Origin of the sequence: Chryseobacterium capnotolerans (assembly GCF_021278965.1) — a bacterium.
GTDB classification, from domain to species: domain Bacteria; phylum Bacteroidota; class Bacteroidia; order Flavobacteriales; family Weeksellaceae; genus Chryseobacterium; species Chryseobacterium capnotolerans.
This window is the reverse complement of the sequence record NZ_CP065589.1, coordinates 3,461,291-3,518,961: the sequence shown is the minus strand read 5'-3', so window position 1 is coordinate 3,518,961 and position 57,671 is coordinate 3,461,291. Positions and strand designations below refer to the sequence as shown.

At 34.0% G+C, this 57,671-nt stretch carries 55 protein-coding genes and 4 pseudogenes (1 of these 59 cut by a window edge); 54 read left to right on the top strand and 5 right to left on the bottom strand.

Annotated features, from left to right (window positions below):
- The first annotated feature begins 568 nt into the window (after positions 1 to 568).
- The 51 genes and pseudogenes from H5J24_RS16830 to H5J24_RS16580 all read left to right on the top strand — a co-directional run bounded on the left by H5J24_RS16830 (position 569) and on the right by H5J24_RS16580 (position 47,116).
- Positions 569 to 832, top strand: a complete 264-nt coding sequence (locus tag H5J24_RS16830; protein WP_034976006.1) for a helix-turn-helix domain-containing protein — start codon at positions 569 to 571, stop codon at positions 830 to 832.
- 16 nt (positions 833 to 848) lie between these two features.
- Positions 849 to 1,391, top strand: a complete 543-nt coding sequence (locus H5J24_RS16825) for a hypothetical protein (RefSeq protein ID WP_068941689.1) — start codon at positions 849 to 851, stop codon at positions 1,389 to 1,391.
- A 107-nt stretch (positions 1,392 to 1,498) separates the two neighbouring features.
- Positions 1,499 to 1,648 carry a DUF3853 family protein gene (locus H5J24_RS26230; RefSeq protein WP_429831629.1) on the top strand — a complete coding sequence of 50 codons (150 nt, stop codon included), beginning with the start codon at positions 1,499 to 1,501 and terminating at the stop codon, positions 1,646 to 1,648.
- A gap of 77 nt (positions 1,649 to 1,725) precedes the next feature.
- Positions 1,726 to 2,403 (top strand): hypothetical protein, encoded by a 678-nt coding sequence (locus H5J24_RS16815; RefSeq protein WP_141395635.1) that lies wholly within the window; start codon positions 1,726 to 1,728, stop codon positions 2,401 to 2,403.
- A 48-nt stretch (positions 2,404 to 2,451) separates the two neighbouring features.
- Positions 2,452 to 2,682, top strand: a complete 231-nt coding sequence (locus tag H5J24_RS16810) for a hypothetical protein (RefSeq protein ID WP_040995576.1) — start codon at positions 2,452 to 2,454, stop codon at positions 2,680 to 2,682.
- 48 nt (positions 2,683 to 2,730) lie between these two features.
- Entirely contained in the window at positions 2,731 to 3,861 is a 1,131-nt protein-coding gene (locus H5J24_RS16805; RefSeq protein WP_068941693.1) for a hypothetical protein, read from the top strand.
- A gap of 429 nt (positions 3,862 to 4,290) precedes the next feature.
- A complete protein-coding gene (locus tag H5J24_RS16800) occupies positions 4,291 to 4,821 on the top strand; it encodes a hypothetical protein (RefSeq protein WP_232815708.1) in 531 nt (176 codons plus the stop codon).
- The gene (locus H5J24_RS16795; protein ID WP_232815707.1) at positions 4,797 to 5,132 is read left to right on the top strand and encodes a toprim domain-containing protein; all 336 of its coding nucleotides are present in this window, start codon (positions 4,797 to 4,799) and stop codon (positions 5,130 to 5,132) included. Before H5J24_RS16800 ends, H5J24_RS16795 begins: the two co-directional genes overlap by 25 nt.
- A 573-nt stretch (positions 5,133 to 5,705) precedes the next feature.
- Complete coding sequence (locus tag H5J24_RS16790; RefSeq protein ID WP_068941695.1) at positions 5,706 to 6,101, top strand: single-stranded DNA-binding protein; 396 nt, start codon at positions 5,706 to 5,708, stop codon at positions 6,099 to 6,101.
- Positions 6,102 to 6,113: 12 nt separating this feature from the next.
- Positions 6,114 to 6,326, top strand: a complete 213-nt coding sequence (locus H5J24_RS16785) for a hypothetical protein (protein ID WP_068941697.1) — start codon at positions 6,114 to 6,116, stop codon at positions 6,324 to 6,326.
- 117 nt (positions 6,327 to 6,443) lie between these two features.
- Positions 6,444 to 6,851 carry a DUF1281 family ferredoxin-like fold protein gene (locus tag H5J24_RS16780; RefSeq protein WP_082811087.1) on the top strand — a complete coding sequence of 136 codons (408 nt, stop codon included), beginning with the start codon at positions 6,444 to 6,446 and terminating at the stop codon, positions 6,849 to 6,851.
- The gene (locus tag H5J24_RS16775; protein WP_167386973.1) at positions 6,852 to 6,989 is read left to right on the top strand and encodes a hypothetical protein; all 138 of its coding nucleotides are present in this window, start codon (positions 6,852 to 6,854) and stop codon (positions 6,987 to 6,989) included.
- A pseudogene (locus H5J24_RS16770) lies at positions 6,934 to 7,176 on the top strand (PRTRC system ThiF family protein); the annotation flags it as partial. The gene H5J24_RS16775 and the pseudogene H5J24_RS16770, both read left to right, overlap by 56 nt.
- A 957-nt stretch (positions 7,177 to 8,133) precedes the next feature.
- On the top strand, positions 8,134 to 8,376 hold the full coding sequence (locus H5J24_RS16765; protein WP_232815706.1) for a hypothetical protein: 243 nt from the start codon (positions 8,134 to 8,136) through the stop codon (positions 8,374 to 8,376).
- 196 nt (positions 8,377 to 8,572) lie between these two features.
- Positions 8,573 to 9,457, top strand: a complete 885-nt coding sequence (locus H5J24_RS16760) for a DUF3347 domain-containing protein (protein WP_068941707.1) — start codon at positions 8,573 to 8,575, stop codon at positions 9,455 to 9,457.
- Between the two features lie 12 nt (positions 9,458 to 9,469).
- The gene (locus H5J24_RS16755) at positions 9,470 to 9,994 is read left to right on the top strand and encodes a DUF305 domain-containing protein (RefSeq protein ID WP_068941710.1); all 525 of its coding nucleotides are present in this window, start codon (positions 9,470 to 9,472) and stop codon (positions 9,992 to 9,994) included.
- A 35-nt stretch (positions 9,995 to 10,029) separates the two neighbouring features.
- Positions 10,030 to 10,692 carry a DUF3347 domain-containing protein gene (locus H5J24_RS16750; RefSeq protein ID WP_068941712.1) on the top strand — a complete coding sequence of 221 codons (663 nt, stop codon included), beginning with the start codon at positions 10,030 to 10,032 and terminating at the stop codon, positions 10,690 to 10,692.
- Positions 10,693 to 10,740: 48 nt separating this feature from the next.
- Positions 10,741 to 11,163, top strand: a complete 423-nt coding sequence (locus H5J24_RS16745; RefSeq protein WP_346730004.1) for a heme-binding domain-containing protein — start codon at positions 10,741 to 10,743, stop codon at positions 11,161 to 11,163.
- Between the two features lie 85 nt (positions 11,164 to 11,248).
- Positions 11,249 to 11,407 carry a hypothetical protein gene (locus tag H5J24_RS16740; protein WP_232815705.1) on the top strand — a complete coding sequence of 53 codons (159 nt, stop codon included), beginning with the start codon at positions 11,249 to 11,251 and terminating at the stop codon, positions 11,405 to 11,407.
- Between the two features lie 41 nt (positions 11,408 to 11,448).
- Positions 11,449 to 13,287: a copper-translocating P-type ATPase gene (locus tag H5J24_RS16735; protein ID WP_232815704.1), complete on the top strand. Its 1,839-nt coding sequence runs from the start codon at positions 11,449 to 11,451 to the stop codon at positions 13,285 to 13,287.
- A 2-nt stretch (positions 13,288 to 13,289) separates the two neighbouring features.
- Positions 13,290 to 15,827 (top strand): multicopper oxidase domain-containing protein, encoded by a 2,538-nt coding sequence (locus tag H5J24_RS16730; protein WP_096788281.1) that lies wholly within the window; start codon positions 13,290 to 13,292, stop codon positions 15,825 to 15,827.
- A 106-nt stretch (positions 15,828 to 15,933) separates the two neighbouring features.
- On the top strand, positions 15,934 to 16,266 hold the full coding sequence (locus tag H5J24_RS16725; RefSeq protein WP_232815703.1) for a VOC family protein: 333 nt from the start codon (positions 15,934 to 15,936) through the stop codon (positions 16,264 to 16,266).
- A gap of 139 nt (positions 16,267 to 16,405) precedes the next feature.
- Positions 16,406 to 16,780 (top strand): ArsR/SmtB family transcription factor, encoded by a 375-nt coding sequence (locus H5J24_RS16720; RefSeq protein WP_027381139.1) that lies wholly within the window; start codon positions 16,406 to 16,408, stop codon positions 16,778 to 16,780.
- Positions 16,777 to 17,379, top strand: a complete 603-nt coding sequence (gene merTP / locus H5J24_RS16715; protein ID WP_027381138.1) for a mercuric transport protein MerTP — start codon at positions 16,777 to 16,779, stop codon at positions 17,377 to 17,379. Before H5J24_RS16720 ends, merTP begins: the two co-directional genes overlap by 4 nt.
- Complete coding sequence (locus H5J24_RS16710; RefSeq protein ID WP_082811089.1) at positions 17,379 to 17,588, top strand: GDCCVxC domain-containing (seleno)protein; 210 nt, start codon at positions 17,379 to 17,381, stop codon at positions 17,586 to 17,588. The genes merTP and H5J24_RS16710 overlap by 1 nt, the downstream gene beginning before the upstream one ends.
- Positions 17,589 to 19,173: 1,585 nt before the next feature.
- On the top strand, positions 19,174 to 19,965 hold the full coding sequence (locus H5J24_RS16705) for a hypothetical protein (protein ID WP_068941718.1): 792 nt from the start codon (positions 19,174 to 19,176) through the stop codon (positions 19,963 to 19,965).
- A gap of 108 nt (positions 19,966 to 20,073) precedes the next feature.
- Positions 20,074 to 21,141, top strand: a complete 1,068-nt coding sequence (locus H5J24_RS16700; RefSeq protein ID WP_228407591.1) for a hypothetical protein — start codon at positions 20,074 to 20,076, stop codon at positions 21,139 to 21,141.
- Positions 21,142 to 21,178: 37 nt separating this feature from the next.
- Entirely contained in the window at positions 21,179 to 21,502 is a 324-nt protein-coding gene (locus tag H5J24_RS16695; RefSeq protein ID WP_141395636.1) for a bacteriophage spanin2 family protein, read from the top strand.
- 32 nt (positions 21,503 to 21,534) lie between these two features.
- On the top strand, positions 21,535 to 23,355 hold the full coding sequence (locus H5J24_RS16690; RefSeq protein ID WP_346729917.1) for a relaxase/mobilization nuclease domain-containing protein: 1,821 nt from the start codon (positions 21,535 to 21,537) through the stop codon (positions 23,353 to 23,355).
- A gap of 41 nt (positions 23,356 to 23,396) precedes the next feature.
- Positions 23,397 to 24,047: a ParA family protein gene (locus H5J24_RS16685; protein ID WP_068941728.1), complete on the top strand. Its 651-nt coding sequence runs from the start codon at positions 23,397 to 23,399 to the stop codon at positions 24,045 to 24,047.
- 20 nt (positions 24,048 to 24,067) lie between these two features.
- Positions 24,068 to 24,610, top strand: coding sequence for a hypothetical protein (locus H5J24_RS16680; protein WP_068941730.1), 543 nt, complete (start codon positions 24,068 to 24,070; stop codon positions 24,608 to 24,610).
- A 119-nt stretch (positions 24,611 to 24,729) separates the two neighbouring features.
- The gene (locus H5J24_RS16675; RefSeq protein ID WP_082811093.1) at positions 24,730 to 25,050 is read left to right on the top strand and encodes a DUF4134 domain-containing protein; all 321 of its coding nucleotides are present in this window, start codon (positions 24,730 to 24,732) and stop codon (positions 25,048 to 25,050) included.
- Position 25,051: 1 nt separating this feature from the next.
- A complete protein-coding gene (locus H5J24_RS16670; protein ID WP_068941734.1) occupies positions 25,052 to 25,366 on the top strand; it encodes a DUF4133 domain-containing protein in 315 nt (104 codons plus the stop codon).
- Complete coding sequence (locus H5J24_RS16665) at positions 25,338 to 28,409, top strand: TraG family conjugative transposon ATPase (protein WP_185124654.1); 3,072 nt, start codon at positions 25,338 to 25,340, stop codon at positions 28,407 to 28,409. Before H5J24_RS16670 ends, H5J24_RS16665 begins: the two co-directional genes overlap by 29 nt.
- A complete protein-coding gene (locus H5J24_RS16660; protein ID WP_068941736.1) occupies positions 28,396 to 29,049 on the top strand; it encodes a hypothetical protein in 654 nt (217 codons plus the stop codon). The genes H5J24_RS16665 and H5J24_RS16660 overlap by 14 nt, the downstream gene beginning before the upstream one ends.
- A gap of 10 nt (positions 29,050 to 29,059) precedes the next feature.
- On the top strand, positions 29,060 to 29,740 hold the full coding sequence (locus H5J24_RS16655; protein ID WP_068941738.1) for a hypothetical protein: 681 nt from the start codon (positions 29,060 to 29,062) through the stop codon (positions 29,738 to 29,740).
- A gap of 1 nt (position 29,741) precedes the next feature.
- Entirely contained in the window at positions 29,742 to 30,407 is a 666-nt protein-coding gene (locus H5J24_RS16650) for a hypothetical protein (RefSeq protein ID WP_068941741.1), read from the top strand.
- A gap of 4 nt (positions 30,408 to 30,411) precedes the next feature.
- Positions 30,412 to 31,242, top strand: a complete 831-nt coding sequence (locus tag H5J24_RS16645; RefSeq protein ID WP_068941743.1) for a hypothetical protein — start codon at positions 30,412 to 30,414, stop codon at positions 31,240 to 31,242.
- Position 31,243: 1 nt separating this feature from the next.
- On the top strand, positions 31,244 to 32,491 hold the full coding sequence (locus H5J24_RS16640) for a TraJ family protein (RefSeq protein ID WP_068941745.1): 1,248 nt from the start codon (positions 31,244 to 31,246) through the stop codon (positions 32,489 to 32,491).
- A gap of 20 nt (positions 32,492 to 32,511) precedes the next feature.
- A complete protein-coding gene (gene traK, locus H5J24_RS16635; protein ID WP_034676585.1) occupies positions 32,512 to 33,126 on the top strand; it encodes a conjugative transposon protein TraK in 615 nt (204 codons plus the stop codon).
- A gap of 1 nt (position 33,127) precedes the next feature.
- Positions 33,128 to 33,481 (top strand): hypothetical protein, encoded by a 354-nt coding sequence (locus H5J24_RS16630; RefSeq protein ID WP_068941747.1) that lies wholly within the window; start codon positions 33,128 to 33,130, stop codon positions 33,479 to 33,481.
- Positions 33,471 to 34,682 (top strand): conjugative transposon protein TraM, encoded by a 1,212-nt coding sequence (gene traM / locus H5J24_RS16625; protein ID WP_185124655.1) that lies wholly within the window; start codon positions 33,471 to 33,473, stop codon positions 34,680 to 34,682. The genes H5J24_RS16630 and traM overlap by 11 nt, the downstream gene beginning before the upstream one ends.
- Positions 34,683 to 34,687: 5 nt before the next feature.
- Positions 34,688 to 35,551, top strand: a complete 864-nt coding sequence (gene traN, locus H5J24_RS16620; protein WP_034676581.1) for a conjugative transposon protein TraN — start codon at positions 34,688 to 34,690, stop codon at positions 35,549 to 35,551.
- Positions 35,552 to 35,591: 40 nt separating this feature from the next.
- A pseudogene (locus H5J24_RS16615) lies at positions 35,592 to 37,578 on the top strand (type IV secretion system DNA-binding domain-containing protein).
- A gap of 16 nt (positions 37,579 to 37,594) precedes the next feature.
- Positions 37,595 to 38,452, top strand: a complete 858-nt coding sequence (locus H5J24_RS16610; protein WP_228407593.1) for a M23 family metallopeptidase — start codon at positions 37,595 to 37,597, stop codon at positions 38,450 to 38,452.
- 13 nt (positions 38,453 to 38,465) lie between these two features.
- Positions 38,466 to 39,164, top strand: coding sequence for a hypothetical protein (locus tag H5J24_RS16605; protein ID WP_068941753.1), 699 nt, complete (start codon positions 38,466 to 38,468; stop codon positions 39,162 to 39,164).
- 57 nt (positions 39,165 to 39,221) lie between these two features.
- Positions 39,222 to 40,595 (top strand): hypothetical protein, encoded by a 1,374-nt coding sequence (locus H5J24_RS16600; RefSeq protein ID WP_232815702.1) that lies wholly within the window; start codon positions 39,222 to 39,224, stop codon positions 40,593 to 40,595.
- Between the two features lie 52 nt (positions 40,596 to 40,647).
- On the top strand, positions 40,648 to 41,217 hold the full coding sequence (locus H5J24_RS16595; protein ID WP_232815701.1) for a DUF6449 domain-containing protein: 570 nt from the start codon (positions 40,648 to 40,650) through the stop codon (positions 41,215 to 41,217).
- 75 nt (positions 41,218 to 41,292) lie between these two features.
- A complete protein-coding gene (locus H5J24_RS16590) occupies positions 41,293 to 41,973 on the top strand; it encodes a hypothetical protein (protein WP_068941758.1) in 681 nt (226 codons plus the stop codon).
- Between the two features lie 2 nt (positions 41,974 to 41,975).
- Complete coding sequence (locus tag H5J24_RS16585; protein ID WP_232815700.1) at positions 41,976 to 46,088, top strand: SNF2-related protein; 4,113 nt, start codon at positions 41,976 to 41,978, stop codon at positions 46,086 to 46,088.
- Entirely contained in the window at positions 46,085 to 47,116 is a 1,032-nt protein-coding gene (locus tag H5J24_RS16580; RefSeq protein WP_232815699.1) for a helicase-related protein, read from the top strand. The genes H5J24_RS16585 and H5J24_RS16580 overlap by 4 nt, the downstream gene beginning before the upstream one ends.
- Positions 47,117 to 47,336: 220 nt before the next feature.
- Here the strand turns inward: H5J24_RS16580 and H5J24_RS16575 are convergent, their stop codons facing one another.
- From H5J24_RS16575 to dinB, 5 genes and pseudogenes are all read right to left on the bottom strand, one after another.
- Positions 47,337 to 48,797 carry a hypothetical protein gene (locus tag H5J24_RS16575; RefSeq protein ID WP_232815698.1) on the bottom strand — a complete coding sequence of 487 codons (1,461 nt, stop codon included), beginning with the start codon at positions 48,795 to 48,797 and terminating at the stop codon, positions 47,337 to 47,339.
- A gap of 438 nt (positions 48,798 to 49,235) precedes the next feature.
- Positions 49,236 to 49,832: a hypothetical protein gene (locus H5J24_RS16570; protein ID WP_068941763.1), complete on the bottom strand. Its 597-nt coding sequence runs from the start codon at positions 49,830 to 49,832 to the stop codon at positions 49,236 to 49,238.
- 75 nt (positions 49,833 to 49,907) lie between these two features.
- Positions 49,908 to 50,501 (bottom strand): hypothetical protein, encoded by a 594-nt coding sequence (locus H5J24_RS16565; RefSeq protein ID WP_068941765.1) that lies wholly within the window; start codon positions 50,499 to 50,501, stop codon positions 49,908 to 49,910.
- 153 nt (positions 50,502 to 50,654) lie between these two features.
- A pseudogene (locus H5J24_RS16560) lies at positions 50,655 to 53,734 on the bottom strand (DNA polymerase III subunit alpha).
- 10 nt (positions 53,735 to 53,744) lie between these two features.
- The gene (dinB, locus tag H5J24_RS16555; RefSeq protein ID WP_068941769.1) at positions 53,745 to 54,887 is read right to left on the bottom strand and encodes a DNA polymerase IV; all 1,143 of its coding nucleotides are present in this window, start codon (positions 54,885 to 54,887) and stop codon (positions 53,745 to 53,747) included.
- 55 nt (positions 54,888 to 54,942) lie between these two features.
- Between dinB and H5J24_RS16550 the strand changes: the two genes are divergently transcribed.
- The 3 genes and pseudogenes from H5J24_RS16550 to H5J24_RS16540 all read left to right on the top strand — a co-directional run.
- Complete coding sequence (locus H5J24_RS16550; protein ID WP_068941771.1) at positions 54,943 to 55,728, top strand: XRE family transcriptional regulator; 786 nt, start codon at positions 54,943 to 54,945, stop codon at positions 55,726 to 55,728.
- A gap of 95 nt (positions 55,729 to 55,823) precedes the next feature.
- A pseudogene (locus H5J24_RS16545) lies at positions 55,824 to 56,425 on the top strand (alpha-ketoglutarate-dependent dioxygenase AlkB family protein).
- A 43-nt stretch (positions 56,426 to 56,468) separates the two neighbouring features.
- Positions 56,469 to 57,671, top strand: the start of a protein-coding gene (locus H5J24_RS16540) for an SMEK domain-containing protein (RefSeq protein ID WP_068941775.1). 2,067 nt of this gene lie beyond the right edge of the window; the window shows 1,203 of its 3,270 coding nt (coding positions 1-1,203); its start codon is at positions 56,469 to 56,471; its stop codon lies beyond the right edge, outside the window.

Sequence of the window (57,671 nt, the reverse complement as noted above, 5' to 3'; positions counted from 1 at the left end):
TTTTAAATAGGACCATATACTATTTTCACTAATTAAGACTGTATTGGTTTTTATGTGGCTAAACATTAATATGTATTAATGTAGAGTCTTTCATTATTCATAATTCAACTTAATTTATGAAAATAGAGTATTTCATAGGAATTGTAATTGTAAATCTTTCGGTAGTATCGATAAGCTACCGAAAGATCTTCTGTGTGATTTATCATAGAGCAGCTTGATATACATCAATATCAGCGAGATTTCTACTTAGATGATCGTTAAAAGTACTTCAAGCTAATTTGAATTCGATCAATATAACTCTTAGAAATATCGGCAAAACAATAGCCTTAATGGGACAAAATAAAAAATTTAGATAAATATTGAATTATAATCCAGTAAAAGTGTTGCTTATCGCAATGAATTGGTTGTTTTTTTCCAATTTCAAAAAAATTAAGTTGAATCATCAGTAACCATTGATCTAAAACTCTTTATCCAAAGGGTGTACAAGAGAATCTTTCGGTAGTACCGAGAAACTACCGAAAGATATTAAGCGTGATTTTGAAATTTTGTCGAACAAAATAATTGACAAATGGCAATATCTATTATCACCAAGGAAGACCTTCAGCAATTCAAAATTGAACTATTGGAAGGCATTGAAATATTACTCAAGGGTAAGACGACAGAGCAAAAATTATGGCTTCGGAGTTCTGAGGTCAAGAAGCTGCTTAACATATCTTCAGGAACCTTACAAAATCTGAGGATCAACGGAACATTATCGTACAGCAAGATAGGGGGCTCCTTGTATTACAATTATAAAGACATCCAAAAATTACTCGCGGATAAAAAACAATAATTTTTAATACGGAATTATGAAGAATAATAAAAATATCATCGGCTTTTTTGAGCGTGTCATTGAAGATGATCGATTGTATCCCTCTCACATCAGTATGTATGTTTCACTTTTCCAATTCTGGAGTTTGAACCGGTTTCAGAATCCTTTTCGGATTAGCCGGGAAGATGTGATGAAGTTAAGCAAGATCAGGTCAATCGCTACCTACCATAAATGCATCAGAGAACTTTATCGCGCAGGATTTATACGTTATTCACCAAGTTATAACTCATACAAAGGAAGCTTGATTGAGATCATTGATTTTGACAGTGAAAAAGTAGGTGAAAAAAAAATATCTCAAAATCAAAATTTCTTACTACAAGATGAGATTCGGTTTTTAGTTCCGATGTTCAATGAAGTTGAGTTATATTTTACTGAGCGGGATCTCCCATCTGCTGAAGCAGATTGCTTTTTCTCTTTTTATCGATCTAAAAACTGGAAATTGAGTAATGAGAAACCAATGAAATGCTGGCGGGCTGCTGCGAGGAATTGGATCTCTGAATTGAAAAAATCTATAAATTAAGAACAGATGAAGAATATCGATCCCAGAACTCCGATATGGCGACTAACTGTTGAAGAATTTTTGGAGGTTTCCAAAAAAATTAATTCGGAAAAAAATATGAATTTGGATTGAAAGGTCTGGCAAAAATGCTGGGATGTTCTATTTCGAAAGCCTCGGAAATAAAATCTTCAGGACTGTTGGATGATGCCATCATTCAAAACGGAAACATTATCATCATTGATAAGGAAAAGGCATTAGCGCTTTTTGCACAAAAATAAGGATGCATTACCTTGAATTAATGCGGCGGTTTTGGGATTTTAACCAAAAAACATCAATTGGAACAACGGGAATTTCAATGTACTTATACCTGCTGAAAATTGGTTCTGACAATGACTCTTGTGATTTTCAAATTTCTGATGTTGTCATAAGCATAGAATTAGGGGTGACTAGAAAAACGGTAAAATCCACTAAAGAAAAACTCCGAAATTTAGGATTAATTCAGTACGAAGCAAAAAGCGGACTTGCTTGTAAATACAGGTTAATAGGAGATTATCCTTCACAAATTTCTAGCCCTGAAATGATGAGTAAAGAAGAAATTGGAAAGGAGGAATCTATTCAAAAAACAGTAGAATCCGGAGTTTCATTACTTACAGATCGTCCCGTTCAAAATTTTTCTGAAAACACCAGTGATCAGGAAATTGAAAGCGATTTATCGCAAACAATACAATCCTCAAAACCACAACCAACCACTCAAAAAGGGAACGATGAAAATATTCCGTCTTTCGAAGAATTTATAACGTATGCGGAAACATTAAAAATTTACGTGCCTGAGTTAGATTCTGAAATACAATCGAAATATGAGAATTGGAAAAACAATGACTGGAAAAATAGTTCTGATAGACCTATTACCAATTGGAAATCTTCATTGAAAAGTACATTACCTTTTATGAAAGGTCAAATGGAAAGTCATCAACTTTCACTTCAATCCATTCCGGATATAAAACGTCCAAAATCCCAAAACGGCAACCTTTGAAAGGCCGACAAATGTCTACGATAAAAATCCATTAAAAAAAATTGAATTATGACACTATCAGATTTAAAACCCGGTCAAAAAGTAACCATCAACGGAATGCTTGCCGAGTACAAAGGAATTCAAAAAGTGAAGATCCCAAATTTCGGTAAAGTCGAGAAAAGGGTCTTTCAAGGCGAAGGCATCAACATCTACAAGTATTATAATCTCAATGACGGAGCTAAAACCCTCAAAAGCGAGAAAATCGAGTTGGTATATAATTGCAAATCGATTAATCATTGAAATTTATCAAGAAAAATAAAAATTTCAAACCCAATTTAAAGCAATGTTATGGCTGTCCCGGAAAAGGATTTACGGTTAATCCGCAAGGAATTTGAAAATAATGATGAAATAAATCCTGAGAGAATTCGCTTGGGAAACCGTTTCGTGGACGATTTCATTTTCGAAGGTCACGAGGCTGCGGATATTCCCATCAATGCGCTTCGGGTAATATTTAATATTGTTTCTATCATCAGCAATGAGCAATTTCGTCCGGAAGACCGACCTAAACAACTCTCCTTGTTTGATGAGGAGTTTGAAACCGAGAACAATATTTTCGCTTCCTTAAAAATCAGGAACAATAAAATTTCGCCAAGCGGATCTTCAAAGCAGGTGGTAGATGCTTATGAATTTCTTACAAAGTTCAAAATGAGCTGGTACAAATCTACTAATTCCAAAGGTAAGGAAATCAAAACTTTTGGTGGACTAATTTCTATACCTAGTTATGACCAGAGAGGTTACACCACGTTTCTAATCAGTAGTTATTGGCTTAAAAAACTAATGGTTATTCCGGAATACAATTACGTTTTGTACAATTTGGTGTACAATATCAGGAACAATAAGCATATTATTTTCGCTATCTGGCTTGCAAAACTGCCTGAAAACGGAGCCGTTTTAAAACTCTCCACACTGAACAAGAAATTTGGATTGAAGTATAAAACTTCCAAGGATTTTTGTTTCAAATTTTTAAAACCTGCAAGAATCAGTTTGAATACATTCAATACGCTTTCCTTCAATTACAAGTATAGAGGGGATTCAATTTTTATTATTCCTTATTTAACTAAAATCATTTTGAACAACAATTTATCCCAAAACACAAGAGAACAATTGGAATCAAGCGAAGTGTATCTTGAAAATAGGGAAAAAATTGCCCAAAGATTAAGTTACATCAGAAAAAGATATGGTCTGCACGAAAATGAAATGCTCCAGTTTTCCCATCAATACAGAAACGTTCCACAAACAAGAGTTTTGATAGAAAAGGCATTCCATGCATTTATCCGAACAGCTCGATTGAAAGAAATTAAATCTACGGAATTTCAAGGAAAATTATTTCTAAATGAAATTCAGGAACACATCATACAAATTTATCGGCGTACAAAAATGGGAGAATTATTACCAAATGGTTACCCGATAATTATTTGAATTCGGAATTGCGCTCACCTGGAATTCGGAATTGCGGTCACTGAAGTTAAAAAATTGTTAAAATTCCGAAACTTTTGATTGAAATTTCGGAATTGCGCTCACTCCGAAATTCAAAACCACTAAAAATATGGATAACCATAAAAAAATGTGGATAACTACGAGTATTGTATTAAAAATGAATGAAAATGGAAAGTTGAATTCGGAATTGCACTCACCCGAAAACTGTTGTTTTTTCGGAATTGCGGTCACTCAACTTTCGGAATTGCGCTCACTGGAATTCGGAATTGCGCTCACCCAAAAAGTGGCTCAAAACCTTTGCCATAAGAGGATACGACGCCTCATTAAAAGTATATTAAAAGTAATTAAAAAGTCTTTTTTTTTATTAAAAAGGAAAATGTGGATAAAAAAATTGCTTTAAAAAAGAAAAAAATGAATTGCGAAGAAGTAAAAGAAAAAGTGAATATAAGAACAGTTTTGGAATCGTTCAGCCTTTTTCCTGTTAAAGAGAATTGGAAAACTGCATTTTACTTTGCGCTCGACAGGGAAGAAAAAATCCCGAGTTTTTCGGTTGATTTTGTGAAAAATAAAGCATTTGATTTCGGAACCGGGAAAAGTTATGATGTGATTTCAATCGTTCAGCAAATGAATCGATGTTCAGTTTCTGATGCTTTGAAGTATCTTGAAAAATTTGATTTTTCGATTCAAGAAAATCTTGAGATTGAAGAAATCGACCAAAGCAAGAATTATCAGATTCTCAAGGTAAGCGAAATCAAACATCCGGCATTAATCCAATATTTAAAATTCAGAAAGGTTTTGGAACAAAGAAATTTGATTAAAGAGATTTACTACGAACTGAACGGAAAAAAATATTTCGGCATTGGATTTTTTAATAATTCGGAGGCGTCGAAATCCGAAGTAAATATTCAAAGATATGTTTGGGCAAAAAAGATGTCACTTTGATAAAAAATGATTTGAATACTTCCAATGAAATTGTAGTTTTTGAAGGTTTTTTTGATTATCTGACTTTTAAAAATTTGGAAAGTGCAGAAAGTTCAATTTCAGATTGTTTGATTCTCAATTCTACGGCAATGCTTTTCAAAGTCGATAAAGAACTTAGAGCATATTATAAAACCTCACTTTTCCTAGATAATGATGATAATGGAATTACAATCAAACAGGTTATCCGGAAAAACTATAAAAATGTTGAAGATTGTTCTTTGTTGTACAAAGATTTTAAGGATTTAAACGAGTGGTTTTGTGCAACAAAGTAAAATGTAAAAATTCTGAAAATGATTTTAAAGAGAAATTTAATTTTAAAAATCATAAACTGGTTAAACCTTAAAAAAAACAGATTACCTAATGTTTAATTTTACATTTTTCCTACTATCAAAACCCTCTATTTAATCACTTCTAACTGATTTTTGGCTTTTTACTATTGCAAATGTAGGACAGCATCATTCACCTAAAAAAATATTTTTGGGTTTCTATAAAAATTCTTTCCACGAGTTCCAATAATTTTTTCAGACACTCCTGAATCCTTCGGACAAAAATATTTCGAGCCACAATCCTCCAAAACTTTGGAGGATTGTGGTTTTATATGCCTGATACTTTCCTATGATCATCGGCAAAGAAAAAGACGGAACCTCAGTTATACGAATCAATTAAATCGCAGACAGTCTTTGACATCAACGGAAAAAACAACAAAATAAAACAACAAATAATTCTGCTTTTCCAATTGGATATAAGCAGAGAAAGAAAAAAACGAGTGTCCTCGAAACCAAATCAATCAAATCGAAAATTTCAACAAATGCGAAAATAATTATTAACATTTAAAACGAAATATTATGAACATCGTAGGCAGAATTACAAAAAATGCAGAAATCAACAATTTAAAAAACGACAAGCAGGTCGTTAATTTTTCAGTAGCAATCAATGACAGTTACAAGACCAAACAAGGCGAACGAAAAGAGCAGACCACCTATTACAACTGTTCTTATTGGCTAAGTCCAAATGTTGCTAAGATTTTAACCAAAGGAACTTTAGTTGAATTGACAGGTAGGGCGAGTTCGAGTGGGTGGATTACAAAAGATGGAGAAATAAAATCGGGACTGAATTTCCATACTTCAAACATCAAAGTACACGGAGGTGGAAAAAAGTCTGACACAGAAGAACAACCAGCTTCACAGCCACAGAAGTCCAATGCTTTTGCGGAAGATACGGACGATGATTTACCATTCTAAAAGCATTCAAATATGGAAGCACAATATAACTTTCAAATGAAAGCGAAAAGTGATAAGAATGATTGGGAAAAGGTGGAAATCTTTTCCCAATTCTATTGCGAGAGAACTACAGCAATATGGTATGCAAAAAGTCTTTCAAGAAAGTTTAAATCAGAAATCCGTCTTACAGAGGGAAAAGAACCTTTCAAAACAAGCGGAACATACATTTACGAAAACAACAATTAATACAACAATTAATACAACAATTAATACAACAAATATTATGGCAATTGGTGCAACAATAAAGTAACATTTACAGGAAATCAAGAGGTTTTGGACAAAGTCTCGAATGTATTTCAAGAAATGATAGAAAAGGAAACTAAGGGAAATATCGGGCAACTGCCCGATTTTGTAAAGAGCAAAAACGGTCACTTCTGTGAAATTTATCTAAGTGAAACAGATGAATGTTCTTTCCATTATGAGACAAGATGGAGTCCAAATATCGAAGTATTATGGATTGTTGCAAATCATTACGATGTCGGATTTGTATTGGATTACGAAGAATCTGGCTGTATGGTTTTTGGCAAGACCATATGCGAAAACCAAATCTTACAGGATTATTTTCTCAATCAATGTGACTTTCAAGACTTCATCTACAATGTAGATACAGATTGTTACGAATTTGAAGGTGAAAATTACGATTACAAAAAGGAGATTGTGAGAATCCTATTAGACAGGAAAATAAATAGTAACAAACAAAAAATTGCATAAATGAAAACATCACTTCAACAAACAGAATATTTACTGATAAAAACAATGACCAACAGTGAATGGGATAATGGCGATTTTGCCATTATCGCATCTTCCTTATGTGACGGAAGAATTTGGAGAACTGCTTTTACAGTCTGAAACCGAAGACGATACACCAAGTTGTAGTTTAGCGGAGGCATTTGAAAAACAGGATTTATATATCAATTCTGCATTGGCACAAATGGGATGTTCTCTTTTGTGGAACTTATTCCGAAATGGACTGACAGAAAACAGAGGTTTTTTCCTTAATCTAAAAAATTTCCATTCTCAACCGATAAAAATATAAAAAACCGCCTGACCAAAAGTTGGGCGGCAAAAATGCAATTCCTCCCTACGGTCGGAAACGCATTTTTGCGGAAAGCGGAACAACCCCATTTCTAAAACAATTCCGGACTTTGGCTTTGGTTTGTTTTTGAAAAAAGGTTGTAGGTTTTAGTTGAAGATGTATAAATATTTTTTTTCACCTCAATATTATCCTGATTCATCTAAATAAATATATTATGTGTAGTATTTTAAATATTAATTTATATTCGTAGCTAAACATTTGATCGATGCTAAAAATTATCAGCATAAATATGTAAGCATTCTGCATCGCCTATTAATTGTATAATCTGACAACCTTTTTTCTTTACACATATATTGAACGTAAGCAGTTAGTTTATTGTCAAAAGAGGGAACGGCTCGTATTGAATCGTCTATAAACATTCTATATAGTCCAACCATTGAACAGACAATCAATAAATCTATTTTTAGCCTCAATTGAAAAATCATTTTTAAAAATGATTTGCTTTTCGCGCTGCCCAATGATTTTGCAGCATATTCTATTTCTTCTGTCGTCACTAGTTGTAAGATGTAAAAATTCAGATAATCCATAATAACAGCTAAATACTCTGCAATTATCACATCTGCAATTAGGAAGTGCAATGAATAAAATATTGACGGTAAAATCAAAACGAATTATTAGGAGCACAAGTAATCGAAACGATCCAAAAAGCAGTTTTCAAATAGAGCCCTGGTCACAAATTAACTTTACTATTTAACACCTATTTAATTTTCAATATTTGAAGGGCGCTAGTTAATTGGGTCTCCCTTTTAGATGAACGAAATTTACTATAAACTTATAGAGTATCTTTTAGATTGAGATTTAAAAAGTGTAAAATATAGCAATTAAAAGAAATAATTTCATAATTTTGTTATGTTGAAAACTTTTAGTAAACATATCAGCTTTATTATCTTACTATGTTTGGGCTTTTTTCTAATTCCAAGCATAGGCTATGCTTGTGCAAAAAAACAGTCAATACAGAACGAAAAAGTTGTTCTAAAGACCAATCTGCAAAAGCAGAACACAAAAGCGGTTGTAAGGATAAGTCCTGTAAAAAATGCAACGATGGTCACGACTGCAACGGTAAGTGTAATCACAGTTGTTGTAGATGTATTACTACTTCACCAGCATTTAGCTCACCTACGCTTATCTATTTTAAACTAACAAACCTTTTTGCCGAAACTAAAAAGCAAAAATTCAATTTTAAACAAGCCTACTATTCTTCAGGCTACTCTTCCATTTGGCAACCGCCTAAAATAGGATAAAACTATGGCTTGCTATCCACAGTTACGTCTTGTCGAAAACTAAATCCGGTTTTCGCAACCCTTTTATATATCTTATTAATTTTAAAATTTTCAAAATGAAATCAATATCAAAAATATTGATGGTAATCACCGTATTACTATCAGCTGTAAACAGTTTTGCACAAATCAAAAATGCAAAAACAGAAACCGTAAAAATATATGGCAACTGCGAAATGTGCAAAACTACCATTGAAAAAGCAGGAAATGTAAAAAATGTAGTCACAGTAAATTGGAATAAAGATACCAAGATAGCTACGATTGACTACGATAGTAAAAAAACAAATCAGGATGAGACTCTAAAACGTATTGCTTTAGCGGGGTACGACAATGAAAAATTTTTAGCCCCAGATGATGTATATGCAAAATTATCCGACTGTTGCCATTATAACAGGGAACTAAAACCACTTGCAAAGACCAAAGATGCAGATATGGATATGAAAGCCGAACACGGCAGCCACAACCCTAAAGAAATGGCTACCACAAATACGACGACTACACAAAATGCACCACAACTGAAAACTGTTTTTGACAACTATTTTGCAGTAAAAGATGCTTTGGTAAAAACCGATGCAGGTGCTTCATCGGCAAAAGCCGCTGAATTGGTAAAGGCAATAAAAGCTGTAGAAATGACAAAGCTTTTAACAGAAGAACATACCGTTTGGATGAAAATAATGAAAGATTTAACAGCAAATGCAGAGAAAATTGCTATAGCCAAAGATGTTTCAAAACAAAGAGAAACTTTTGCCATGCTTTCTAAAAATATGTACGAATTAATCAAAGTATCAAAACAAGAAACACCTGTTTATTATCAGCACTGCCCAATGTACAACAATGGTAAAGGTGCAAATTGGTTAAGCAAAGAAGAAGTGGTTAAAAATCCTTATTACGGTTCTAAAATGCTTACCTGTGGCAGCGTACAGGAAATTATTAATAACAAATAAAAAACAATTGTTATGGAAAGTATGAAAAACCAACACGGAATGCAACATACTCAAAAGAGTGAAGAAAATAATCACAATCATTCTTTAGCAATGTACAAACGCTTTGCTGTAATGGCTGTTGCAATGTTCGCAGCTATGTACTTTATTATGTATGCTATGATTGACGGATTGAATAATCTTATCCCGAACATCAACAATTTATATATGACGTTGCTGATGGTTTCGGCAATGTTGATTATTGAATTATTGATAATGAAAGGAATGTATCAAAACAAAAAAATCAATTGGGCAGTCATTGCCGTTTCTCTTGTGATTGGTGTCTTTTCGTGGTTTGGCATTCGCGAGCAAATAAATGTGGGCGATAAGCAATTTGTAAAAGGAATGATACCGCACCACGCTGCAGCTGTATTAATGTCCGAAAAAGCTAAGCTTACTGACCCCGAATTAATTGAGCTACAAAAAAACATACTCGAAACACAGGCAAAGGAAATCGAATTTATGAAGCGAAAGCTGAAAGAATTTGAAACAGATAAGTAAAAAATCATTCTTTAATAACTTTAAATAACATTACAATGAAAAACATATTTTTCTCCATCATAACATTGGCAACCATAGCAGTAGTAACAGTTTCATGCAATCAGTCTTCCAATAAAAACAACAATCAGCAAGCTAATGATAGCACTGCGATAGCAGAAACTCAAGATTTGTCATCAGCAACACAAGATAATACAGTAAGTAAATCTGCAACAATGGATACCATGACTGAAAAAGTTGAAAAACAAGAAGTAAAAGACCAGGTTCAAAACTTCTCTATCGCACCCATTATAAAAGATTATTTGGCGTTAAAAAATGCACTTGTAGCAGATAATGATAAAGCAGCAGCTAATGCAGGTAAGCAATTATTGGCAACATTTAAAAACGTAAATATGAAAGCCATCCCTGCTAACAAGCATAAAAAATATATGGATATAGCTGAAGATGCCAAGGAAAATGCAGAACATATTGGCGACAACGCAGGAAAGGTAGACCACCAAAGAGAACATTTCGCATCCTTGAGTAAAGATGTTTCCGACCTTATTACCTTGTTTGGAACTACACAAAAGCTGTATCAGGACTTCTGCCCAATGTACAATGACGGCAAAGGTGCTATTTGGATTAGCGAAGCTAAGGCAATTAAAAATCCTTATTACGGTAGCCAAATGCTTACCTGCGGTTCTGTGAAAAAGGAATTATAAAATGAAAAAAGTAATAAAGATAATTTTGGCAATAGTACTGTTTTTTTTATTGCTATACAATTATATCAGCCTGCCCTCAATGTAAATAAGGGGCAGGTTGACAAAACCGATTTTGCAAAAGTTTATACCGTTCCGGAAAATGTGCAAAACATTTTACAAAATGCCTGTTACGATTGTCATAGCAATAATACCAAAAATACGTGGTATTCCAACATACAGCCTATGGCGTGGATGATGAAAAGGCATATTGATAATGGCAAAGAAAAATTAAACTTTAGTGAGTTTGGCAGTATTAGTAGTCGAAGGCAAATAAGTAAATTGAAAGGAATAGCAAACCAAATTAAAGACGATGAAATGCCTTTAGCTTCATATAAAATAATGCACAGCTACGCAAAGCTCTCAAAAGAGCAAAAAAGTTTGATAATGGATTGGATGAACAAAAAAGCAGACAGCCTTTCAATAGAAAATTAAAAGCAGTACACAAAAAAAATATTAATCACCATTCTTAAAACAATCTATATTCGCAAAAAGGATTGTTGCAAATAAAATTATTTATATGGAACATCAACATACAGAAAATAAAGAAGCCCATACAGGGCATAACATGAGCAATATGCAGCCTGGAGCAAACCCATCAATGGGAATGGCAGGACATAACCACCATGCCATGATGATTGCCGATTTTAAAAAAGGTTTTATGTTGTGCTCATCCTAACCATTCCAATCATGTTGCTATCAACCATGATACAACATTTTATGAAAGTTGATTGGCAGTTTGCAGGTTCGCAATACATACTCTTTGCATTGTCAACCGTTGTATTTTTTTACGGTGGCTTTCCATTTTTAAAAGGATTGGTCAACGAAGTAAAAGCAAAGAGCCCCGGCATGATGTTTTTAATCGGCTTCGCCATAACAGTTGCTTACATCTACAGCGTTGCAATTGTTTTTGGGTTACAGGGTATGGATTTCTTTTGGGAATTGGCAACGCTTATTCTTATTATGCTGTTAGGGCATTGGATAGAAATGAAATCTGTTGCAGGTGCGTCAAAAGAATTAGAATTATTGGTACAGTTAATGCCAGCCGATGCACACATGGTAATGCCCAACATGGTGCATGATGTAAAAACCGACACATTAAAAGAGAACGACATTATTTTAGTAAAGCCAGGCGAAAAAGTGGCAGCCGATGGAATAATATTAGAAGGCGAAAGCTACCTGAATGAAAGTATGCTTACAGGCGAAAGCAAACCAGTACAAAAAGTAAAAGGCGATAAAGTAATTGCAGGTGCAATCAATGGCAACGGTTCTATAAAAGTTACCGTTTCCCATGCAGCAAAAGACTCTTACTTATCACAGGTTATTAAATTGGTGGACGATGCACAAAAATCAAAATCACAAACGCAGCTATTAGCAGACAAAGCTGCAAAATGGCTTACGATTATAGCATTGGTTACCGGCATTGCCACATTTTTATATTGGTATCTCACAGGGCAATCATTGGCTTTTGCAATGGAAAGAATGGTAACCGTAATTGTTATTTGTTGCCCTCATGCTTTGGGTCTGGCAGTTCCATTGGTTGTTGCAAAATCTACAGCCTTATCAGCTAAAAGCGGATTGCTTATTAAAAATCGTACTGCGTTTGAAAATTCAAGAAAAATAACCACTATCGTTTTTGACAAGACAGGAACATTAACTGTAGGAAGATTTGAAGTGTCAAAAATTGTATCGCTGCAAAAAGAGTTCAATGAAAATCAAATCATTCGCCTTGCGTCTGCATTAGAACAAAAATCAGAACATCCCATTGCAACAGGCATCTTGCGAAAAGTAAAAGACTTATCAATCACAATTCCTGCAACAGAAAATTTCAATGCCATCACAGGCAAAGGCGTTGAAGCAACAGTTGAAGGCAAAAAAATATTGGTGGTTAGTCCGGGGTATTTAAAAGAAAATAATTTTGCGATCCCCGACGGCTTTACTGCCAACGACACAGAAACGGTTGTGTTTTTAATCGTAAATAACGATTTGGCAGGTTATATTGCTTTGTCCGATGAGATCCGTCCTGAATCAGCAGAAGCAATCAAGACCTTAAAAGACAACAATATCAGATCCATTTTGCTTACCGGCGATAACAACAAAGTAGCAAAAAGTGTAAGTGACACTTTAGGCATGGATAGTTTTATTGCCGAAGTATTGCCACATCAAAAATTAGAAAAAATAAAAGAACTGCAAAGCAAAGGCGAATTCGTAGCTATGACAGGTGACGGCGTAAACGATGCACCAGCATTGGCAATTGCAGATGTTGGTATTGCAGTTGGCAGCGGTAGTGATATTGCAGCCGAAACCGCAGGTATTGTTTTAGTAAACAGTAACCCTAACGATGTTGTAAATCTTATTTTATTTGGTAAAGCCACCTATCGTAAAATGATACAGAATTTAATTTGGGCTACGGGTTACAATGTAATCGCATTGCCTTTGGCAGCAGGTGTTTTATATAAACAAGGCATCTTATTAAATCCGGCAGCAGGTGCGGTTTTAATGACGGTTAGTACAGTTGTAGTTGCAATCAATGCAAGTTTTTTAAAAATCAAAAAATAAAAATGAAAAAGATAACATTAATAATATTCATCCTTGCCATGTACACCTTTGCACAAGCACAGGATATGAAAGGTATGGATATGAGTAAAAACGAAAAGGTGCAACAGGCAACTTATACTTGCTCGATGCATCCTGAAATCCACGCGGCAAAACCAGGCAACTGTCCAAAGTGTGGTATGAAATTGATAAAAGAAAAGACTAAAACAGTAAAGCAGTCATCGAACAAAAAGAACGATGAAATGCAGATGCCTCCAAAAGAGCAGCCGAAAAAGGTTGACAAAATGAACAATATGTCTATGCCAAAAGAAAAGCATCAAACCGTAAAAAGAATTGTAAATACAAAACCTCCAAAAACAGTTCGATACGAATTATACGTCACAGATACACTAGTAAACTACGCAGGTAAAGAAAAGAAAGCCATTGCCGTAAACGGTCAAATACCGATGCCAACCCTAACTTTCACAGAAGGCGATACAGCCGAAATAGTAGTCCATAACCAATTAAAAGAAAGCACCTCGCTCCATTGGCACGGAGTGTTCCTGCCTAACAAAGAAGACGGTGTGCCGTGGCTTACACAAAAACCTATTAAGGCAGGCACAACTTATACCTATCGTTTTCCAATTATCCAGCACGGAACACATTGGTATCATTCCCACTCAGGTTTGCAGGAGCAGATTGGTATGTATGGCAGTTTTGTAATGAAAAAGCGTGAGGATGATAAAACTTATAGAGAGGGAATTGATGATTTGCCTACCGTACCCATCATTTTAAGTGAGTGGACAAACATAAACCCGGATAATATCAACCGTATGTTGCATAATGCCAATGATTGGGCAGCTATTAAAAAAAATGCAACACAATCTTACGCAGAAGCTATCAAAGAAGGTCATTTCAAAACAAAAGTAACCAACGAATGGAAACGTATGTTGGCAATGGACGTAAGCGATGTTTATTATGACAAAATTTTAATCAACGGAAATAACGCTACAGATTTAAAAAAAGTTGATGGCAAAACGCTAAAAGCAGGAGATAAAGTAAGATTACGAGTGTCAAATGGTGGTGCATCCTCTTATTTTTGGTTGCGCTATGCAGGAGGTAAAATTACCGTAGTAGCCAACGACGGAAACGATGTAGAACCTGTAGAAGTTGATAGATTAATCATTGCAGTATCAGAAACCTACGATATTGTGGTTACGATTCCTGAAGATGGGATTGCCTATGAATTTTTAGCAACTACTGAAGACAGAACACAATCGGCAAGCTATTTTGTAGGTAGTGGTATTAAACAACTTATTTCTCCGCTTCCTCGCCTTAAATATTTTGAGGGGATGAAAATGATGAATGATATGATGAAGATGAACGGCGATTTAGATGATATGGGTATGAAAATGAGCCTTAATCAAATGGATATGAATGTGGTAATGTATCCCGAAATAACCGGAGATAGTAAGCAGAAAGAAGACCATAGCCAACACAATATGAATATGGAAAATGATCCCAACCGTTACAATGCAAATGCTTTGGGAGAAATCAAAACGCTGAATTATGCAATGCTACAATCTCCTTCCAATACGGAACTTCCTAAAGATGCTCCAGTAAAAGAATTGAAATTTACCCTTACCGGAAATATGAACCGTTATGTGTGGAGCATGGATAATAAAATACTTTCAGAAGTTGATAAAATACCTGTGAAAAAAGGAGAAATTCTACGAATTACCATTCATAATAACTCAATGATGCGCCATCCGATGCATTTGCACGGTTTCGATTTTAGAGTAATTAATGGTAAAGGCGAAAAATCACCACTTAAAAATGTGTTGGATATAATGCCAATGGAAACTGATACTATTGAGTTTTTAGCAAACGAAGAAGGAGATTGGTTTTTCCACTGTCATATCCTTTATCATATGATGTCAGGAATGAACAGGGTATTTGCGGTTGACGATTATCAAAATCCAAATTTGCCTGACAAGAAGAAAGCATATAATATGTTGCAAAGAGAAAGCAATATGCCACACTTTATGGCTCAGAATGATTTTGCTACCAATGGAAATGATGGTGATGCGATGCTTCAAAAGGCAAGATGGAGTTTAGGAACAGAATGGCGATTAGGCTATAACGATGTGCACGGTTATGAAGTAGAAACACATTTAGGAAGGTACATTGGAAAAATGCAATGGTTTATGCCGTTTATAGGTTTTGATTGGAGATATCGTAAAATGGGTATGGATGAACACGAAACCAATTTATTTGGACAGAAAAATGAAAAAGATACACGTAGAGCTATTAGCTTAGGTTTTATGTACACTTTGCCAATGTTAGTAAACTTTCAGGCAGAGGTATATCACGATGGAATTGTACGTCTTTCCTTAATGCGTGAAGATATTCCCATCACAAAGAGATTGAGGGCTGGTTTTATGGTCAACACCGATAAAGAGTATATGACAGAGCTAAAATATATTATCAATAAAAATGTGGGTATTCGTACACATTACGATAGTGATATGGGCTGGGGTATAGGATTATCTTTAAATTATTAAAACAAAGGATAAACAGCTAAGCCAGGAAACCGAAAACGTTTTTTCAACCCGTTTGTGCTGTCTCGACTATTTAGCACAATATTACAATTTAAAATTGCACATGACAATGATAGAACTGATAAAGACAACACCCGCATTTCCTGTCAGGGAAATTGACAAAGCAGTTCAATTTTACAAAGACAAATTTGGTTTTAATTGTCGGTACAAGGAAGACACTTTTGCAATTTTGGTTCGGGACAACATAGAGCTGCATTTGTGGGCTTCCTGCAATTATAGTTGGAAATGGAAAAGCATTTTTCTATTTCTAAAACCGATTAGTAGTGGGGCAGAAAGCTTTTTAGCAGGAACACACAGTTGCAGAATTGAAGTAAAAGGAGTTGAAGAGCTGTATAAGGAGCTAAAAGAAAAGAGGTGCTTCACAATGAAAAAACAGAGATAGAAAGTACCTATTATGGCACAAGAGAATTTGCAGCATTAGACTTATACGGAAATCTTTTATCCTTTTATGAAAATGTATAAAAAGATGTTTTTGTATTTTAGTATTTGCTTAAATAAACAATTTGCATATCTTTGTACTTATGGATAATCTTTCTTGTATAAGGCAGCAGGCAGACGTTAAGCAGATAATGCGTTGCAAAGACCGGATTAGTGAAATTAAAGGGACAGTTGATTATTTATCTAGCGGACTTGAGTTAGCGGGTAACAATGTAAGACTGAAAATACTTTTTCTTCTTTATGAAGAAAAGAAACTTTGTGTTTGCGACCTAAGCGATATTCTCAGTATGACCATTTCGGCAGTTTCTCAGCACTTGCGAAAACTCAAAGACAGAAAACTCATTGAAACGGAAAGACAAGCGCAAACTATTTTCTATTCGTTGGCAAAAGAGTATGAAAAAATGCTCAAACCTTTTTTCAAAATCCTTAATGAAAACAAAATTTTGGAAGCAATATGAAAACAGAAAAAAAATTAATCGGTGCAGGACTTTTGACAGCAATTGCTTCGTCCTTGTGCTGTATTACGCCAATTTTGGCTATAGTTGCGGGTTCAAGCGGAATTGCTTCTACCTTTTCGTGGCTCGAACCTTTTCGACCTTATTTTATTGGTATGACTGTTTTAGTTCTTGGCTTTGCTTGGTATCAAAAACTGAAACCTCAAAAACAAATTGACTGTAATTGTGAAACAAATCAAAAACAAAATTTTATGCAAACGAAATCATTTTTAGGAAGTATTACCGTAATATCAGTTTTACTTCTATCATTTCCGAGTTATGCTCACATCTTTGTTCCGAAGACAAAAATCACGGCAATTGTTACCTCGACTTCTAAAATTCAGAAAGTTGAATTTACTATTAAAGGAATGACTTGTTCAGGATGTGAACATCATGTAAAGACAGAAATTAGCAAACTAAAAGGCATTGTTGAAGTTATTGTTTCTTACGAAAAAGGCAACGCAATTGTAAAGTTCGACAACAAACAAACCAGCATCGAGCAAATCGAAAAAGCTATTAACTCGACTGGTTACAAATCACTAAAAAGCAAAATTATTTCATAATGGACATCATTTTAATATCCGAAATAACTTGTCCAACCTGCGGACATAAGAAATCCGAAGAAATGCCAACTGATGCTTGTCAATTTTTCTATCAGTGTGAGAATTGCAAAACAATCCTAAAACCAAAAGAGGGGGATTGTTGCGTGTTTTGTAGTTATGGCACAGTGAAGTGCCCACCTATTCAAGAGGGAAATGCTTGTTGTAAATAAATGGAAGTGAGGTTAAATTTAGCCTCACTTTTTATAACTATGATTTTGTCATTTACAAGTTTGGGTATCAACTCATCTATAAGTAAAATTTCTAACCTTGCTACATATAGCGATCTTAAAAAAGCATCATTAAATACATTGTTGTAATGCAATAACTTAGGGAGGATGTATTGATAGCTTTTCCTTTCAACTGCTGAAGAAATTAGTTCTTTTTTAATCTTTAAATGAGAAATTTATTTTGACAGGAGTGTTCAGTGAGAGTTCCGGATATGGTTTGCTGGATTTATATAAATCTATTTGATATTCATTTCCTTCAATATCTACAATAGAAATATCGGTAATCGTCATTTTTTTGTTCTCATCTTTTGTTTAGACAAGAAAACTTACAGCAATATTTTTCGTTGCTTTATTTCCAACGACTTTTGTTATTTTGAATGAAGAATTGTCTTTTTCCGAATCGAGAATTGGATTATTAATATCAAATACTTTTTTTATAGATTAATTTTCTAAAGACAAAGTTTTAACCGTCGATTGTAAAGCTTCGTTTTCCTTTTTGAGAGATTCACAGTTGGTCTGGCTGTACGCCAATGAAGCCAGTGATATTGAAGATAGAAATAATATTCTTCTCATTTTTTTTATTGAAATTTCTTTGTTTAGAATTTTGATAAGAGTTTCAAATATACCAAAAAAATGATAATGAATCTTGTGCTCTTTTTTGATATTTATCCAAAATAGTTCTATACTCATCATTTTTTGCCTAACGGAATTTTTTCGGATAGTAAAAAAAGGATTCCCGTAACTATTAAAATACATCATTGAAAATTCATTAATTAAAGCAAGTTCAATACATCATCTAACCTGCGTAATACGAATACAGGTTGAACCCCATACCTGTATAAATTAGATACAGGTTACCTGAGTAAAAAGGATTATGCCAATCATCAAACCTGCGTAAAATACATACAGCTGGAATTCATACCTGAGTAAATCAGATACAGGTCATCTGCAAAAAATAGGACAATATTACTCATCGCACCTGCGTAATACGAATACTGGTGCAATCTCATACCTGCGTAAATTAGATACAGGTCACCTGCGTAAAATAAGTACAGGTCAAAATCATTACAATTTGATTTACAATACGGTAAGTAAATTTTCACTTTACAAGCAATTATTATTTTTCTTTCATACTCAAAGAATTCACTTCTGTAATTTCCCAATAAACACAACAGGAGATTCAAACTTACTGATTATCAATAATATAAATCGATTTTCAGAACTCCGAAAAATAAGCGGCCTTTTTGAGCAAGATGTGTCTTTGTATATACAGACTTTTACAAGTTGTACATCCAAAGACTCTCTTGCCTTTTTCTTCAAAAAGGGTAAAAAACTGCGGAACTTGTTTTTTTGTTTTCTGTGAAATTAGGTTTAAGATTCCAGATTAATCCAGATTATTCTTTTTTAATCTCCAGAGATTCCAGAATCATCCAGAATCATCTTATTTAGCCCAGCTCCCATTAACACTATTGTTTTCAATGTTTTGATGTCCCAACTTTGCAGAAGAAATGTTAACCAAAAAAACGAAATGAGAATACCTTTTTATTTTTTTCTGCTATTCATAGTCATAACTATTCGGGGACAAGTCGGAATTAATACCAAATTACCAGAAGCTACTTTGGATGTTGTAGGAAAACCAAGTGATTCTAATCATTATGATGGCATAATTCCTCCTCGTATTACAGGCGACCAGTTATCTACTAAGGTATATACTTCAGGTAAAAAGGGTACTATCGTTTTTGTGACATCTCCTGCAACCAATTTAGTCGGTCAGGTTAAGTATGTTGTTGAAACAGGATTATACTGTTTTGATGGAAGTTTTTGGCAGCTACTTTTACAAGATAAAGATCCAATCGAATATTTCATTTTACTGACATTCGACCCAACCAGTACTGCAGGACTTACTGCAACATCAACTTGGTCAACTCCGAGAAATCAGTGGGGTAATACAAACGCATATTTGACTTCATCAAAATCTTACTCTGTAGGGACAAAAAATTTTGGAGGATTAAATGGAAATATATCTTTTAAAAAAAATAATGGTATTGTCAACATCCGTTTTCAGTTATACAGATCAGATAGCGAACCAATCACAGGAAATACTTTCATCAATATTGGAGATATATGCAATGATTTAGGTTTTGTCCCATATCAAATCGCCTTACTACATCGAGAAAATTCAACCCAATATTTTCCAGCCTTGCTTGAAAATTATGGTTTTCAAATTCCGCAAAGTACTTTAAGTTCAATGTCACCCTCATTTTATACATATGGAGAAGTGCAAAGTTATTCTAACTGGAGGAAGCCATATCTAAAGTAGAATCTTCAAAATTGAAATTCTGATACAAGTGATGAAAGAAAGCGATTCTATAACCAAATGAATTTATATAAAAACAATAATAAAATGAAAACACTTATTTATCTTTTTTTGTCCTTTTTTGGTATAGCGGTTCACGCTCAAGTCGGAATCAATACCCAAACACCAGAAGCAACATTAGAAGTTGTAGGCAAACCCAATGATACTAATCATTATGATGGAATTATTCCACCACGTATTACGGGAGAACAACTGGCAGCAAAAACTTATTCAACTGCAAAAAAGGGAACTATAGTCTTTGTGACATTACCTGCGACAAATTTAGTTGGTCAAGTGATTCATATTACAAAATCAGGTTTATATTATTTTGATGGTAGTGCGTGGATACCTTTTACTCAAGAAGACTCTCTAAATGATGTTGTTCTAAGAGGAAATTCTTCAACAGTAGAACTTGTTGTCAAAAGTAATCTCCATCTTGATTTTGATAGTAAGGAAAATTATACACTTGGAAATTCCCGAGGTCAAATTACAGGCGAGTATAATTCTATCGTTGCGACAGATTCTAAGATAACTTCAGGAAAAGGAAATTCTGCTAGTTTTTACGCAATGTCTCAGGGAGAAATTACAGGAAAATTGAATTATGGAGCAGGTGTTTCGGCACTGAATGGCATTGTAAACGGAACAATTTCAGGAAGCAGAAATATTGGAATCGGGGCAGGAGCAATGTCATATATCACTTCCGGGAATGATAATATATCGATAGGATATTTGTCAGGTACAGGAAACCGAACAGGTTCCAATAATATCTTCATTGGTACAGGAGCAGGAAGTCCTGCCACTGGTAACAGAAGTGTTAGTAACAAATTGGCTATACATTCAACCCCCGTCACAACAAGTTCAACCAACTTTTGGGATAGTATTACGAATAATTATACGGATTACAAATTCGCGTTGATTTCGGGGGATTTTTCTGAAAGGTGGCTAAACATCAATGGAAAATTAAGTGTCACGCCATCACAAATGCCTAATGCAGATAACGATTCTTCATATACGAAAAGAGTAGTGGCTAAATCTGATGGATCATTTGGTTTTGCAACAGAATTTATTCCTCAACCTCCACCTGTAGGAAGCTATGTTCTAAAGAGTGTAAATGGTGTGGCAAATTGGGAAGCACTTTAATGCACAGCGAATTCAATTGAACTTAGAAAATAAACCAATGAAAAATTACCAAATATTTTTAATTCTGTTATTATGCATTTCATTGACCTCCTGCAAAACCATAGTAGCTAATCCTGGGAGACCATTAATTGAAAGTTCAATAGAAGTTGGCAGAAGCTATGAAGTTCAAGATTTTAATGCAAAAGTACTTAATCTGAAAATCACGGGATTTGATAAAGATTGTATCTATGGAATTTCGGCTAAGAAAGAACAGATTATCCTTGAGAAAGCAAGCATTAGGCAAATGAAGAAATGGAAAATATTGAATTCTGTTTTTGTAGGCGCTTTAGCAATTGCTACTCTAATTTTTATTCCAATTTAGATATACTTGAATGAAACTATTTACTATTTCAAATGAGTCCGATTGAAACCGAGAATAAGACTATCATTTTTAGAATCAGTAATCAGAAAAAGCAAGAATGGAAAAAAATATGCGATACAAGAAATATTTCGCTTACAAGTTTAATCATCAATTCTGTCGAAAACAGGATTTTGGATGATGAAAGAAGACAGGTTCTCGAATTCATTGAAAAACAAGATAATGTTTTTGTAAAGATTGAGACCAATATCAATCAGGTTGCTAAGATTGTAAATACGCAAAAATTCATCGGTTCAGAAGAGTTAAAAGTTTTTTCTGAAAAGCTTTCAGAAATAATAATTCTAAAAAGGAGCAGAACAAAATATTTGAAAACATTTATTCTTTGCTTCAAAATGATTGTTAAAATAATGAATCCAGCTGGATCCGACTTTCCAGGAGTTAATTACAATGATAAAAAAATAGACAAAGGAAAAGGGGAGTTGATGATGATGAAAAACTTTCCATCATTCATTAATGAAAATAGTGATAAACAGCAAGTCAGAGATTATTTAAAAGTTATTTCGGCTGGAAATAAAAGAGTAATTAGGCCTCAATTTCACGCAACAATTTCGACCAAGTTCAGGGAACATTCCAAAGAAGAACTTACAAAAATTGCTGATGACTTTATGGATGAATTGGGATATGGAAAACAACCATTTATTGTGGCTTTCCATAATGACACAGAGAACAATCACATTCATATTGTTACGACTCGAGTAGATAAACAGACTGGAAAGAAGATTAATGACAGTTATGAAAAGTTAAAAGCTCAAAAAGCTTTAGCTAATACTCTAGAGAAACTTTACGGAATTAAACCGGAGGAAGTATTGAACAAACTGTTGAAATACAAAATGAGTTCCCTCCATCAGTTTGAAACTTTACTTAACAGAAATGGCTATAAACTGGGTGAAAACACAAATGATGCAAAATCTTTGACCATTTTAAAAAACGGAGTAATCCAGCGAACATTATCAGGAGACCAAATTGTTTTTGATAGTAGAAAAAATGAGAAAAGGACAAAACAGCTGAAAGCCATTTTTTCAAAGTATAAAGATATTTGCTCCAATAAGGTTTTCAAAGTCGAGGATTTTAGAAGGCAGGAAGCAATGCTTCCGGAAGAGCAGCAAAAAGATGATTGGACACCAATAATTGAATTCGAAAGTGAACTTCAGAAAAAGCTGAAAGATGTTTTTGGGATAGACTTAATATTCCATCATAAAGATGATTTGCAACCTTTTGGTTATACGGTCATTGACCACAAGACAGGCTCAGTTTATAAAGGAAGTGAAATAATGAAAATGAATGAGTTGTTCGAATTCACTTCGGAGAAAATGGATAAGAAACTGTTTGAAAGTCTTAAGGATTACAATATTCCAAATGATGACACTAAAGTAGTACTACAAAGATTTTTAAAAGATAGAAATTCAAAAAATGAAATAAAAGACTTTATGCTTTTTGAGAATAAAAAGCTGAAAAATAAGGAAATATTAACAGCAATCAGAAACGATGTAAAAGAATACCTGAAAAGCCAAAATAAAGAAGATGTTAATATCATCAAATCAGAGGATGGAAAATATTACATCGTTCATTCTAGACTTCATTACATCGGAGAATTGGAACCAATGATTGGGGAAAAGAAATATCAGGAATTCCTAAACCCTCAATTAAAAACGGCGCACCAAAGCGAAAATAAGGAAGGGGGTGAATTTAAAAAAGCTGTCAATGAAATGCTTTTTGAATTAATGAAAAGTACTGGGACTGCAAGGGATCCTGCTGAAAATGAACTTAAAAAACGAAGAAAAAAAAGAAATAGATAAGTAAAATGTAGCTTCCAATTATTTAAAAGATATAGAAAATTATGATAATCACTTTTGCCACACAGAAAGGAGGAACCGGTAAAACAACGCTTGCCATTGCTTTTGCCAATTATATTTCTGTTAATTCCAAGAGAAAGGTCAATGTATTCGATTTCGATTTTCAGAAGTCATTTTATCATAAATGGAAAGAAGACGAATTGCTGGATATTCCAAAACTATATGATGTTGAAATCATCGATGAAGAAAACGAACAGCCTTTCTCGGATTTTGAAACTTTGATCGAATTGAAAGAAAGTGAAGAAATAAACATATTCGACCTTGCAGGAACATTGGACGTGAAATACAGCGACCTTCTTATCTATAGTGATTTCATTGTCATTCCTTTTGAATATTCCAATGTCTCTGCGAAATCAACGTTGGTCTTCATTAATTTTTTGGGACTATTGGAAAGCCAGGCCGAAAGAATATTTATCCGCTCGAAATATGATAAAGGCTACAAATACCTTAATCAGGATGGAATGGATACCGAAATCAGCAGGTATGGAATCTTACTGAAAAGTCCTGTATTCAAAAGAAATTGTCTCCAAATCCTTGATACAAGGAAATTGACCTATGAACAAAAATATGCTGTAAAAAACCCATTCGTAGAATTAATAGATCATATTAATAATTGCCTTGAAATTACTTTGTAACCACAAATACTTTACTAAAGATGATCAAAATAATTACCACTATCATAGCCGTTTATCTGCTTTATTACGCAGGCAATATGGTCTACGATCTTTTTCTGAAAAAAGATAATTCTGGAAGACCGGAAGAAACTGAAGAGTATTCCCTGACGGAATTTTCAGAAAAAGACAAAAACGAAATACAACAAGTTGGAATCGATGATGTGGAAAATATCAATACTCCTAATTCTTTTAATCAAAAAGAGCTTTCTCAGGCAAATCAAGAGATACAGGATGAAACCCGTGACCTTGATCACTTTCGAAAGAAGTTCGAATCTGAACAGGATATTGATGACTATAACAATATTCCAGAAATATCAGAGAGAACAAAAGAAAATAATCACAATGAAACTGCAAGTCTTGATTCTGCAAAAATTGAGAATCAGAATCAGGAAAAAAAAGAAGCAGAATCACCTAAGCTCAAATCCTTTCATAGACAGTTTAAGAACTTTCTAAACCTCGCCGAAACCAACGTTCAGGTTCTTTCTGATCTTGACGGCTATAAGGTCTATCAGTCAATGATCTAAGAGATTAATCCACACATTTCAAATCTAAAATGATCCGCCAATAAATGACGGATAGCACACCGCTTATGCCAATTTCTGAGCAAAATAAACACAATTCTTAACATAAATCTTCAATTATTATGAACTACAAATCTAAACGACATCAGCTGGTTAAAAAGTTATTAACTGCTTGTGTAATTCTCTTGGCTATTACCCCGGCATTTGGACAGGGTGGTGCAACAGCGATCTCCAATGCTGCCAATGACATCAAGGATTATTGGGATCCAATCAAGCTTATTCTAAAAGCAGTAGGAGGATTGGTCGGTTTCATCGGCGGTCTAAGAGTGTATAACAAATGGACAAATGGTGACCAGGATGTCAACAAGGAAATCTTGGGCTACGGAGGTGCTATGATATTCTTATTGGTAGTTCCGGAATTCGTAACAGCATTCTTTGCTTAATATGGGATTCTATCTCTACAAGGGGCTTAAAAAACCCCTTGTATTTTTCGGACTCAAAGGCAAATACATCTTTTATGCAGTAGGCGTAATTGGAGTTGGTGTCATCGCAGCACTCATATTATCCAAATTCGGATTGCTGGGTTCTCTTTTGGGACTCGCAGTTACAGGAGGAGGTGTCTATTTCATTTTCAAAAGACAGGATAAATATGGTTTGTACGCTAAGACCAAAAACTTCAACCAAGTTTTGATTTTCCCAAAAAAAATAAACAATAAAACACTTTTAGGTTATGTCCAAAATAAAGAAACTAACATTTGATATTCCTTTTATCGGATTTGATTACGGAAAAGATTTCGGGTGGGACTTTGATGTTTTATTTGGACAATACGGAAATCCTATTATCGGAATTAGAATAAAAAATGCCGTTGAACAATATTCTGCAGATCCAGATCAATATCTGAATTTTCATACGGTTTTGAATCAAGTAGTGTCTATTATTGGTGAAGGTAGAATTGTTCAAAAGCTTGATATTTTCTCAAAAAAGAAATACGAAGCTGAAGAATCCAATCAATTTCTCCAGCAAAAATATTCAGAGCATTTTGATGGCAGGCTTTTCAAAACTATAGAAACGTTACTTTTCTTCACAGATATTGTAGATGATAAGCTAAAGAAGAAAACAAAACATTATAATTTCTCTGAGAAAAGTTATAAAGAGCTTCGAGATAAATGCCAAAAGGTATTTATGCTTTTAAGACAAAGTGATTGCGAACCACAATTTCTATTTGAAAAGGATTTTGAACATTGCATTTCCGGTGTATTGTCAATGCAGTTTTCTGACATACCAAGTTTTGATAATATCAAAAGTACCAATGAGTACCTGCAGATCGGAAATCGTTTCGTCAAGAATATTTCCTACGTCGATGTCGAAAATATTGATCTGCCTTCCGAAATAGACCCCTATTCTATACTTGGAGGGAATGGTGCAGCATCGGAAACAGCTGTGGATAATTTTACATTTATCAATGAACTGGAAGATTACGAAACAATTGTCTACAATCAGGTTATTACCATCCCACTACAGGCACAACAGCAAAGAGAGCTCGATAAGAAAAAGAAAAAGCACGAGGGTGCAGCCAATAATTCTCCGTCCAATGCCATCATTGCAGAAGAAATCCAAACTCTTCTCCATAATATCGCTACAGATGGGCAACTGGTTGTGAATGCTCATTTTTCAATTTTGTTTTCAGCAGGCACATTAGAAAAAATGGAGAATATCCAATCGATGATTGAAAATAAGCTTTTCACGAAAGGAATAATTGTTTCCAAGAATGCTTACAATCAGCTGGAGCTCTTCCGGTCTGCTATTCCTGGCAATGCCACGGAGCTTAGGGAATACGATCTATTTATGACGACAAGCGAAGCGGCCTTGTGTTTTTTTTTTAAAGAGAGTTACCCCGTGAATGAAGAATCTAATTTCTATCTGAGGTTTACGGACAGGCAGGGAGTTCCATTAAAAGTTGACCCTGCTGACCTGCCTATGAAAATTGGCAGAATTAACAATCGAAACAAGTTCGTTCTCGGACCAAGTGGTTCAGGCAAGAGTTTCTTAATGAACAATATCATTGAGCAATATCTCACCTATAACTATGATGTTGTCATCGTAGATACAGGAGATTCTTATTCAGGAACCTGCAAATACAAAGGGGGAAGATATATTCAATACACTGAAGAAAAGCCAATCACAATGAATCCTTTTCTGATGGATAAGAAAGAATTCAATATTGAAAAAATAGAATTTTTGACGAATCTGATCTTCCTGATCTGGCAAGGTCCTGATGCTTCAATGTCATCTGCGCAGAAATCAATATTGGACAATGTGCTGATGTCCTATTATCATCAGTATTTCAATTCGGGAACTGAATGGTATGAGAATAAAAGTTCAGAAGAATTACTTCTTTATTTGAATAAATACAACATTCACGAAGAAGATATTTATGCTCAATATGAGAGTGAAGTTAACGAACAGCGGACATACTACGATGTTTTAGGAATTTCCTTTGATGCAAGTTCTGAAGAGATCAAGGAAGCCGGAAGGAAACTATTGAAGTTCTATCATCCTGACAAGAACATCAATAATCCAGATTATGACAATGAAAAATTCTATACCGTTTACGAGGCTTATGAAACGCTGGGTGATGAAGATAGAAGAAGAATTTACAATGAAACTCAATTGATTCTTATTAAATCCAATGAAATCATCAAAAAGGATAAAACGGAAGAAAACTGGGATGAATCATTTAGGAAAGCCATCATCAGAAAAATCAAAGAACTTGAAGAGAAGTTGGATGCAAAAGAACTTTCCTTTAATGGTTTCTATGATTACTGTGACAAATTTCTTCCTCTTTATCTGAATAATAAGAAACACAGTATCACAGAAAGAGAATTTAACCTAAGAACTTTTCTATTTGTTCTGAGAGATTTTTATAAAGGTGGAAGATATGGAACAACACTCAATGAATCTGCTGATAATACTTTGTTTGACGAATCGTTTATCGTGTTTGAGATTGATAATGTAAAAGATAATCCAAAACTTTTTCCCATTGTAACACTCATCATAATGGACACCTTTATTCAGAAAATGAGGCTCAGAAAAGACCGAAGAAAAGCTCTGATTATTGAAGAAGCGTGGAAAGCAATCGCAAGTAAGTTGATGGGAGGTTACATTCTATACCTCTATAAAACGGTAAGGAAATTCTGGGGAGAAGCAGTGGTGGTAACACAGGAATTGGATGACATCATTGGAAATGCAGTTGTAAAAGATTCCATTATCAACAATTCGGACACTTTCATTCTTCTTGATCAGACCAAATTCAAGGACAATTTCGATAGGATAGCCGCATTACTTTCATTGAATAAAGTCGAGCAGAACAAGATTTTTACAATCAACAACCTCAATAACAAATTCGGAAGAAGCAGATTCAAAGAATTTTATCTGAAGCGAGGTTCTAAGGGAGAAGTCTATGGTAACGAAGTTTCAATAGAGCAGTACTTAACCTACACGACAGAGAAACCCGAAAAATCGGCAGTAGAGTATTATGTACAGAAGTACGGAAGCTATGATGAAGCCCTTATGAAGATTGTCTCTGATTTAAAAGTTTTTGGAGACAGCCTTGAAAATCTTGTTTCGCTGGTCAATCTGTATCAAAATCCCTTAGACCAAAAGATTGTTTCCTATTACCGCAGGATGAAAAATGAAAACAAAGGGAAAAATATTTTCAAAGTTATTTCACAGGAGCTCGAAGACCATCAAATCAGTTTTTCAGAATTAATCACTAAAAATTATCAGTATGAAGAAACTTAGTCTATTTTTTCTAGGATTCGGCAGTTTTTTATTTGCTCAGAATACCTATATCGATCCTACGGTAACAGCTGCAATGATTCTGTATTCAGAAAATCTAAAAGCCAAACAAAATGAAGTTATTGAAGAAACATCCAAATTAAAGGATGCTCAAACCTGGGTCGGAACCCAGATGGTAGCCGCCAATGATATTCAGAATAAAATATTAAAGGGCCTGAAAGAGGTTTCCGGAACACTTCAAAACGGCATTCAGGTACAGCAGATCTACACTGAGCTCAACAAATGTTATGATTATTCTGCTCAGGTTATTCAATTGGCTTCGCAGCATCCTCAATATGCCATATTTGGAACTAAGGCTTCACAAAAAACCTACGAGCAAAGTTTGAAAATAGTAACAGACATCACTGATATTCTGGCATCAGGAGAATTGAATCTGGCTACTGCAGGAGACCGCTATAAAATCCTGCATAATATTTCCGGCAATGTGAAAAATCTGAAACTATGGCTTTTGGCAATAAAGCTAAGACTGGAAAAAGCCAACCGATTGGGGTTTTGGAATTCCATCAATCCTTTTGCAGGATACATCAATACCGATAAAGGGATTGTGGAGAATATAATGAACAAGTATAAAAGGAATTTTTAAAAATCAAGAGATGAAAAAGATTTTTCTAATCCTGACTATTCCTATTTACATCTTAATCACTTCTTCAAGTGGTGGTTCTACACCTGCGTGGCAACAGGAAAATGTTTCTTTTCCAATGATGGACCTGGAGATCAATGCAGCAATGAAAGAGCACGACCGACAAAAAGAAATGAGACAGAAGCAAACTGTAAATGCTACGGTGGAAACTATTAATCAATCACAATGGAAAGATTTCAAGGAAAAAATTGTTAAAGTTCAGGACAGGCTTCGTATTGTCTCATTTGCTGTTCAGTCAATACCAACAGGAATCTCTATGAGCAGAGAGATAACGAAGATAACGGATAATCAGACCGCTATTATCAATGAGATCAGCACCGCGCCATATTCTATCATAACCGTTTTGCCTTCGCAAGTACAGTTTGTGGATGACCTCCAAATGGTCACTCGTTTAGTGGCAGGGATCATCCTGTCATACGGAGCTATCAACCAGATGGAAAAATCGGAACGTAAAATTTTACTGGATTATGCATTGGGAGAAGTCAAAGCAATCAGCAGAAATTCTACGCATATGCTTTTAAAAATAAAAGATATCAAGGCAAAGGTTTTACGAAACAAAAGAGCATTCCAGTATTATGTCAATAGAGATAAACAGGTTGTAGAAAGTATAATGAACAATTTCAAATCCTTTTAAGATGAAGAAAATATTAACCTTTGGAATCATTGCGCTCTCCAGCATTTTTGTAAAGAGCCAACAGATTGTCATCAATGATAAACTTCTATCCCAGATCACGCTCAATCACGGTGTTCGGTTGGCAAGTGAGCAGGCATTCTTGGATTCTTATGAAAAACAAAAGGAGCTGTACGATGATATCAACAATAAAACCACCCAAGTTATTGCGATTCAGGAATACATCTATCAACAGCTTAAAAATGTTAATTCAGCGCTTACACAAAGCAAAAAATTAATCTATCTGTATCAGTATTTAGGAAAGATTGTGACGAATTCCAACAAGATGCTGGATCTGTCTGCTCAACATCCTGAATATGCAATTCTGGTCTCAAAATACTATTCTGAAATCGGAACACAAGTCACTAAGCTCCAACAGGAAGTGACCCAGGATGTCTTGAACGAAGACAAAGATTTCCTGATGGATGCAATGGACAGAGAAATGCTGATTGAGAAAGTATTTACCAGGGTAAGAAATATCAATGGAAACATTCTTTATATCATTTTACGATTGGAGAACGCCAAAAAAATCCCGTACCTGTTCCAAGTCCCTGTACTCAGAAACTATCTCAATATTGACAAAGCTATTGTCGGTGATATCATTCAAAAATACAAACACCTATTCAATTAGACCTATGGAAAATCTATCAAAAATAGCAAAACTCTCCCTCTTACTATTTGCTGTTGCAAATGTTTTTGGGCAAGTCAGTGTAAAGAGATTGAACGACCCATCTATTGTTGCACAGCATAAGAGGATGACCTTTGAAAGCTGGGGCGACTGGCGACCATATCCTAAATATTTTCTTGGTATTCAAACCAATTTTGCTTACGCAACGGTTTGGGGAATGTGGGCTCCTAAAATTAACCGAGATTATAAAGACGGTGACGATATAAGACCACTAAAACCAACCGGAGAACAGAATCTACGATTCGTCCAGTTGAAATTTCAGGAGGATGAAGCTAAGAAAATCAAAGCCGCTTCGGATACCATTTATAAGAGAAGCGTGCAAGATCTTGCCCATTGGACTTCGGCGACTGTCGATGCCGACCCTCTTTGGCTTCTTTACTACAAGCGAATGTTGAAACCAATCACTGAATTTCCGGATACACCACAGAATTTTATCGAATGGCGACTGAAAGATCAGCAGACTTATGAAACGCTCAATACAACTGGTACATTAAAAAGGCTTCAGGAAGAACTGGATTTAATTAAAGATAAATATTCAATGTCCCGCTCAATGGATATGCCAAGGGGGAAGCGCTTTGTAATGTATCACGAAACCCTTATCAAATGGAGAAAATTTGTTCAGGAATTAAGAAAGCATAATAACAAAACGACTTTGTTGCTGGATTACAAAAATATACTGAATAGCCATTTACCCACAGCTTTACCAACGCAATGGACACCTGCTTCAGACAAACAGATTGTTCAAAATGTAATGCAGCAATACAAACACAAATTTTAATATGAATAAAACATATACATACTTTTTTTGTCTTTTGGCTATGATAGTACCGGTGTTGGGTTTTGCCCAGACGGATAGTGATTACAGTAATCTTTTACAGTTTTTAAAAGGTGATGGCGCTTTTGAAAAATGGTTTATGGAAGTCTTTACTAAACTTGATAATAGTGTGCAGGACAGTGCGGAAGGTTCAGCATTGGTTGGAAGAGCCATAGGCGGATTGGGAGCATTAATGTATCTCGGATATATGGGATGGCAAATGGCAGCCGGAGATCGTGAATGGGAAATTATCCCGATGCTCAAACCTATTCTGATCGGGTTTACACTCATTTATTGGATGGGATTTGTCAATATGCTGCAAGCTCCTTTTGAGGCCATTGCGGAACCGGGAATAGCCATCTTTAGTGATATTGAATCTGAGGTAAATGACCTCAGAATTGAAAGGTTCAAGAAACAGCAGCAATTACTGGATGCAGTCATCAAGCTCAATGCTGAAGAAGATGCCAAGCAGGAAGTTATCAATAATACAAGTAAAGATGCAGACGATTCTTGGTTTGATATCAGTGATGGGATTGACAAATTATTACAGCCTATCAAAGAATGGCAGATCAGGATGGAATTCCAGCTACAGAAATTAGTTGCAGAAATCATTGAGTTTGTATGTTTATCCATTCTCAGAATTTGTGTTTATCTCATCTTCTTTATCCAAAAGATCTGGGCATATATATTAATTATTCTTGGTCCCATTGCAGTCGGAATGGCACTAATACCTGGATTTGAAAATTCTTTATACAGTTGGGTTTCCAAGTTCATTAACATCAATCTGTACACTTTTGTTGCATATACCATTATCAATATTGGACAACAGCTGATTGCATCAGGCTATACAATGGAAATTGAACGATATGATACTCTTTTAACCAACGGAACCATTACCAATTTGGATGCTTTGATGGTCTATGTTTCAAATTCCGGAATGATCTACAACCAACTCTTTACCTGTGTAGCTTATATCGTCACAGGCGTTGGAGTTCTGATGACGCCAACCATTGCTGATACGATTGTAACTGCGGGCGGAGCAGGAGCGATGACCAAAATGAAAAGTGCAGCAGGTAAAATGGCGAGTAGTGCAAAAACAGCGGTTTTGGCTGCGAAAACGGGAGGTGCTTCAGCAGTTGCTGCGACAACAAAGGCCGCTGCTGCAGGTTCTGCATCTGGAAGAGTTAATGATGCTATGAAAAATGGAAAGTAATCTGAAAAAAATAATTGAAAATGCTTATTAAAAACATAGAACAGAGAATTAAGATCAACAAAGTGGTCTCATTGGGAGCTATTGCATTTGCTGTCTTCATCATCATTGCAGGTTTCTTCTTTGCTTACAGAATGATTCAGGATTCCAGAAAGTCAATCTACATTTTGGATAACGGTGTTCCGATTCTTGCCAAACAGACCGATGTGCTTTTGAATCGACCTGTGGAATATAAAGCACAGATCGAATTATTCCACCGACTATTTTTCACTTTGGCTCCTGATGATTCCTACATCAAAGAAAACATTCAAAAATCATTATACCTCATTGATGATAGTGGAAAAAAGGAGTACACCAACCTAAGAGAAAAGGGATTTTACAATCAGATCGTTGCTTCAAGTTCTATGGTCAGTATTCACACCGATTCCATTTCTCTGAATATGGAAAACAAGAAATTCCAGTATTTCGGAAAGCAGATGATTACAAGAAAATCTTCTGTCATTACGCGTAAATTATTTACTGAAGGTTTCTTTGATGACATCATAAGAAGCCCAAACAATCCGCACGGTGTTCTTCTCAAAAACTGGCGAATCATCAATAACGAAGAACTGTCTAATCAAAATAAAAACTCTTACTAAAATGAATGCTTTTGTTAAAAAAAACGGACAGAAATGGTTAGTCTGGGCAGTCAAAAATCCGAAGAGATTTTTTATGTATTCGATGGCTTTCCTATCAGTTTCCTTCATCATTTCTATTATGCAAGGAATCTTATTTCCTTCTGATATGACATTTAAAATCAAGCCCCCTGTGCTTTATTCCAAAAGTTCGGTGGCTCAAAATATTTTGAAAAATAATGATAAGGAGATGAAAAAAATAGTGGATGAACTACAATCACTTAAAGATAAAAGAGATCAGCAAAAATTACGGAAAGAGGACAGCCTGAGAATAGAATATCTGTTTAACCAATACCAACACTTAAAAAATGGACATTAAGAAAATTAACTTTAAAGAAAAGAAATATGTTCTGCCTCTCCTTGCTCTGCCTTTCGTTTTGTTGTTTGCATATGTTGGGGTTCAGTTTATGAAAGAAGATAAACCTGCAGATAAACCGAAAGAGCTTTCTCTGTCACTTGGTGAATCGCAGGATTCCATTATGACCAAGAATGATGCTTATGATGCATTCTTTAAAAAGGATGATAACAGAACAATGCTTGGTGGATTGGACAAGGAACAAGATAGTCTGCAAAGCTATGACGACCAATTGTCATTAGCTCAAAAAAGAAGAATTGATTCTTTAAAAGCTGTCAATTCAAGGCAGAATCAATATCAGGCAAATGGAAATCCATCATCCTATTATAACGCTAAACAAGGTAAAGAAGATCAGGACTATAAAAGATCGACTGAGATTATTAAAATGCTAAATGACAATTCCTACGGAAAAGCAGAAGATAATATTCAGACTGAAAAGCCTAAAACAAAGGAACAAAATGCACAGCAGGATCCTGTAAAATATCTGAAGCAGCAAATGCTGGTGATGGATTCTTTAGAGAAAGCTAGAGATCCAGAATATCAAACCAAGCTGGCGGCTGAACAAAAGCTAAAAGCCAATAAAGAAAAGATGGACGAGTTCCTTAATTCTACTTTCAATGTCAGCAAGTCAGGTATCAATAATGACTTCAATGCAATTTATAAAGACAAGGAAAACAGTTTTATCAAAGCCGTCATCGATGAAAACAACAAAGGATTTTTAGGGAGCAGAATCAGATTTCGATTGTTGGAAGACATTTTTGTTGGAAATAGGAAAATCAGTAAAGGTTCCATTTTGTATGGTCAGATTTCAGGATTTACAATGCAGAGAGTTGATTTGAAAATCATCTCAGTATTTGCGAAAGGAGAGATTTTTCCAATCAACCTTTCAATTTATGATGTTGATGGGATGAAAGGCTTGTATGTTCCCCAAAGTATATTCAGAGATATGATTCGTGAAATGGGAAGCAATTCGGTTCAGGGAACTCAGATGGATATGGGAGGAGAAGGATTTTTTACCACTATCGGCTCCAAATTATTTACATCCACCTCCAAATCGATTGCTAATCTAATCAAAACCAATAAAGCAAAATTGAAATACAATTCCTATGTATTTCTAATCGATGAAAAACAATTGAAAGACTCACAAAACCAACCAAAACCTTAAAAGCAATGAAATCATTTTTATATACACTTTTACTGTTTACAGCGACTCTCAAAGCTCAAACAGCAACCAAAGAACAAATTATTTCTGATCTGCCAGAAATAGAAATAGCAGAAGGGGTCAACCTGCATATTATTTCTCCTGAACCTATCCAATACGTCGATTTATCAACTGAAAAACTAACAGGGGATTTACCAACGACCAATATTGCAAGAATCAAAATTGCAGATAGTCAAACATCTGAAGAAGATAAAAAGAAAAAGACCTCCATCTTTTTTAATGGAGATCAAGTTGGAATTATTACCGTTGTAGGGCAATCTTATATTGCACAGTATAAAGCGGTTTACAGACATTCTGAAAATTTGAATACAATTACCAATATTCACATTCAGCCTGAAGCGATGCAGCCTATTGAGTTCGATAAAATGGTCTTCTCTAACCTTGAACTTAGAAGATTTGCAATGGGAATCATTCAGAAGAAATCTGAAAATAATCCAATCAGAGAAGAGAAAAATCTTAAACTCAGCTTCCAGCTCAACAATGTCTATGTCATCAGCGATTACATTTTCCTTGATATGACCTTTAAAAACAATTCTAATCTGAGCTATGATATAGAGGCGTTAAAATTTTCCATAGAGGATAAAAAAATCCATAAGGCTACGAATAACCAAAGCATCGAGATGACCCCGCTTTTTCAGCTTAATCCTCAAAAACATTTCAAGAAAAATTTCAGAAACATTTACGTCTTCAAAAAGTTCACTTACCCTAATTCCAAAGTGATGATGATAAGATTAATTGAGGAACAACTATCGGGCAGAACTATTGAAATGAAAGTGAACTATTCTGACATTCTAAAAGCTGATACATTCTAGCCGAGATTCGACCTCCATTTTTAAATAAAAAAATAACAAAATGCAAGAGCAACAACATCAAATCAAAATCTATGGATTTCTGCAAAAGGTGGTCTATGCTGTGGTTGTATTGGATTGTGCTTCGCTGTTTTATCTGAATGCTAACATCCCTGTAGTTTCCAACTTATTAAAGAACTTCTCAAAGATGAGTTTCATTTATCCTCCCATCAATGCAAAATTTGCCACGGTGATTCTGATAGGACTGGTTGCCGTTGGAACAAAAGCTAAGAAGAAAAAAGATCTCAATATCTATACGAAGATTGGAATTCAATGGTGTTAGGGTTATTTATGATTTTCTCATCCTTGATCTGGCAGAATGAAGCAGGAAATGGAGAACTGCCCAATATTTTCCCCGGACTTAATTTGTATCAAATCATTTATGCAGTTCTTTCTTTTTTAGGAGCAGTTATTCTTCAGATGGGAGCAGACAGCATTTCGAAACTGATGCAGCAGAAAATGGGAAAAGACCGATGGAATGTTGAAGAAGAGTCTTTTGATCAAAACAAAGAACTTGTAAACACGGATACTTCAATTAATATCCCGTATGTTTTCAGATACAATAATAAAACCTACAAAGGCTATATCAATATAGATCCTTTTAGAGGAACTATTGTAATCGGAGTACCTGGTTCTGGAAAATCGTTTGGGGTTATTAATCCTTCCATTCGACAGATGATTGCCAAAGGTTTTTGTCTTTGTATTTACGATTTCAAGTTTCCTGATCTGGCACAGATTGCCTATTACCACTACTTATTGAAAAAAAGTAAAGAATCAGATTACAACTACAGTTTTCATATTATCAATCTGAATGAAGTAGAAAAATCAAGAAGAGTAAATCCGTTTCATAAAAAGTATATTCAAACCTTGGCGGAAGCTCAGGAAATGGCAGAATCAATGGTTTCTTCATTACAAAAAGGAGGTGCAAGTTCCGGAGGTGGTTCCGAAGCTTTCTTTACCCAGTCGGCAATCAACTTTCTTTCATCTTGTATCTACTTTTTTGCCACACTGGAAAATGGTAAATATTCAGACCTGCCACATATTTTATCCTTTATGAACCGCAGCTATAAAGAAATCTTTGATACACTTTTTACCAATGAAGAGATTCTTTCTTTGCTTTCACCATTCAAAACGGCTTATGATAACAAAGCTTTTGACCAGTTGGAAGGGCAAATTGGTACTTTGAAAATATTCCTTTCGCGTTTAGCTACCAAGGAAAGTTTTTGGGTATTCTCAGGAGATGAAGTTGAGCTGAAAATAACGGATAGAGAAAATCCTTCGATTCTGATTTTAGCATCCGACCCGAGTACACAGGATATTAATTCAGCCTTGTATTCGTCAATACTTAATAGGACTTTACGCTTAATCAATTCCAAACATAATTTACCTGGTGGAGTAGTTGGTGATGAGTTTCCAACAATCTACATTCATAAAATTGATAATGTGATCGCAACAGCAAGAAGTAACAAGATAGCTGTTTTATTAGGGCTTCAGGAAATTCCACAGCTTCGACAGTTTTACAAAAAGAAGTTGCCGATACTATATCTGCTATTGTAGGAAATGTTCTTTCCGGTTCTGTAAGAGATAAAAATACCTTGGATTGGCTTGAGAAATTGTTCGGAAAAATTAAACAAAAATCCTATTCCCAATCTATTTCTCAGCAAGGAACATCGACAAGCATCAATGAAAAAATGGACTTTATGATTCCTGCAGGAAAAATTGCTGCACTTAAAACTGGTGAAATGGTTGGAATGTTTGCGCAAGGAGAAGAGAACAGTACTGAGGAATATAAAACTTCTGCAATAAGAGGAAAAATCAATCTTGATATGAAAGCTATTAAGGACGAGGAACAAAACTATGTAGCTATGCCTAATTACTATTCATTCATCGATAAAAAGGGAATCAATCGCAAAGAAGAAGTTCTAATGACCAATTTTAGAAAAATAAATAGAGAGGTGGAACTCATCGTAAACGAAAATATTAAAGATTAATACAATGGGATCAACAATGAAAAATATAATAACAGTGCTGTTTTTAGGTTGCTATTCGTTGGTTTTTACCCAGTTCAATACACTGACTCCTAAAAAGGTTATATCCAACGAAATTCTTAATGAACAAGAAAGTCTTCAGAAACAATCTGCCATCAAAATAGAAAAGAAGCAAAAAAGCATAATTAACAAACTTTTCAATGTCCCAACTAAGAAAAATCTGAAAAAGGAGATTGATTCTTTGAAGACATTAATGCTTCGCTACAATGTATCTAAGATTGAGATAAGTAAAACAGACTCAAAAATTGATAAAGACTCGCTCTTTCTGAAGTATAAAAAGCAATCAGCATATCTGGAGAAACCGAATACGGAAAAGCCTATTAAAAAATTTGATTTCATTGATGAAGAGGAATCTATCTCAAAAATAAGTATGCCACTGGATAGAAAGATAGTGGTTACTTCCCCTTTCGGAAGACGAATGCATCCAATTTTTGGAACAGCCAAAATGCATACGGGAACAGATTTTAAAGCCAACTATGAAAATGTATATGCTGTCTTAGACGGAATTGTAACTGCGGCAGGCTGGGATTCAGGTGGAGGTGGGAATTATATTAAAGTCAGACATTCCGGCACGTTTGAAACGTCCTATCTGCATCTTTCCGAGACCTATTACAGAGCCGGAGAATCCGTAAAAGCAGGTTTCATTATCGCAAAAAGTGGTAATACCGGCAATTCCACAGGTGCGCATCTCCACTTTTCTGTTACTGAAGACGGAAAATACATCAATCCAATTCGATTTCTGAATGATCTTATCAAAGCCAATAATTTAATTGCAGCCTATTATGAAGTAGGAGGCGACTCAAATATCCAATATTAAAATACTTACGATTATGAAAGAACACAATTTACCAACTGATGAACTTAAAAGCTTTGGAATCATTAATGAAGACCTCACATTTTCTAAGAAACTGAGCGATGATGACATTCAGAAGTTTCTTCAAGGATATACCATTGTAGCTGACAATGATAAGAATAGAGCTACTTTCCAGCTCACTGATGATAATACTAAACTAAAGGTCATATTTCTTGAACGTGACAAGAGTCTTTCAAAAATTCTTGAAGACAGCAAGGAAAAAGTTCAGTACACAAATGTAAAAGAGCTTTCAAATGAAAATCCTTCTTTTGAAAAAAAGGCTTTTATCTATGACAGTGAGACAGGAAAAACAGTTGAGTTTGATTTCATCAAAAATGCAACAGAGCTAACTGCCCTCATTGCTGATAAAAAGGATGCGCAGGAACTAAACCGCTATAAAAACGAATTGCTAAAGCTTAAGGGATTTCTACAGAATAAAATTGACCAATATCCTGAAATAGCAAAGGAAATCACAAATGATGTGAACATTGTTTCGAGAGAGATTGGCTCTGTAAGTCGCATTGCTGAAACAGAAAAACAACTTTCAAAAGGAGGTGATTCAGATATTCAACTCAATGTGAATGATAGGGATATGTATGAAGATGCCAACAGGAACAGGGAAGAGCAGGAAGAACAATCTGAAGGACAGGAGAAAAGAAGAGGATTCAGAAGATAAAATCTCAAGAAGCAAACAATTAAAATAATGGAGAATAAATTATCCTGGTTCGACAGAGTGATTACTCCAAAAACCAAAGCTTACAAAGATTTTGAAATAGAAATTAAAAATACTGCTCCCGAAATGTTTTTTAGAGATGGAGAAAGAAGGTTTTCCAATCAGGAAAAAAGATTTATGCAAATCTATAAATCCAGAGAAAGTCAAGTGATTCAGGGATCTGCTTTTATTGTGAATTCCATTTTTAATTCAGATAGTAAAGCGTTGATTAAAACAAATTTTAAAAGCTTTGGCGAAGCTGTACGATTTATTGATAAACAGAGAATCGATGACAGGTTTTTAATAGTACAAGATAATACTGCATTTGTTGAAATAACTATTAGTGACGAAGCGTCCAAACAAAAATTTCTTTCCGATGTCTGGGCAAAAGAATTGGAGAAAGGAACAGATTTAAGTTTTGGAATGACCAATACACAAATTGATGAACAGCACGCCCACCATTACCGGAATTATGAGATTGAAGCAAAAAAATTAGGAATAGAAATTAATCCTCTCATTGAAGAGCTTAACAACAGCAGGGAAAGTAGCGGTCAACTTGATTTGGACGAAAACAATTTCGAATTTGATGACCTGTTTTCAAAAGATGACTTTGATGAAAGTTTGGTTCCTGCATCTGGTCTTCCTGAAGGATGGATTTGGCGCGAGTACGACGATGGGAGCGGTTCTCTGAAAAGTCCAACTGGTAATATTTATTATAGCTATGATTTACAAACCCAAGAATATAAGTCATCCTCATTTGGCAATGGTTGGACTGATATGAAAGATCTTTATGATCGACCGAAAAGTTTGAACGAATTCAAAACCTATGTGGAAAATGACCTGAAGGGAAAAGCTACTCAAAATAATCTTACCCCTAAGCTTTCTGAAGATGAAAAAAATAATCTGCTCAATTACGTACTTATTAATAAAGAAAATGAATTCATCCTAGAAAATCTGCACTTAACAGATAAGCAAAGAAAGAGTTTTTCAGAAAAAGTAGAATTTGGAACGACGGATGGAGATTACACATTAACAAATAAACAATTAGAAAAAATTCCGGATGTACTTGACGGACATCATTTATCAAAGAATGATAAATACGCCTTGGCTTTTGGCTTATTGGAAATACAAGAGAGTGGCGAATCCTATGAATTATTACAAAATGGAGAAATTTTAAAAACCTATCTCAATGAAGATAACTTATCAATATTCAGAATATTAACAGTCAATGATATAAAGTTTAACAATCAAAACCCACACATTATGGAAACGCAACAAGACTTTAACCAAGTAAAATATCTTAAAGACCAAATGAAATATCTCGGTTTTGGGGAAGAGGAAAAACTTCACAAAGATTTAGAAAAAGGCATTAATTCAAAAAAAACAAGAGTTTGAAATTAAGACCAGCTCAGATAAAACCTTACCTGAAAATAAGGTTGATTTTACTTTGAAATTCAATAAGAGTGAAAGCGGAGGTGTTTTTCTTAATTCCTACAATGCAAAATTGACTAATAACAAGAATGAAGAAATCTCTCATAATTTTCCAATCAGTAAGGAGAGTTCATTCACCGCAAAAGAAGCAATTAATCTATTGGAGGGACGCAGTGTCAAAATTGAGTTTCTTAATCCAAAGAGTCAACAAGTAGAACCGGCTTTTGTTCAATTTAATTTCAACGAACCAAAGACTGAGAAAGGAAATTATTACTTCCAGAATTTCTACAAAAACTATGGTGTAGATACGGCTAAGATTGTTGACAAATCTAATCTCGTATTTGACAAACCTGAATGGAAAGAAAGTGCAATAAAATCACTAGAAAAAGGGAATGTATTAAAAGTAAAATTCAAAGAAAATGATCAGGTCATAGAAGGAAAAGCAGTTCTGGATCCACAAAATAGAAATCTTAAACTTTACGATAACGAGATGAACAGGCTTAATACCAACAAACCTTTAGAGGGCTTGGAACAAGATAACAAGCACGATAAAGCCAATGTTAGGGAACAAAGCATTAAAAGATAAAGATTTTACTTACCATAATACCATCGGAAGCGGTAAGTCTATAAGATTTGCCGCTTTTTTATAAACCCAATTGAAATGAAACTAAAATTAATATTTCTACTTAATGCAATTCTATTTACAGTAAGTTCTTGTCACAAGGAAATCGTTTCTGAAAGTGGAGGAATTGATCTTATTTCCAATGTCTATTTTGATGCTTCGAAAGGTTTGGACCAAATGGAAAGTTTTCATTTATCAAAAATAAACTATTCTCAAAATCATTTGATAGAATTGGTTCCCGATACTTCGTTTCCTGACATCAATAAACAAGCTTACTACATCAAAGATTCATTGTACTTTCAGATAGGTCAATCGGAGAATGATATCATATTTTCAGAAATTTCTCAAAAACAAAAACCACTATCGGTTTGGGACAAAAAAGTCGGTGCTATATTTTCAAAGGATTGGATTCTCAACTACAGAAACAGAAGAAATTTGTCTGATACTGTATTGTTCAATAAAAAATTTAAACGCTTTGAAATCAACTCTCCCTGGAATTATACTCGTTTTTACATTTATCCTACAGATACTATTTTACCCTATTCTTTTTATAGACACGCCGAAAAAGACTACCGCGGAAGGTTGGAGCGAATTGATTCTTACAATAAGAAGACAGATATTTTCGTAACCCTTCAGCTGTTACCCAGAAAAAGCTGGGATGATCAGGCAAAAGAATTATTTGAGTTTAACAACTTCGTAACAATCAGAAAAAACAATTGAGTATGTCATTGGATTCTTCAAATTTTAAAGATGATATTTCTGTTATCAAGGGAAGCAAGAATGAGCTTGTTGTATTTGAAAAGGAAACTGATACTCTCTCATTTCTAGAATTATTGAAGTTGAATAATCAAGATAATAACAGAACCCTCATTACGCTTAATTCTGCAAGTAACACGAATAAATTTCTTAATCGATTTAATGATTTTAATGGTAAAATATTTTTGTGTTTGGAAGGGAGCAGGATAGGAGATGCTGCAACGCTTAAAATTCTTATCGAATTTAAAGAGAAAAATATTAAAGATATCCGAAGTATGTATGAGGTCTCCCAAACCGCAAATAAGAATCTGAATGAATATCTACAAAACAAATTAAATCTTCAGAATAAAAATATTAATTTAGTTGAACCAAAAAATTCAGAAGATGCAGAAGTTATCATTAAACCAAAAAGAATTTCCGACACTCAGCACTTGGGATTCGAATTTTCTGGACGAAATTCTGGAGAGTCTCTCCAAAGAAGCGAATCCGAACAAAACGGAGATCACTCAGGAGGACAAACTTTGGGCAGCAACAATGCTGGAAATGGACTTGAAAAGTCAGAACGGAGCAATCTTGGAAACGCAAGGAGAGAATCCGTTGACAGAGCACAACCTGAAAATGTTGAAGAAAATGAAGGAAGAAAAGATATCTTGGACGGAATCGTATCCGGGAGAATTGTATACGATAGAATCGAAAGAAGAGTAGATGATTCTAAAAATATTGAGGAATTAAATTCTCTTATTTCAAAATATAAAGGTCAAAAACTGACCAATGAACAAGTTGCAGAAGTAGTTTCTGCAGCTTGTTTTGTTTCCGAGGACAAAAAAATTACTTTACATCCAAATGTTAAGATCTCTGACGATGTAAAAAATATTTGCAATCAATACAAAAGTGGTGGTACAGCTAAGGAAGGGCGTGGAATTCTTGATGAATATTACACGGATTCAAAGATTGTGGAGGCAATTCGCAATCTTATAAAAGACCAATTCAAAAATCAAAAAGAGATTTCAGCTCTAGAGCCAAGCGTAGGAACCGGAAGTTTTCTTTATGCTATAAAAGATCTCTCTGTAAAAATAAATGTTACAGCTTTTGAAATCAATGATACTACAGCTAAAATTGCCAAAATTTTCCATCCTGAAGCTGACATCAGTCTGCGTTCGTTCGAAACTGAATTTATTAATGACATAGGTCAAAAAACTGACGCAAAAAACTATACTGAAAAGTATAATTTAGTTATCGGTAATCCTCCCTATGGAGAACACCGAGGTCTGTACAAAGGATTAGGAGAAGAACCCAAAATTAGTAAGTACGAAGATTATTTTGTCAAACGTTCTTTAGATTCTTTGAAATCAAATGGTGTTTTGGCAATGGTACTTCCTTCCGGTTGGCTTAACAGGCAGAAGAAGTTAGAGAATGCAGAGATTTTGAAAGCCTACAGATTACCTTCAGGGGCTTTTGCTGGAACTCAGATCGGAACAGATATTATTATCCTTAAAAAATCATCGCTAAAGATCGCTCAGGATATTTCTGATTATTTTGAAAAGAACCCAGAAAATATCTTAGGAGAAATTCGAGAAAAAAGCAATCGTTTTGGAAGAATAGAGAAATATGTCCACGGCAATTTGGACAATGCTTTACATATTCTGAACCGACTCCAAAACAAAAATGAGACAGAAAGAATTGGAAATCTGTTTGAAGATTTTTTTCCTGAGAATACTGATGAGGAAATTAAAAATATAGTCAATGATAAAACGGAAATAGATAACGAAACCGAAAGCGGAGTAGTATTGAATGATGTTACAGACAAAATTACTGAAGTTCTTTCAACCTTACAGGAAATCAAATTTAAATCTCCGGCTGTTGTCAAAGAAATTGAAAAATATTCGAAGCTCAAAGAGCAGATAGAAAAAGATGCTCAATCATTTAATTCCAAAGAGCTAAAGGAGGTTTGTGATAAATCCGAAAAAATAATTCAAACTCAAAAAAGGAAAGACTCAGAATATAAAACTCAAACAAAACCGGAAATCAAGAAAGGGGTGTTAAAATATCTGTTTTCCAAATCTGATGAAGTCGTTAATACTTCTCTTCAAAACAGTTCATCGATTTCCAAAGAACAAATTGAAGCTTTTCGTGATACCAATTATGATGGGACTTTGAATAATTATGGTAAACACTATCAATTTGCCAATTTCATTGATGGAAAATGGGTGCACGATTTTTATTACGCAGAAGGAAATATTTATGCGAAGCTGGAGCAGTTGGAAAAAGATTTTGCTGATAAGTATGCTGTTGGAGGAACCGAAGATCAGTATGATAAGCAAATGAATCTACTTCTTAGTGTTGTACCAATTCCTAAGTCTTTGGATGATATATCCATTAGTCCCAATCACGAATTTGTACACAAATTTGCGCTTGGTCAGGTTGAAAAAGAGCAATATAATAGTATTACGAAACTTGTAGAAACTATAGTTGTAGATTATAATCTTGCTGAAAAGTTCAAAGATTTTGTTGGGAGTTTAGCAAGTGATGCCTTTGCAGGTTCTTCAGCTTGGGAGGTCAAAAGTTTTGTAGACAATGAAACAGTTACCGGCAGTGATAAAGAACGAAACGCTTTGATACGGGAAAGACGTAAAGCTGCAGCAAATGATCTGTTTCAAAAATTCATTCGTGAAGAATTGTCAGATGAATTGAGGGAACGTTTTGTAAAGGACTTCAACAGAAATTTCAATAGCATTTACGTTCCGGATTATTCCAGATTTCCATTGTTTTCTAAAATATTTCAAAATTTCAAAGGGGTAGAACTTAGATTGACTGAAGTTCAGAAAGCGGGAATAGGCAGATTGACAACAAAGGGAGTTGGTTTATTAGCGCACGAAGTTGGTTTTGGAAAAACACTTTCCGGAATATTGTCAATGCACGAAGCGATGGAGCGTGGAAATGCAAAAAGACCTTTGATTATTGTACCCAACGATAGTATTTTAAAACAGTGGGTGGAAACAATATTTGAAACCATTCCAAATGCAAAACTAAATGTGCTAGGTAATCTAGGAAAGGATTATGATCTGTCCAAATTTGATAACAAAGATGGAGAAATCACTATAGTTACTTATGAAGGTTTTAATAATATTGGTTTTTCTGAAAGTATAACCCAAGATTTAGCTTCAAAATTTTCTTACATCTCAGAGAGTGAACTAAGAAGTGTGAACTCCATCAGCGAGAGAGATTTTCAGATAGAATTAGAAAAAGAGAGGGAGTTAGAGGGGAAAATGAAACGTGGGAAAATCTACGATTGGGAAGATTTTGGTTTTGATCATTTGACTTTTGATGAAGTGCACAACGCCAATCATATTGTAGGAAAAGTGAGAATTGAAGATAGAAGATTTGCGTCAGATTTCAGAAGCCAAAATCAACAGACTTCCAAACTCGGTATTAATACTTGGATGGCTTCGCAATACATACAAGATAAGTACGATGGCAGAAATGTTACTCTGCTTTCTGCTACGCCTTTTACTAATAAACCGCTTGAATATTATTCAATTCTATCCTTGATTGCTAATAGACGACTGGAAGAATCTGGTTATTTCAATGTCAATAACTTCTTTGAAACCTTTATGGAGGCGGATACTGATATGGAAATTGATGCGAGAGGAGATGTTAAGTTCAAAGCCAATGTTCGGAGGTTTAAAAATAATTCTTTGTTTCAGCAGCTTTTATCTGAGTTTATTGATATTAAGGGAGAAGAGGATAATCCTGAATTGATCCGTCCTACTAAAATCAATAAAGAGTATAAAATTGAACAGAATGATTTAACTCAAGAACAGTATGATTTACTGAAAGAAAATTTCGAAGAAACTCAAAAGGGAGCAATTTTAACCCATATTCTAAATGCGAGGCTTATTGCAATTTCTCCCTACTTATCTCCTTACTATGATGACGAATTTCCTTCAGTAAAAGAATTTATTGAGAATTCTCCCAAGCTCAATGAAACAATGAATCTCATAAGGCAGAATAAAAAGATATTTCTACTGCTGGACAGATTGTTTATTCTGAATTGGCAGTCTCGGAGTTTCCGAAAATGAAGGAGTATCTTATAACCGAAGTTCTTTATAAGCCAGAAGAGGTGGGTGTCATTACAGGAGCAACGAGCAAACCCAACAGATTGAAAATTCAAGATGATTTTAATTCCGGAAAAATTAAAATCATCATTGGCAGTGAAGCCATTCAGGAAGGTATGAACCTTCAGGAAAATACGACCGATCTGTATATGCTTTCTCTTCCCTATAATTTTACAACCTTGAGACAAGTTGAAGGTCGTGCTTGGAGACAGGGCAACAAGTTTGAAAACGTGAGAATCAATTTTATGCTAACTAATGATAGTATCGATGTGTTTATGCTGCAAAAGTTACAGTCTAAACAAGCAAGGTATTTAGAAGCAATGAAGAAAGGGGCAAATGTATTAGACGTTTCTGATATAAGTACGCAGGAACTAAAGACCTCTATTATTACTGACCCTGAAACCAGAGCAAATATTGAAATTGAACTTTTAAAGAAAAGAATTGAAATTGAAAAGAACAAGCATCTTGCAGATATTGCATTTGTACTCAGAAAACACAATGACTTTCTAAAAGTCAAGGAGATGGTGACTAAAGCCGAAGATTCATATAACAGAATCCTTGGCTATTCTAAAAATGTTGATGGAAATACTGATTACTGGAAAAATCAACTTCCATCTTATCAAAAAACGATAGACTTGGCTAAAGGTGAGGTTCAAAAAACAGTAGAATTATTAGCTGAAAAAGGAATCAATGTTGCAGAAATAGAAGTTCAATCCTTAACCACCGAAGAAAAAATTGCTGAATTAGATAAAAAAATAGAAGAACTTCCTAGTATTCAAGAAAATTTAATTGTTCAGTATAAGAGAGAAAAAGAAGAAAAATTGAGGCTGAATCAAAGTGTAGATAATGTAAAAGAAAGGTCAGGGGAAAATTCGAGTTTATTTTTAAAGAGTGTTAAAAAAAATGACGTTACAAATATTATGAATGACCAACAACTCAAAAATAAAAATAATTTGAAGTTACAAAGTAATACTATATTTAGGAGAAGATAGTTTAAAAATTTGTTGAAGTGAAGTAAAATAACGTTAAAAAACTAGATTCCAGAAGTTGTTAATAAAGAATAGTTTATGCGGTAAAAATCAGTAATGACAATTATTTTATTATGAACATATTTTTTTATGAGCGGGATTTTTCCCGCTCTTGTTCAAGTAAAAATAGTTTAAAGGTAGACTTTCAACTACTCAACTATTCATTTTTTCTTAGAAATAGAAACTACAAACCCGTGTTTTGTATAAAGCCATTTGCTTTAAGTTCTTCTTTAAAGTCATCCAAATATGGAAATCTATTCATAATATCCCTGATTTTTTCATCCATCTCATAATTTATACCTGTTAAAGTATATTTGCTAATGATATAGCCAAGAAAAATATGAAGATTGATATAAAGGTCTTTATCTTCATTGCTTGAGGTTGTAGTGATTAGTCCTCTAATATGATCAAACTTATCCACAATTAAATTTAAGAAAACTTTTCCTGTAGCTGTGTCTTCAGAAAAATTTTCGATTATTATAAAAGCTGCAGTTTTTAAATCATTCAAAATATAGTTATTTAGCAGCCTCTTGCTGAAAAGATAATCAATCATCTTCAATTCCGCTCTCAATATCACGGAAGACTTGAGCTTATGCAGTTCTTGTGTATTTCCTATACCAAATGGAAAATAAGGTGATTCAATGTTTTTTATTTGCGCATTCTCAACAATGTTTTTAAGCAACTTTTCTTTTTGAAGATTATTTATCTGGAGTAAGTATCGCTTGGTATCGGTGGAGTTTGTACTTTCAACAATTACTGTATCTAATGTCATAAATAGATTTGAAAGATTTTTTAATACAGGCATTTTTTTAGTTGCCACAGCTTGTGTTGTTAGTGAATCAATCAGTCGATAATAACTAAAAATGGTATTTACATCCTCGCTGTTACTATATGGATGGTCATAATTATATCTAAAAGTAGCGGGTAAAATTTTTCTAATGACAGTAGCGAAATAATCGATGAAAGTATCTACGATTTCTGCCGCTATAAAATCTTCATTATTTTGCACAGCTCTATTAAAGTAAATTTCTATATCAGTAATAAAGTCAATTCCTTTATAATGCGGACTATTATACTTCAGAAAATCATGCTTCATACCTTCATCTTCTAAAACCCAACGTGTCTGTATAATCCTTTGTTGTGCAGAATTATTTTTTTCTTTTACAGCAAAAGAGAAAAAATCTTTCAAATTATCGGTGAAATTTGCATACAATTGGAGTTTATCACTTGCGTCTTCATTACTTTTAAAAACAGATATGGCTTTCTTATTAATGCTTCTAAGTACAATCTCAAATGTTGTATGATCAAATTCTTTAATTGCTGTTAGTCCAATTTCAGTAATAACTTTGAATGCATTGTTTTCATACTCATCATCGTCAATATTATCATCAAAAAATCGATAAGAAGCAAAGCTGGTTTTGTCAACTGAGTCAAATATAGCTTTAATATTATGTCTGCTTTGAGATGAAGACAGCAAATTAATCATTACCGGAAAAATGCTTAAGATAAGTATTATTGAAAATAGAATACCCTCAATAAATAGAACTTTTCCGTATACAGGAAAAATATTTGGTTCAACACAAGATTTTAGGTAAGAGATTGTGTATATTAAAAATGAAACATTAAGAATGAAAAGTGTAAACATTACCTTAAGATGCTTTCTTCTGAAAAAATCTGTAAAAGCAAATCTTCCAAAATATTTGTTGAAGATCTGAAAGGAAAGCAATGTAAATGAAAATATAATACTTAGTAATACTACTATTGAACGAACTAATGTTTCTAAAATTTCTATGCATATAGAAATCGGGGGAATTCTTTTGGAAATCCAATATTTGTAAGATTACAGAGCATATTTATCGCAATCACCAATAAAAATATGCAAAGTGTTTTCAAATCAATATAAATCACACTTTTAAAGTCAAAATGTATGATTTGATATATTTTATAAAATAAGTGGTTCTTGTACTGAATAAAAAGATCCTTAATAGAGCATTTTTTTTCCTCTTCCTTGTTCATGATTTTAGTTTATGATACTAATATACATAATTGAACACTCTTCAGAAAAATATATTTTATTAATGTTTTAAGTTGTTAATATTTTATATAAAGTAGCGGTAATAAGCTCGCAGTTATTATAGTTTACAATAATAATAGATTTGGAATTAGTAACTTCATCATCTGAGAATGTTTGTATGTTAAAAATATTTTTAATTTTTGTAAAAGTCCGGTTGACGTTCGTATTTACAGATATAAAAATGGCAAACTGAAAATTAAGAAATTTAATACCGTGGTTGAGTTTGATAATATCCTTAGCAACCATTTCATCTGGCTGGCTCTTAGTTTTAATTTCGACTATAAGTTTTTGGTTTTCTGATAATCGGTCAATTTGGCTTTTATGTAAAACTAAATCCGGATTAAAATCATTCTGTTCAATAGTGTATTGCGTTCCAAGATTGCTAATGGTTTCATAAGTTTTTTTTCCTATTTCTCCATTGAACTTTATTCCTTTATATTTTTCCGATTTGAGATTTGAAATAAGTCTTAGTTTATAATAAAGTTCGTATGCAAAAACTCTTTCGGTTTTTTGAATGGTGCCATTGTGTTGCCAGTTGCAATATTCGTTATCAATACTTTTAATTGCAGTGAACAAATCATATAAATATTCAAGATCTTTATCCATTGACCAAATATACATAATTAGAAATCGAGACTTATTTGATAAAATCTTTTTAATACGTTTTCAAAAATGAGTTTATCAATTTTTTGTGCTCCTTGTAGCCCTAACTGTGCTTATAAATTTTTCTATTAAATATAATTTATTCTTCATATCCATTATTAGATTTAAATCCTTGGACAGTTCAAGCATTTCAAAATTCTTATAGTATTCTAAAAAGTTTGGATTGATATGAGCTGATACATTATTTCGTACCTCTACAATTCTAATATCATCATTAACGATTCTTCTAATATCCTTTATCAAATTTACCGCTTGTTTAAACTCATTCTCTAATTGAGGAAAATCACTTTTTATAGTTTTTAAAGTAGGATTTAATTTGTCTAGAGCTATTTTGGTTTCATAAATAATTAGAAACCCCCTTTTAATACTATGAATTTTTTCAAGATCATTCTGAGAGTAATGAATAGCTTTGAGAACTAAACAAAGCTCGAATTGTGCTAAAACAAGGATATATTGAAAATTTGCAAATTCAGTTTTAAAATCTTCGGCCAGCTCAACATCAAGCTCTGTAAGCATTGCATGAACACAATCGTAAGTCGTTAAAATTTTACTCATTAATTCCAAGTGTTCACTTGTAGCTTTAATGTCACTTTCAATGTTTTCAATATTCATTTTGTATATTTTATTAAAATTTATGTAGATAAAATTAGATAGATAAGTAAAAAATCACAAGTATTTTTCAACTTTGGCTTGAACTAATCTTTAAAGTAATATTTTCTCTTTTACTAAAAAAAAATTTCTGAATTCTAATGTTAATAATAGCATTTAATTATTTATTTTTTTTCTGGGCAGCCCTATTTCATGTTCCTGCGGATAGGGCTCTCGGAAAGTTAAGCTTACATCTTCAAGTAGACTATTTTCAACTTCTTTAGATCTATCCTCATCCAAAGAGTATCTGGGATCACTGATTAGTGGCATCTTTGCCATTTTTGTAATAGTAATAGTTGGAAAATGATAATCTACTTCAACTATTCCCAATAAAAGGTAGATGCCACCTTCTTTGAAAGGAAAACTTCTTAAACTATCTGGAAAATGTGCTGTATCAAAATATTGACCTTCTGCGTCAACCCACGTTCCAAAATACATATCATATTTCTTACCCGGATGATTTTTCATTCGAATTGGAACATGCTTCCGAGAAATTAGATATGCTAACATTTTAACTTGCTTCTTATGATATTTCAGGAGGTCTTTAACCAAAACATGACCTCTGTATTTAGTTTTCAATAAATCAAAAATAGAGTAGGAGACAGGGAAACCTAATATTTCAATTTCATCGAAGGCATCCTCAAAAGGATTTCTCTCAATGACAGGCAATTCATAATTTTTTTGAGGCTCTTCGAACAATGATATAATCTTTGTTTTATATTGATTCTTAGATAAAAGAAATCTCGCTTCAATCAATAGTTCGTGTTTCTGCTTTCCAGTAAATCTGAAAGCTCCAACAAAAATTAATATTTGTAAAGTTTCAATACCGATATTTATCCTTTTGACAAAATCTTCAAGTGATCTGTAATTTCCGTTTTCTTTTCTTTCTTCAGGAATAAAAATTTTTATAGATGCTTCCAGTCTTTCGATATGCATTAATCCTAAATAAACATCCGTTTCATATACTGTTGTATGAAATTCGCTGAGGTTAATACAGGGATTATGAACCTTAGCTCCGGCCATTTTCGCTTCGTGAACATAAACTTCTGTTCTGTAAAATCCGCCTCCATTATTGATGGCTGAAACCATAAACTCAATAGGATAGTATGCTTTTAAATATAGACTTTGATAACTTTCCACAGCATATGAAGCAGAATGAGCTTTACAGAAAGAATAACCCGCAAATGATTCAATCTGTCGGTAAACTTCCTGAGATAATTGTTCAGGATGCCCTATTTTCTTACAGGATTCAAAGAAGTCATCTTTTAATTTTTGTAAAGCAGAAAGAGACCGTCCCTTACCGCTCATGGCTCTTCGTAAGACATCACCATTAGCTGCTGAAACTCCCCCAAAGTGCATTGCAATTTTTATAACATCTTCTTGATATACCATAATGCCATAGGTTTCACCCAATTCTTTTTCAAATACTTCGTGGAAGTATTCAAATTGTCCAGGATGATTGTGCCGAAAGATATACTCACGCATCATTCCGCTCTGTGCGACTCCAGGACGTATAATTGATGAAGCGGCGACCAGTACTTTATAATTGTCACATTTCAGTCTTCTTAAAAGCCCACGCATTGCTGGTGATTCAATATAAAAACACCCTATGGTTTTTCCAATGCTTAGATATTCATTGCATTTTATTTCATTTTTTGAGATTCTGGTATCCTCAATATCTACAATGATTCCTCTTTTTTCTTCAATTAAATTTACTGTGTCCTTAATTGTACCTAACCCTCTTTGCGAAAGAATATCAAACTTCTCTAAACCGATATCTTCTGCAGTATGCATATCGAATTGTACAATGGGAAATTCTTTTGGTGGAAACTCTAGTGCAGAGTAGTTGGTGATGGGTTCTTCAGAAATCAGAATTCCGCAGGAGTGCATACTTCTTTGATTAGGAAAGCCTACCAGTAGTTGCTCAAATTTATAAATCTCCTGATGCACGATTGAATTCTGGTTGTGTTGTTCTTTAGTTTGTTTTGAAAGTTGATCCAGCTCATCTTTAGGCAGACCAAATACTTTTCCCAGTTCTCTGAATCTCGATTTTCTTTTAAATTCTACATTAGTTCCGCAAAAAGCCACGTGGTCTTTTCCATATTTATCAAAGATATATTCCAAAATGGTATCTCTATTTTTCCAACTCCAGTCTATATCGAAATCGGGAGGTGATTTACGGTTAAGGTTAAGAAAACGTTCAAAATACAAGTCCAGCTCAAGAGGACATATATCTGAAATTCCAAGACAATAAGCTACAATACTATTAGCACCGCTTCCTCTGCCAACGTGCATAAAACCCATACTATTACTGTATTGAATAATATCCCAAGTAATCAGAAAATAACCACAAAAATTCAGTTGGTCAATCACAGCCAGTTCTTTTTCAACTCTTTCAACTGCCTGCTTGTTACTATAAGAATATCTTCGAGTCAAACCTTCATATGCCAGCTGGGATAGTAATTTAAAATCATTCTCCCTACTGTCAGTATAATGCTTTTTGTTCTTCGGGGTTTTAAATTCAAAATCAAAACTACATTCATTGACTACATATTTAGTATTTTCAATAATTTCAGGATAATGTTCGAATTGATTCAAGAGTTTTTTTTACCAATAAAAGACTCATTTTTTCTACAATAATCTTTTTCAATCAGTTTAGTAAAAAGAATATTACCGTCAATTGCTCTTAATACTTTATGAAGTTCGTATTCCTCTTCAGTTTTAAAAGTTATCGGATGCAAGATGATCATTTTATGAATTAATGACTTTAATTCAGGATTTATTAACAGATTTATTTCATTTTCTCTTATTCCAATAAACTCGTGATCCAATAGTTTTTCGGGGATACTTTGTAAAGAATAAATTACAAAACAATTTTCTATCGGAGGGTTTACTTTTGGTATTTCAACACCTTCACAATTATAATTGGTCAACAATCTGTTAACTTCTGCAATGCCTTTAGGATTTTTTGCGAGACATATATAATATTGCTCATTTTCAACCCTTACATCAACCCCGACAATTGGCTTGATATTCTTTTCCTGGCACAATTTATAAAACTGATAAATTCCTGTTACAGTATTTATATCTGTTAATGCTAAAACTTTCAGCTTATAGTCAACAGCAAGTTGAACCAAATCTTCAACAGAAATAGTCCCATAACGTAAGCTGTGATAAGTATGGCAATTTAGAAACATAAGCAGTTTATTAATTTATAAGACCTGATGCTCTTCCTACGCTTTTAATTCCAAAACGATCTTTGATTTTGTCCATAGTTTGATATAATGATATCAGCTCTTCTGTATCTTCAAAAAGATTCATCTGATGGTTTCCGTGAACAAGACCTGTAAACTTGACTCCCACAAGACGAATTCTCATCCTTCTAGTATATACTTTTTTAAACAGTTCCAATACATATTTCAGTAGGGTATGATCCGCTGAGGTATATGGAACTTTGCATTGTTTAGTCTCCGTATCAAAATTGGAATATCGGATTCTTACAGAGACCGTTGAAGTCAGCCATTTTTCGTTTCTCAATTGATAACAGAGTTGTTCAACCATTCCAGAAAGAATACTTCTGATATTTTGAAAATCAATAGTGTCTTCTGCGAAGGTTGTTTCGGTAGAAATGGATTTTCTTTCAGAATATTCTATAACAGGATTATTGTCAATACCATTAGCCTTTTTCCAAAGCTCTGAACCATTTTTACCAATCAATTGCTGTAAAACATCAACAGGCATTTTAGAAAGTGTTTCTATTTTTCTTATACCTAGCCTTGAAAGCAATTCGAAAGTGACATCACCAACCATTGGAATTTTTTTGACCGAAAGAGGATTCAAAAAAGGCTGAATATTCTGTGTTTTTAATTCTAATTTTCCGGTAGGCTTCGCCTCTCCTGTTCCAATTTTTGAAACTGTTTTATTAGTTGAAAGTGCAAAACTGATAGGAAGTCCAGTATTTTTCATTACAGTATCAGCAATCTCCGTCGTCCACTGATAGCATCCAAAAAATTTATCCATTCCGGATAGGTCGAGATAAAATTCATCTATGCTGGCTTTTTCCATTACAGGTACTTTTTCCTGAATGATTTCTGTTACTATATGTGACATATTGGAATAATATTCCATATCGCCTTTTATTACCTGAGCTTCGGGACATAAGCGTAAAGCCATTCGTATGGGCATAGCAGAACGTACTCCAAATTTTCTAGCTTCATATGAGCAAGAGGCTACCACACCACGATCTCCACCTCCTATGATGATAGGCTGTTTCTCCAATACGGAGTCTCTCAGCCGCTCACAGGAAACAAAGAATGTATCCAAATCCATATGTGCAATTGCTCGATTCATTTGACAAAATTAGTCACGTTTTTAAACAATTTTTGTATTTTTGTTGTCATAAATTATGACAAAATCAATTTTTGCAGATAACATCGTGTTTTTGAGAGGTCAAAAAAATTTAACCCAGCATAAGTTGGCCGATGAGCTTATCCTTACAAGATCAAGATATGCTTCCTATGAATATGGGAATGCAGAGCCTCCTATTGAGGCATTAATTAGAATATCTAAATACTACAATATCAGCATTGATCTATTAGTTACGGTTGATATAAGGAAATATCCTTTGGACAAGCTGGTAGATTTGCCTGGAAATAAGATATTACTTCCGGTAATAGTAGATTCGGAAGGTAATAATTTTATTGAAATTGTGCCACAAAAAGCTTCTATGGGCTATTTGAAAGGATTTAGTGATCCTGAGTTTATTGAGAGTCTTCAAAAAATGCAATTACCTTTTTTAAAAAATGGAAAATACAGAGCATTTATGGCCGATGGTGATTCAATGCCACCTTTTGCAGACCAATCCATCATTATAGGAGAGTATGTAGAAAAACTTGAAGATCTGAAATCGAATAAGGAATATATTTTTGTTACCAATGAAGGAATTACTTACAAGACTTTTTTGAAAAAGAATAAAAAATTTATCACGGTATCAGCGGATAATTCATTTTATGAGCCATATAATATTCCATTGGAAGATATTGCTGAAATATGGCGGTATGTAAGAGGAATTTTACCTCAAGATTACAAACCATATTCTTTTCCTGATGAAGCCAATTTGAAAAATTTAGTAGCGGAAGCGAAGAAAAGTATCAGTAATCTAGAAAGCAGTATTCTAAAAATGAATCAATAAAAAACTCCCCCGAAAGGAAGTAAAAACACAAATGATGAAAAAAATCCCAAATAAATGGGATAAACCAAATATAAATATTTTAAATAAAAATTACAATGAGCCAGCTGAGTTTATTTGATGCAGAAGAGTTTTATGAATTTCCAAAAGACCTTTTGGAATACAAAGAAAATTTTCTGAGTAAGGTAGAAGCTGATCTTTTAAAAGATAAATTGCTCCAAAATACTCCTTGGGAGCAGCGCACACAGAAAATGTACGACAAAACAGTTTTGACTCCACGTCTTACTGCGTGGTATGGAGATTCAAAGTCGTATGATTTAGATGGAAATGTATCTGGTACCAATCCTTGGACTCCTGAATTATTATCATTAAAAGAAAAAATTCAGAATCAGTTTGGTTATCAATTTAATGGTGTTCTATTAAATCTTTATCGCGATAACAATGATTCAGTTGCCTGGCACAGAGATAAGGAAAGCAGATATGGAAAATATCCGGTAATTGCTTCCATTAGCTTAGGACAAACAAGAAATTTTGATTTTAGAAAAAAGATCATCATCAAAGCAAATACAGCCTACCTCTTCCTAATGGATCTTTACTTATTATGAAAGGTGATCTCCAGGAAAATTGGGAACATCGGATTGCTAAATCTACTATACTAATGAAAGAGCGTATAAACCTGACTTTTCGCTTTCTGCTGTAGATTTTATAATTTTAAAAACGGTTATTAAAAAATAGATAAATGTATGTCTAGTAAAAAAAATAGTATCAACGAAATTATTAATCTGATAACAAGGTGGGTCAGTGAAATACAGAGTAATAATGCCCTGAACTATTACGATATTAATAAAGTTTCTGAGGGGACGGCAATGAAGCTTTTAAATATGGTCTTTAGCTATAAACTTAAAGATCTTAATCATATTGAAAGTAACTTTCCTGGGATTGACCTTGGTGACGAAGAAAATGGAATAGCAATCCAAATAACCTCCCAAACGGATTCAAAAAAAATAAAGAACAGTCTGGAAAAATTTTATAGTAAAGGACTGGATAAAATTTACCCAAATGGGATGAAGCTGTTCTCACTTAGTATTCAAAAAAAAAATATTAGCCAGATAAAAGCTTATGAGGAACGCTTTGATGTAAAAAAAGATGTAATAAATTTTACTAATTTAATAAAGGAAATTGAAAAGCTTTATGATTCGAATAATGACAAATTTATTGAAATTTATAATTTTCTTCACGAAGAATTTGGAAATAAAAAAGATTCTAGACCGTTTTTAAATTTTCAAGATGTTTCTCATAAACTATCTTTTTATAACGATGCTTTTAGAAAAATACATGCCGCTGATTGTGAAAAATTTATTTCTTACACCTGTGTATATAATAATCAGACTTTTAATGTTGATGATTTTATTGATAATGGTTTGCCTTCAGATAAGATTATTATATTAGGAAGTTCGGGGCTCGGCAAGTCAATGCTGTCTAAAAAGCTTGCTTTACACGCCATAAACCAAAACTATATTCCGGTATTTATTGAAGCTAAATATTTTGAATCTGATTTAGAATCATTGCTTTACAGAGAAGTGAAAATATTAGGCTACCAAAATGCGGGTATGTTTTTTCAAGCCTGTAAAACGATTGGGAAAAATCCACTGTTATTAATTGATGGACTTAATGAATGTAGTGAAAGTAACAAAGCGAGATTAATTGTTCAGCTGATGGAAATTAACAAACAGTACAATACTAAGCTCATTATTAGTACTCAGAGTTTTGATAATATGCTTAGTGACTTAAATGCTTCAATAATTTCAATTGATTTCCCCGATTTAGAAACTAAAAAAGCAATTGCAGGTAATTTTGGTTTTGTTGACAATAAAATGGAGCCACTTCTGAAATTAGCTACTACAAATTTTGAAGCTGCTGTCATTGGTGAATTAGGCTCTCAAGGT

Coding starts and splice junctions, on each gene's coding strand:
- H5J24_RS16735 (WP_232815704.1), top strand. CDS start 11,449: ATGAAAGTTGATTGGCAGTTTGCAGGTTCGCAATACATACTCTTTGCA.
- traM (WP_185124655.1), top strand. CDS start 33,471: ATGGACATTAAGAAAATTAACTTTAAAGAAAAGAAATATGTTCTGCCT.
- H5J24_RS16750 (WP_068941712.1), top strand. CDS start 10,030: ATGAAAAACATATTTTTCTCCATCATAACATTGGCAACCATAGCAGTA.
- H5J24_RS16610 (WP_228407593.1), top strand. CDS start 37,595: ATGAAAAATATAATAACAGTGCTGTTTTTAGGTTGCTATTCGTTGGTT.
- H5J24_RS16645 (WP_068941743.1), top strand. CDS start 30,412: ATGGAAAATCTATCAAAAATAGCAAAACTCTCCCTCTTACTATTTGCT.
- H5J24_RS16785 (WP_068941697.1), top strand. CDS start 6,114: ATGGAAGCACAATATAACTTTCAAATGAAAGCGAAAAGTGATAAGAAT.
- H5J24_RS16775 (WP_167386973.1), top strand. CDS start 6,852: ATGAAAACATCACTTCAACAAACAGAATATTTACTGATAAAAACAATG.
- H5J24_RS16565 (WP_068941765.1), bottom strand. CDS start 50,501: ATGAATATTGAAAACATTGAAAGTGACATTAAAGCTACAAGTGAACAC.
- H5J24_RS16630 (WP_068941747.1), top strand. CDS start 33,128: ATGAATGCTTTTGTTAAAAAAAACGGACAGAAATGGTTAGTCTGGGCA.
- H5J24_RS16825 (WP_068941689.1), top strand. CDS start 849: ATGAAGAATAATAAAAATATCATCGGCTTTTTTGAGCGTGTCATTGAA.
- H5J24_RS16815 (WP_141395635.1), top strand. CDS start 1,726: ATGTACTTATACCTGCTGAAAATTGGTTCTGACAATGACTCTTGTGAT.
- traN (WP_034676581.1), top strand. CDS start 34,688: ATGAAATCATTTTTATATACACTTTTACTGTTTACAGCGACTCTCAAA.
- H5J24_RS16805 (WP_068941693.1), top strand. CDS start 2,731: ATGGCTGTCCCGGAAAAGGATTTACGGTTAATCCGCAAGGAATTTGAA.
- H5J24_RS16640 (WP_068941745.1), top strand. CDS start 31,244: ATGAATAAAACATATACATACTTTTTTTGTCTTTTGGCTATGATAGTA.
- H5J24_RS16800 (WP_232815708.1), top strand. CDS start 4,291: ATGAATTGCGAAGAAGTAAAAGAAAAAGTGAATATAAGAACAGTTTTG.
- H5J24_RS16655 (WP_068941738.1), top strand. CDS start 29,060: ATGAAAAAGATTTTTCTAATCCTGACTATTCCTATTTACATCTTAATC.
- H5J24_RS16650 (WP_068941741.1), top strand. CDS start 29,742: ATGAAGAAAATATTAACCTTTGGAATCATTGCGCTCTCCAGCATTTTT.
- H5J24_RS16730 (WP_096788281.1), top strand. CDS start 13,290: ATGAAAAAGATAACATTAATAATATTCATCCTTGCCATGTACACCTTT.
- H5J24_RS16810 (WP_040995576.1), top strand. CDS start 2,452: ATGACACTATCAGATTTAAAACCCGGTCAAAAAGTAACCATCAACGGA.
- H5J24_RS16665 (WP_185124654.1), top strand. CDS start 25,338: ATGTCCAAAATAAAGAAACTAACATTTGATATTCCTTTTATCGGATTT.
- merTP (WP_027381138.1), top strand. CDS start 16,777: ATGAAAACAGAAAAAAAATTAATCGGTGCAGGACTTTTGACAGCAATT.
- H5J24_RS16760 (WP_068941707.1), top strand. CDS start 8,573: ATGAAATCAATATCAAAAATATTGATGGTAATCACCGTATTACTATCA.
- dinB (WP_068941769.1), bottom strand. CDS start 54,887: ATGAATCGAGCAATTGCACATATGGATTTGGATACATTCTTTGTTTCC.
- H5J24_RS16720 (WP_027381139.1), top strand. CDS start 16,406: ATGGATAATCTTTCTTGTATAAGGCAGCAGGCAGACGTTAAGCAGATA.
- H5J24_RS16590 (WP_068941758.1), top strand. CDS start 41,293: ATGAAACTAAAATTAATATTTCTACTTAATGCAATTCTATTTACAGTA.
- H5J24_RS16580 (WP_232815699.1), top strand. CDS start 46,085: ATGAAGGAGTATCTTATAACCGAAGTTCTTTATAAGCCAGAAGAGGTG.
- H5J24_RS16570 (WP_068941763.1), bottom strand. CDS start 49,832: ATGGATAAAGATCTTGAATATTTATATGATTTGTTCACTGCAATTAAA.
- H5J24_RS16710 (WP_082811089.1), top strand. CDS start 17,379: ATGGACATCATTTTAATATCCGAAATAACTTGTCCAACCTGCGGACAT.
- traK (WP_034676585.1), top strand. CDS start 32,512: ATGCTTATTAAAAACATAGAACAGAGAATTAAGATCAACAAAGTGGTC.
- H5J24_RS16725 (WP_232815703.1), top strand. CDS start 15,934: ATGATAGAACTGATAAAGACAACACCCGCATTTCCTGTCAGGGAAATT.
- H5J24_RS16685 (WP_068941728.1), top strand. CDS start 23,397: ATGATAATCACTTTTGCCACACAGAAAGGAGGAACCGGTAAAACAACG.
- H5J24_RS16695 (WP_141395636.1), top strand. CDS start 21,179: ATGAAAAATTACCAAATATTTTTAATTCTGTTATTATGCATTTCATTG.
- H5J24_RS16585 (WP_232815700.1), top strand. CDS start 41,976: ATGTCATTGGATTCTTCAAATTTTAAAGATGATATTTCTGTTATCAAG.
- H5J24_RS16605 (WP_068941753.1), top strand. CDS start 38,466: ATGAAAGAACACAATTTACCAACTGATGAACTTAAAAGCTTTGGAATC.
- H5J24_RS16755 (WP_068941710.1), top strand. CDS start 9,470: ATGGAAAGTATGAAAAACCAACACGGAATGCAACATACTCAAAAGAGT.
- H5J24_RS16740 (WP_232815705.1), top strand. CDS start 11,249: ATGGAACATCAACATACAGAAAATAAAGAAGCCCATACAGGGCATAAC.
- H5J24_RS16575 (WP_232815698.1), bottom strand. CDS start 48,797: ATGTTTACACTTTTCATTCTTAATGTTTCATTTTTAATATACACAATC.
- H5J24_RS16550 (WP_068941771.1), top strand. CDS start 54,943: ATGACAAAATCAATTTTTGCAGATAACATCGTGTTTTTGAGAGGTCAA.
- H5J24_RS16705 (WP_068941718.1), top strand. CDS start 19,174: ATGAGAATACCTTTTTATTTTTTTCTGCTATTCATAGTCATAACTATT.
- H5J24_RS16675 (WP_082811093.1), top strand. CDS start 24,730: ATGAACTACAAATCTAAACGACATCAGCTGGTTAAAAAGTTATTAACT.
- H5J24_RS16830 (WP_034976006.1), top strand. CDS start 569: ATGGCAATATCTATTATCACCAAGGAAGACCTTCAGCAATTCAAAATT.
- H5J24_RS16670 (WP_068941734.1), top strand. CDS start 25,052: ATGGGATTCTATCTCTACAAGGGGCTTAAAAAACCCCTTGTATTTTTC.
- H5J24_RS16690 (WP_346729917.1), top strand. CDS start 21,535: ATGAGTCCGATTGAAACCGAGAATAAGACTATCATTTTTAGAATCAGT.
- H5J24_RS16780 (WP_082811087.1), top strand. CDS start 6,444: ATGATAGAAAAGGAAACTAAGGGAAATATCGGGCAACTGCCCGATTTT.
- H5J24_RS16790 (WP_068941695.1), top strand. CDS start 5,706: ATGAACATCGTAGGCAGAATTACAAAAAATGCAGAAATCAACAATTTA.
- H5J24_RS16680 (WP_068941730.1), top strand. CDS start 24,068: ATGATCAAAATAATTACCACTATCATAGCCGTTTATCTGCTTTATTAC.
- H5J24_RS16660 (WP_068941736.1), top strand. CDS start 28,396: ATGAAGAAACTTAGTCTATTTTTTCTAGGATTCGGCAGTTTTTTATTT.